The sequence below is a fragment of the Ruegeria sp. CH10 genome (assembly GCF_056537125.1).
Map to the genome: position 1 here is coordinate 1 of NZ_JBQFQY010000006.1, position 54,803 is coordinate 54,803.

Consider the following 54,803-nt stretch of genomic DNA (forward strand, 5'->3'; position numbering starts at 1 on the left):
AAAGAACACCTGGCGCGGGGTGGAGCAGTCCGGTAGCTCGTCAGGCTCATAACCTGAAGGTCAGAGGTTCAAATCCTCTCCCCGCAACCAACTAAAACGCCCTAGCCGCAAGCGGTTGGGGCTTTTTTCGTTGCTGGCACCTGAAGCGCCTTGCAGCGTTTTTGCAGCAGCCGAGGTAGATGGATTGCAGCAGAGTGCTGCAGAGTCTCGAACAAGCCGCCTCAGGGCGGCTTTGTTCGTTTTCGGGATCAAACGGCTGGATTGGAAGAACGCGGTCCAAGAAACTGTGAAAAAGCTGACGTAACGCGGATGGAGGAACCGTTACCGACAGTCAAAAAGGGGGCTGAAATCTGAGCATGCCCGGATAAATACTGGAGTGCACAGGGCAGAACCGTCACACTTCAAAATCTGCTCAGTGAACAACTGGCGAGAAGGCTGTTCTGTGCCGGATGATGATTCGCGGTCCAAAGCTCGAAGCATTTATTCCCGTTCACCGATGCGGAGCCAGAAACAACTTCACCTTTTTCAATGTTCCTAAAATACAAAACCTTGCGGTTTTTGATCGCGCTCCAGCTGACATTCTCGGAAACGACTGCTTCAGTATGTTCAAACAGCCGCGTAAAGCTCGGGAAGTACAGCAAGCCGACTGCATTGAAGTCCGTTCCGACATGTGGAGTGAGCGGCACGAACTGCGACGCATTCTGACGTGCGCGTTTTTGTTGTGCCTTCGCCTGTGCAGACGCGCATTGCGCAAAATTATCGGGTGCTGGTTCTAGTACCGGAATCAGGTAGGGCGCTGCGCGCCGCACGCTCGCGTTCACGCCTGCCTGCATATGCGCCACGAAGGTTGAAACGAGTTTGAACTGTGCCACCTCTTCATCGTTCATGACAAGCCGATGAGTAGACTGAATGCGGCTGCGACCAACGGCCCATAGCTCAGAATGTATCTCCAACAGTTTGCCAAGTTCGACCAGATCGGGTTGCAGCTGACAGAATTCCGTCGCACAAAATGCTGCATAGAGTTGTCGGCCATTGGTGTCCCGAAAGACGGTTGTGTTCTGGCCGACAGCATCAGCGATTAGTTGCCAATGCACGTCACCCAGATGTTTGAGCCACCGGTCCTCTGATATGCCGTGCGGAGCGAGCTGCGCCATACCCAGTGCAATCGTGTCGCACCGTCGGAGCGGCGCGCTCTGAACGACGGCGGGACGTGTCATGAGGCGACCTGAAGCGCGGATTTGGCATGAGCCGCGATCTGATCGACCAGATGACGGGAATCTTCGTTGATACCAAGGAAACGCCCGGACCCCCAGGTATTCAGCCAACCAAGGCCGATAAAATAAAAACCTTCTTCCTTGCACACGCCGCGATCATAGGTCGGGCGCCCATGTGCATCAAAAACATCGACATCAATCCAGCTGTAATCCGCACGAAACCCGATCGCCCAGAGGATGGATGTGATGCCTTCTTTTGTGCAGTCGATTTCGGTGATTTCCCGCTCTGGCTGCCAGACCTTCTCAAAGGCGGGTTCTTGTGGGGCGTCGATATTGTTTTTGGCGATATAGGCATCAATCGCGTCGCGGATGCCGACATAACTTTCGTCGGCATCATCAAGATTGGTTTCGAGGTCGGGCAGGAACTGGATGGATGTCCCCTCCATCCCGCTGACCGAGCCGTAGAGTGATACGCCGTCACGGGCGAATTTGCGCAGATCTATTTCGTGCCCGCCATCGCGGCCGGTCATGTAATGGTTGGTTTTTGTGACCGCGTGTTCCGGGTTGGGGTGTTGGTCGATCGTGATTTCGTAGTGCCCCATATCATTGAGCCAATCGGTCGAATCCCGCCCCCGGTACTTGCGCGGTGCACGCGGGGCGGGCCCCACCGCGAGATGCACGTCGCGTCCTTTCAGATGCATGTCCTCCATCAACTGCACACCGGATTGACCGGTGCCCACGATCAAGGTGCCTCCTTCGGGCATCTGTTCGGGTTTGCGATAGTCGACCGAATGCATTTGCTGGATCGAAGGGTCGAGCTTGTCCGCATAGGCCGGAACGATTGGGTTGTCGTATCCTCCTGTCGCGATAACGACCTGATCGGCAGAGTAATTCCCTTTGTTGCTGTTCACCAGATAGCCGCCCCCCGGGCGTTTGCTGATCTTTGTGACTTCACAATTTTCAACCACTGGTGGATTGAAGCTTTCGGCGAAGGCATCAAGGTAATCAGTGATTTCCTCTTTGACCATGAAGCCGTCCGGGTCCGTGCCTCGATAGGGGAAATCCGGCAGGCGGCATTGCCAGTTTGGCGTCACAAGGCAGAAGCTGTCCCAGCGGTTCACACGCCATGAGTGGAATTTTCCGTGGCGCTCCAGAACGATATGATCCAGCCCTTCCTGGCAGAGGTAATAGCTGACGGACAAACCAGCCTGCCCGCCGCCGACGACGACAACCGATTTATGTTCACGTTGGGTCATGGTGCAATCCTTAAGAAATCGAGAGGCAGGTCACATCTGCCGGTAAAGCAAAGCTGCGGGCCTTGCGTTCAATTGCCGTCAGCTGGGCCTCGGCGCTGGTGCAGCGATAGCCAAATTTGGCTTCTACGCGGGTGCTGGCCTTTTCCAGAGCGATCCGGCAGCGGGTCACGAACTCATCCAGCGGGTAGGTCGTTTCTGCCGTCAGGAAATCCCGCACGACAGTGGAGGGTGAATAGCAGTGTTCAACCTGGCCATCCGGCCAGCGGACAGTGAAGCGGGCTTCAGGCATGGCTGGCCTCTTTGGCGGACAGGTTCAGGTAGGGTGTGTGGGCATGATCCCAGAACTGCGCCGTCCCGTCCCTGCCGGTCAGATGCAGCGCGCTGCCTTCCGAGACGTCCCCGCAGGGGGCTGCAGAGATGCCCTGCGCCCTGAAGGCGTCACAGACGATTTCCGCGTTTTGCGGGCGCACAGACAGCAGGAACCCGAAACTTGGAAAGCTGCGCAACCAGCGCGCCATATCCACGCCGACAGGCTTGGGGAGTGCTTCGAGCTGTATATCGATCGCAACGCCCGAAGTTTCGGCCAGCATCAAGGCCGTTCCAACAATGCCGCCCTGACTGATGTCTTTCCCAGAGGTGACAAGACCGGCTTCGGCGAGGTCCGGCAATATCTCCAGTGCCGCGCGCAATTGCGCCGGTGGCGTTGTCAGCGCAGCATTCCAGTTGTCAAACGGTTCGCGGTAATTTGCCCGCAGATCAACCGCGCAGACCAGCACATCTCCGGGACGCGCATCAAAGCTGGAAATCAGTTCTTTGGCGTGCCCGATGATCGAAACCGAAAGCTGCAATGCGTCGGTGTGCAGGTTGGTATGTCCGCCAACGATCGGAACCTGGTAGGCTTGGGACGCAGCCTTCATGCCTGCAAGAACAGGTTGTGCCTGTTCGGCATTGGGGGCCCAGATCGCATTGGTGATCGCACGAGGGCGCCCGCCCATGGAAAGAACGTCCGAGATGTTCACCATCACACCGCACCAGCCTGCAAACCATGGATCGGCTTTGACAAAGGCATTGATGAACCCTTCGCAGGAGAAAAGATCGAACCCGTCGCCTGTGGGCAAAACGGCGCAATCATCGCCGGGCTTGCCTTCACTTTGCGCCGTCAGGCCCAGTGTTTCGGTGCTTTCCGCAATATCCAGTTTGCCGCAGATGGAGGGATGCTTTCGAAGATCGCGTACGATGCTGCGTGTTGGCGCCTGCCGGTTCATCACGAGGCCCTCCGTCTTGGGGGCAGCGTTTTCCATCCCGCGAAGGGATCCGGGATCGGCGGATAGAATGCCAGATCCGCCTGCATCTCCACATGCGGCATGCTATGGATTTTGACTTCGCGAAGAGGACGCCAGTGCAATCGCTTGAACAGCGTCACATTCTGCATCTGCACATGCGCAAGAAACCTATCGCAGCCGCGGCCATGGGCGGTACTGACTGCAAGGTGGATCAGTTCGGTTCCGAGCCGTCCAATCCGGCGGTGGCTCTGCGCAACGGCAAGCCGCGATCCGCGCCAATTGCGTGGGCTTTCTTCGTGAATGCGGACGGTTCCGACCACCTGATCGGCCTCTGAAGCAAAGGTGCTGATCGCTGCCAAAGGCATCGCGATGTCATCTATGTCATCGCGGTCGTCGCCCTCAAAGATGCCCTGTTCCCCGACAAAGACCTGACGGCGCAATGCGCGTACGCCTTCAATCTCCCAGGGTTGGGTCGCCGCGCGGATGATGTAATCGGGGGAGAGAAAAGCCCGGGCGCTCTGAAAACTCATGACACCCTCAGCTTTTCATAAACCGACAATGCCGAGCAGGCACCGCACTTCGCACAGCCTGCTTTGGCGGCCTCAGCGCTCATTCCGGCGCGCAGGATCATGCGCGACAGCGGAGCGAGAATCCCGGCCATGAAGTCAGCGTCAGGCGACGGATGGCTTTCCATCGGCGTACCCGAGACCGGTACAAATGGCACCACAAAGGGGTAGACGCCGATTTTGCACAGCTCCTGCGAGGTTTGCAGGATGGCCTCGGGCGTGTCACCAAGGCCCGCAAGGATATAGGTCGAGACCTGTCCCCGGCCAAAAACCTTGACCGCTGCTTTGAAGCTCTCGAAGTATTTCTCAAGGGTAATCTGGGCCTTGCCTGGCATGACACGCGCCCGCACCTCCGGGGTTACGGCCTCCAGATGCATACCAAGGTTATCAATTCCCGCTTCGAACATGCGTTGATGCCAGATGTCATCTTCGGGGGGTTCGCATTGGCCCTGAATCGGCAGATCGACAGCCGCTTTGACCGCCTGCGCGCTTTCGACCATGACCTGCGCGCCACGGTCCTTTCCGGCAGGCGTGCCGGTCGTCATGACCATGTGCTTGACCCCGTCCAGCTCTACGGCTGCCTTGGCAACTTCGGCCAGTTGAGCGGGCGTTTTATGGGCGATGGTGCGCCCCGCCGCGAGGGACTGTCCGATTGAGCAGAACTGACAGGTCTTTTTGCGGCTCGCATAACGGATGCACTCCTGCAAAACCGTGGTGGCCAGAACATCCTTGGAGTGCAGGGTTGCGATCTTGTGATATTCGATCCCGTCGGCTGTCATCAGGTCATAAAATTTCGGGCGGGTCGGAAATTTGACCTGACCCAGCGGCACACCTGCCTTGGTGATTTCGGCCATGCCATTCGCATCGGGGGCCTGTACGATGTAGGGGCTGTCAAATGCCGGGGCGGTGTGTACCGGGATCATGACAGTCGTTTCGCCAATCGTGACGGCCTTGTGATCGGTTGGGCCCGCGCCACCCCTGCGGCTTTCCATGCCCACGGTCGGATCGACGAGGCGCATGCCATGGGTTTGCAATTCATTGATAAGCGCAGCTTCAGACATCTTCGGCCTCCACGTCTGGGGTTGTGGTCAGGTCCTGCACCTGTTCGATACGGTGCACCGGCTGAGCCGGGCGTGCGTCGTGGACCAGATGCAGCAGCTCTGGCCGGGCGTAATGGCCGACGCTGTCCATCATACGTTTTCGTTTGGTGACAAGTTTCATATCCAGATCGGCGATCAGAATGCCTTCGCCTTCGGTCAGAGGGGGCACCACGTGGCGTCCCTCGGGCGATATGATGCAGGTCATGCAGCCATCGCGCAGACCTTTCTGCAGCTTTGGATCTTCGGTGACAGAGCAAATCTGTTCTTCGGTGAGCCACCCGGTCGAGTTGACGACAAAAGCGCCTGCCTCCAGCGCATGATGCCGCATGGTGACTTCGATCTGTTCCCCAAAGACCGGGCCAACGAGACTGCCGGGGAAATGGCCGACGTGAATTTCCTCATGCTGGGCCATCAGCGCATAGCGGGCCAGCGGGTTATAGTGTTCCCAGCAGGCCAGCGCGCCGACGCGCCCCACTTTGGTGTCGACAACCTTCAGGCCTGCGCCGTCGCCCTGACCCCAGATCATGCGTTCATGATAGGTGGGCGTGATCTTGCGGCGCTTCAGCGCCAGAGACCCATCGGCATCGAAAATCAGCTGCGTGTTGAAAAGCGAGCCATTGTCGCGTTCGTTCACCCCAAGAACCACGACGACACCGCGTTTGCGTGCCGCATCCGCCACGGCTTGTGTCTCGACCGAAGGCACAACGACAGCCTCTTCATAAAGGCGCAGGTGTTCCGGGCCTTGCTGGATGGGCGGCAGCACGAATGAGAAATAGGGGTAGTAGGGCACAAAGGTTTCGGGAAAAACGATCAGTTCCGCGCCTTTTTCAGCGGCCTCGGCAATGGCGTTCAGAACCCGCTCTATGGTGCCTGCGCGGCTGGTCAGATCCGGGGCAATCTGCACAGCAGCGGCGCGGACGATTTTGTCTGTCATGGGGCGATCCTCTTTGGCGCGATGGACGACGCCGCTGCCGTCCGTGGAACAATCGGAAAGGAGGGAACCCCTGAGGCGACGCCGTTGCCACCTCAGGGGAGGGGCCCGTCAGAGGGTCCAGGTGTCGACGATCACCGCGTCATCGCGCATGTGCAGCAGTTTGAGATCCAGCACATCCTGTGGCGCGATCGGGGTAATGCCAGGCAGCAGCGAAGGCTCACCATGGCCCATCAGCATCTGCAGCGCGAAACGGCAGGCATAGACCTTGCCGCCCTCTTTCATGAATTTCTTCATGTTCGCGGCATAGTTCTGGGCACCGGGGAAGGCTTCGTCCCCAAGGGTCGGGAAACCACGCTGAACACCCAGCGATACGCCCGGACCATACAGCAGGATCGAGGTCTCAAATCCTTTGCGTTGCAGGCGGATCGCCTGAAGGATGTTGACCAGACCAATCGAGCCCTCAAAGGCAACCGAGTGGAACGTGACGAGGGCCTTCTGGCCTTCTTCGGCCTGAACGTCTTCAAAGACCTTTTCTTCGTAGTCTACAAAAAAATCGCCGTCTTTGTGGGCTGGTGTGGTGACTTCGGGCATTGCGTTCTCCTGTCAATCGCGTTGGCTTCTAGCCTTGCTAGACGTGGCGCCGGAGATCTGCCCATTGATACATACAATATCTCTAACAATTCAATTGTATTGATTGCATGAATATGCCTGATACATATGCATATCGCGAACAATGCGCCCAATAAATAACCGTAAATGGTCTGGTAGAGGAAAAATAGGCCCGGAGTCGGGGTGAGTTATTGTACGCAGAACATGCATACAATACTGGGCTGGTTCACGATAATCCCGGAGGGAATAATGGATAACTGGGCGCAGCGAATCGCACATTCCGGCAAACCACGCTATCTGGCGATTGCTGACTGCATCGCACAGGACATGAAAGACCGTGTGCTTTTGCCCGGTGATCGCCTGCTGCCTCAGCGCAGGCTGGCGGATCTGATCGGTGTGGATTTCACCACCGTGTCCCGAGCGTATTCCGAAGCGATCAGCCGCGGTCTGATCGAAGCGCATGTCGGGCGCGGGACGTTTGTCCTGGCTCAGCAAAGCTTTAGCGAACTCAGCGATGAGCGTCGTGTTGTTGCAAACGACCTAACCATGAATGCGCCACCAGAGCCGACCGATCCAGAATTGTTGGAGCGGATGCGGTCTGGTCTGACCGCAGTTTCCAATGATCTCATCCACCTTTTGAGATACCAGAGTCCGATTGGTGGAGAAATTGACAAAGAGGCTGCATCCATCTGGCTGTCGATGCGGGGGCTTGTGCCTAATCTGGATCGTGTCGCCGTGACTCCCGGCGCCCATGCAACCATGACGGCGATTTTGACCATTCTTGCGCGGCCAGGTGACACCGTTCTTTGCGAGGACATCACCTATGCCGGGTTCAAGAAGATTGCCGCGCAGCTCAGGTTGAAGCTTGTTGGCCTGCCGATGGACGACAAAGGTATCTTGCCGGAAAAGCTCGAAGCAGCGATCGAGGAACACAAGCCAAAGGCGTTGTATCTCAACCCGACACTGCACAATCCAACCACGATGATCGTCCCCCAGGATCGTCGGCTTGAAATCACCGATGTTCTGAAGCGTCATGGCTTGCCCCTGATTGAAGACGACGCCTATGGATTTGTCCTGCCCGACGCTCCTCCTCCAATGGCGGCCAGCGCCCCGGAACTGACCTGGTACATAGGAGGTTTGGCAAAGTGCATTGGCGCGGGTCTGCGACTGGCCTATGCTATCGCGCCAACCGCCCGCACATGCTTTGCGCTGGAGAACGGGGTGCGTGCGCTGGCCGTGATGACGTCACCTGTTTCGATGGCCATCGCAACGCGATGGGTTCTGGACGGGACCGCTGATCAGATCAGACGCTTTATTCGGCGAGAAACCGCGATCCGGCAAGGTATTGCCGCGAATACCATCACCGAAGCTGATTTCGTCTCAAATCCGCATGCATTCAATCTCTGGCTGCGTCTTCCCGAAAACGTCAATTGCGCCGCTCTCATGGCAAATATGTCAAATCAGGAAATCGGAATTTCTCCGGAAAGCGCCTTCAGAACAGCGGGAAATCGCGATCAATTTGTAAGGGTGTGTTTGGGAGGAAGGCTGCACCGGGATAGCCTGTCACAAACCTTATCACATCTGAATAATCAGATATGGCAGCTTGCCAAACTCTCATAGAGAAAAAACAGGGTTCCGTTCAGGAAATGGAAGTCTGGGCTGAGCAGCCCCATCCAACTGGTCCAATTTGATTGTCAGAGCATGATCGGCATGTGATCCATCGGGATGATGGTTTCCGGGGCCGGTGGGCGATAGGCTGTGTGTCAAAAACGGTCGATTTCGCCATTGACAGAAACGGTTGGGTTTTGGCAGCTTCTGCGGTGCGAAGAAGGCACGGAACAAGCCGGGATCGGAAGTCACTGTTTTGGGCTACACGCGCTTGCTATTAGATTTGCTGGCTAAGCACTCTTTTTTGCTCGGGAACGCATCGTAAAAACCGGCTATTCGCATGGGATGAGACATGCTGTGGGGGCTGAAGGTGCGTTTCAGAAACCGTGTACGCTTTTCGCCCATTGGAAGCCAATCAGGGCACCTTTTATGCGCGGCAGGAGTGCAAGTGACAGTGTGATCGACCCAATTGATATTGTCATTGCCATGACGAAAGGCGAAGGGTGCCACACCGACCACATGATGTGCAGGGCGAACCCGGCCAAATGTCCAACGATCAGAATTGTGAAATAGGCGGGGCCGTCATCGGCCTGTGCACGCGACAGATCCAAACCGCAATTCTCGCAGGTCTTTCTGACCTTAAGATAGCTATGAAGCGCCGCCCCCTCACCGCAGCGTGGACATTTCATCATGAATCCCCGGCGGAGCGCGGTGCGCAGGCTTCTCTCTTCGTTCTGATTGGTCTCTGCCATAGTCTTTTGCCTGCTTTTCGCGAGGGCATCGCATGTGCAAAAAAAAATGACAGCGCAGCCCAAGCTGCGCTGTCTGGTTTCGTGCGACGTTACGCTGCGCCTTTGATCTGAGCCACAGCTTCTTCAGTCGACCAAACTGCGTTTGCCATGTAGCGGAAGTTGATCAGCGCGGACAGGTAGCCGTCACCTTCTGGGACTTTCGCAGCCGCTGTTGCGTCTTTTACAACAGCCACTTCAAACCCGTCTTCCAGCAATTCACGCATGTGGGATTCCACACACAGGTTCGCAGACATGCCGCCCAGAACCACCTGATCTACGCCAGCTTTGCGCAGCTGCAGGCTCAGGTCGTTGGTGTCGTTGCCATAGACCTTGTGAGGCGAGGTTACGATGGTCTTGCCGTCTTCGATGTACTTTTTGTACTGCGGCATCCAGTCAGCACCAGAGCCTTCGAACCCGTCCAGGTTCAGCGGGCCTTTGCGGTCGAACATACCGATTTTATGCATCAGTTTTTCGAGCGCGCCTTCGAATTTCCAGGCGTGGTCTGTCGGATAGTAGTAATGCGGTGAAACCGCGGTCACGATGTCAACTTCTTTCGCAACCTTGAACAGCGCTTCGATGTTGTCGACGGTGTTGTGCTGTTCGACGCTTGGGCCGATCACGCCCCATGTCACGCCCTCAGGGTGCAGGAAGTCGATCTGCGGGTCGATGATGACGACGGCCGTGCGGCTGAGGTCCAGCTTCATGTTCGAAGGTGGCAGAGCAGGGCTTGCTGGCTCAGCGTAAGGGTCTTCAGCGCTTTGAGCTTCCGCGCTTCCAGCGCCAACGACGGCTGCTGCACCCGCTGCAGAAGCCATCAATCCGCCCCGCAATGCTGCGCGGCGTGACAGGTTTTGCTTTTGGGGGTCGTCGTCATGATCAGTGCAGTTACACATCAGTCTGTCCTTCCTAAAGGTTTCGGTAAGATAGACATAAAAAGATCGATGTATCTTTACGTATCGAATGTGTGCCTTTTAAAAAACAAGCGTATCATTTCGTATCGACTACCCATAACTTTGGTCTCATGAATTATGAACACGTCTTCGACCACCTGAATATTCTGCCCGAACCTTTTGCGGTATGCCAGCTAAATGGCCCCTGCAATTTGGGTCTTGGGCAGGATGCAGCAGCGGTCCTTCATTATGTACTTTCCGGCGAGGGGGTGCTGGCGCTAAAGTCTTGTCCAGACATTCCTATCAAACCAGGAACGCTCATTTTGGTGCCGGCGCTGCAGGCCCATACGCTGCGCAGCTCAGGCGGGCGAAATGACCCAATACCGGATTGCAAACCAGCAGAGCTGCAGCTTCAACATCTGCTGAAATCATCTCACGCTGACGGTGAAGACGGCCAGCTGATCGCGCTTTGTGCGCATGTCCGCGTCGGCCTGCGCGGTGCAGAGAATGTTGTGGATCTGATCCGCAGCCCCCTGGTTGAGAATATTTGCGAAAACAACCCATTGCACGCGACCTTGCGGGCGCTGCTGCATGAGATCAGCGCCCCAACAACTGGCAGCCGCGCAATGATACAGGCGCTTTTGACGCAATGCATGATCGAGATTCTGCGGCGCAGACTGACTGAAGATGACAGCGGGCTCAGATGGATGGCCGCGCTGCGTGACCCGCAGGTCTGGGATGCGCTTCGTGCGATGCTGGATGCTCCCGGCGATCCGCATACTGTGGACAGTCTGGCAGAACGGGTCGGCATGAGCCGGTCCACCTTTGCAAACCGATTTTCGGCAGCTTACGGCAGTGGCCCAATTGATCTGCTGCGGGATCTGAGATTGCGCAAAGCGGCTGTGTTGTTGCGCGACACAGACACGCCGGTCAAGCGCATCGCCCATTTGGTCGGGTTTTCGAGCCGCACGGCCTTCAGCCGTCTGTTTGAACAACGCATCGGGGAAAGCCCCCAGCAGTTCCGAAAAACCCAGAAGGAGAAACTCCGATGAGCGCAACTGCCCCCATCATGCAAAGGCTCCATGAACAGCAAGGTGAAAGAAGATGAAAGTTCTCGTTTTTGGCAAAACTGGTCAGGTCGCACGTGAACTTGCTGCGCTGGACCCCGAAGTGCAGTGTCTGGGACGCGAGGATGCGGATTTGTCTGACCCGGAAGCCTGCGCAGCAGCAATTCGCAAACACGCGCCCGATGCGGTGATCAATGCGGCAGCCTATACCTCGGTGGACCAGGCGGAATGGCATGAGAAAGACGTCGCGCTGATCAATGGTGTGGCCCCCGGGGCGATGGCCCTTACCTGTGCAGAGCTTGATATTCCGTTTGTGCATCTCTCGACAGATTACGTGTTTGACGGAGCAGGAGATCACCCCTTTTGGCCGGGGCATCCGACGGGGCCACTTGGGGTCTATGGCGAGTCAAAGCGCTTGGGGGAACGAGCCGTGATGGCGGCTGGCGGCACCCACGCAGTGGTGCGCACATCCTGGGTTTTTTCGGCGCATGGCAAGAATTTTCTTAAATCCATGCTCAAACTGTTTGGTGAACGAGACCACCTTGAGGTGGTTGCAGATCAGGTTGGAGGCCCGACACCGGCGCAGGCCATTGCCAGAGCCTGTCTTGAGATCGCACGGCAGCTGAAAACCAACCCAGAGAAAACAGACATCTATCATTTGTCTGGTGCGCCGGATGTCTCCTGGAAAACCTTTGCAGAGGAAATCGCCTCTGCTGCCAATGCTCAGATTGAGATTTCCGCGATCACGACGGACCAGTATCCGACACCCGCCGCACGTCCGCTGAATTCGCGGCTGGACTGCACATCCCTTGAAACGGCTTTCGGCATCAAACGTCCTGATTGGCGAAGCGCGGTGCAGCAGATTGTTGCTGACCTGACCTGACACGGCCCGAACACATTCGAAACTTCTGACAACCCGATAAGAAAGAAAGCCATGACCGATACATCCACACCCTTTTCCGCTGGTACATTGCGCCTTGCAGTGTTGCAGGTCGCACCGGTTTTCCTTGATGCATGGGCCACTTGGGAGAAGATCAAGGCGATGGCCCTGAAGGCGGTTCAAGACGGCGCTGAAGTGATCGTCTGGGGCGAGAGCCTGATACCTGGCTACCCCAATTGGCCAAGTCTGGATACATCCGACATGCAAGAGCCGGTTTATGCATTGTATTGGGATCAGGCGGTCACGCTGGACGGGCCATTGGTGGCTGACATCAAGGATTTTGCAAAGCGCAATAACGTGATGATAATCGGCGGTGTCGCGGAACGCGAAAGCGGATCCACCTATGCGACGATCCTTACGATTGGGCAGGATGGCACATTACTTGGGCGACATCGTAAGCTGAAGCCAACCTGGAAAGAGCGTTTGGTCTGGGCGGATGGTGATGGCCTTGGATTGCGCACACATGACACAAAAATTGGTAAAATCGGATCCCTGAACTGCTGGGAAAACTGGTTGCCGCTCGCGCGGGCTGCATTGCATCAGCAAGGTGAATTTGTGCATGTCGCCGTGTGGCCGGGCAATGACAACCTGGTGAAAGACATCACCCGCTTTATTGCGCTTGAAGCGAAATCCTGGTCGATCGCGGCCTGTGGTCTCTTGCGGTCATCGGACATGGCGCATCTCAGCGAGGAGGACTTCCCGATCAAAGACGCCATGATGAATTTCAAGGAAACCTGGCAAAACGGAGGATCGCGCATCATTGCACCCAATGGAGATGTGGTCGCGGGGCCGTTGTTTGACGAGGAAGGCATTGTTGCAGCAGATCTTTCGGCCAAAGATGTCGTCAGTGCACGGCAACTTATGGACTCAAGTGGCCACTATTCGCGCCACGATATCCTGCAACTTGATGTCCTCGGCCCAAACTCTTCTAGAGATCACGGGTAATTTTGGTCTGAAATCCGTTGAACGCAGTTAGAATGAAAACTTTGGCCAAAAAATATACATAACAGTAGAGTTCCTGTCCCACTTGCGAAGTGGTACTGCATCAGCGAATTTGACAATTCCAATGTCGGGAAAGCCCCGCGTTTCAATTGTCACATCGTGTTGCGGCGAAAGCGCTGTTCAGATCGAGAGGAAACTGCATACGTCAACGACTGCTTCGGTGATGTGTGCTGCACCGCGAAAAAAATACAAGCCGCTGCTGCACAATCATGCAGCGTTAGCGAAGGCAGAAAATCCAATACCCGGTTGGTCTGCGGGGCGGACATAAATCCCTTGATAGAACCTATAAAGCCCAAAACGGTCGTTTTTGCCGCCCCACCCCGCCCCACGTAAGATCAGTCTTTTAGCCATGACAAAAACCCCCGGCAAAACCTTTGCGGTTTTGGCAGGTTTTTGTCACAGTGAGACATGATCATTGGATATGCCCGCGTCAGCACTGACGAACAGAGCCTAGATTCACAGACGGATGCCTTGTCTGCCGCCGGAGCCGAGAAGGTTTTCGCGGACCGGATCAGCGGATCGAAGCGCGAGCGACCGGAGCTGGATAAGATGCTGGATCAGCTCCGCGATGGTGATGTTGTTATTGTCACCAAGTACGACCGCCTGGCACGGTCGCTGAAAGACTTGCTGGAGATTGTGGAGCTGATCCGCGAGCGCGGTGCTGGCTTTCGATCCTTGGCTGAAGACATCGACACGACGACGCCGGCCGGCCGTCTTGTGTTCCACGTCTTCGCATCCATCGCCCAATTCGAGCGGGAGCGGATTTCCGAGCGCACCAGAGAGGGACTTGCATCAGCTCGTAAACGCGGTCGGATCGGAGGAAGGCCCCCTGCCCTGACAACGGTTCAGAAGGACGAGGTGCGCCGGATGCGGGATAATGAACAGCGCGCCGTCGCGGAGATCGCGCGCTTGTTCAAGGTCAGTGAGCGGACGGTACGGCGAGCTTAACGCCGCCCGTAGAATGCGGGGGCATCCCATTGTTCATCGGCGTCATCGAGTTCGGCAGTCAGCAACGTCATCCGGAATCCATTTTGCTGTGCAAGGGTTTGCTCGAACAAACAGACCCCCGACGCATCATTCAACCAGGTGAAGCCGTCAACCTCAATGCACTCTGTCACTTCCCCTATGTTGGCTTTTGAAAGAGCGGAAACGCTTTGTTGTGGAACCGGCTGCCCACGTGACACGGACAATCCTGGAAAGAACTCATTGCACCGTGCGTATCGAATAACGCCTGCTTTGGAGAAAACCACGGCAGCGGGATCGCCGATGCGTGGAATGTAGCGCCTTGCGGCCGCTTCCCTGCTGACTTCGTGTCGCTGAGCCAATTCCAGAATGTTTGCCAGATCAGCATCCCCGCTGGCTCGTATGAACTCCGCCACCGATCTGGCGGGCATCAGTAACTCGGCCGCGAATTCGTTGGCTTGCTGTTCCATGCGAGAGTGCTGGTCGTTCGGTTTTGCTTTCTCGACCGCAAGGTCTCTCGCACGGCAGCGGAACCCATCCGGACTATTGGCGCGGTGAAAAGGGTGAACGTAGTGACCTATTTCATGGGCAATGGTGTAGCGCTTCCGGGTTTCGTGACGATCCTCATTAATGAGGATCGCTCCTTCCGACTTGTCGAGTGGAACAATGAGCGCTCCTTCCAAGCCACTTAGCCGCGCCTCCCTGATTTCGAAGATGTCGATGGCCTTTGCGATCTCTCTGACAGGTATTTTGACGGTATCGTCGGGAAGTTGGTTCAGGATCGCCTTCGCAAGCCTCTTCGGGTCGCTTCCGGCATCGTCAATCTCCATGCGGTCAATTTGTACCATCTGCCCCCTTTCGGCGGTTCCGCAAGGACTGGATCATGTCATCAATGATCGCCCGCTCGTTTTCCTCTAAGTCCCCGACCTGCCGGAACATCCGAGCCATTTCGTCGCTCTGGTCGCTTTCAAAATCTTCGCCGACAAGGTGCTTGATGGACACCTTGAAGTAGTCCGCGATCTTGGTCAGCAACTCAAGAGATGGATTGTCCGCTCTGCCTTTTTCAAGCTCCCAGATATGGGTCTTGGAAACCCCCAGAGCATCGGCAACTTCCTGCAAGGATTTTTTCTTTTTTACCCGAAGTTCGTTCAGACGGACTGCAAATGACATGGTTCTCTCCCTGAATCAAAGCGGCGCAGCTCATAAGGGAGTGCGCCGTAAGATGCAATGATATTATCATGTGTCAGTTAACTTGACAAATCAAGACGTAAGATCATATGATACAATATCGGTCGTCAATGGTGGGGCCGTGTCAAATGGAGACAGAAATGTCCAAGAACCAGTATGTCGTTCGCAATGGCGACAAATGGGGCGTTCGCGGCGAAGGCAACGAGCGTCTGACCAAGAGCTTCGACACTCAGTATGAAGCTATCGACTATGGGCGTGATATTGCCCGCAATCAGGGTGCCGAGCTGCGTATCCAAGGTGAGAACGGGCAGTTCCGCGAAGCCTGGAGCTACGGCAACGACCCCTATCCTCCGAAAGGCTGAGCAATGATCAAGATGAAATACAAAGGCAGAACTTTCACCAATGGCCGCTCTCTTGCGAACGCCATGACACGGGACTTCAACAACGAGATCGAGCGCAAGGTTCGGCAAGCTGCGGCTTCCTCGGGCGTCCGCGTCCGCAAAACTCACAAGGGTTTTGAACTCGAAGGCGATGCAAACAGTATGACCCGGTTTAACAACCGGCTGGGGCGTTGATCGCCCGGAAAACCTCCCTCGTTTCCAAAACTTAGGCGTGTCTCATTTTTATGAGCGCGCCTTTTTTGTTGGGGTGAGCGCGCCCTTTCCCCGGCTTGTTCTAAGAGTGACGTGTTGTTAATGCAGGTCAGAACAAAATGTGAACAATTGCAGAAACAGGGTGGTCAAATCATCTGGGACTCTTTATGACATATTGTCAATAAATGACACAGGGGTATTGAGCATGAACGCGCATCCACGCACCGAATTTGGAGAGTTGATGGACCGCGCCGGTCTGGGCATCGAGGAAGCGGCCAGCTTCCTAGGGATCAGTGACAGGACGGTGCGGCGGCATGTCAAAGGTGAGGGCAAACGCATCGACGCCCTGAAGCTGGAAAAGCTGCGCGAGATTGCAAATTCCCGTTGTACAAAGGGCCGTGCTACAGGATTCCGGTTCATTGACCTCTTTGCGGGAGTGGGTGGAATCCGGATTCCGTTCGAGGAAATCGGTGGCCGCTGCGTCTTTACCGCCGAGTGGGACCGCTTCAGCCGGGAAACCTACAAGGCGAATTTTCCGGAACCGGCTGACAGCGATCATGTTTTCGCGGAAGATGTGCGCCCATGGGCCAACGATCCTGCAAAAATTCCCGCGCATGATGTGTTGCTGGCAGGGTTCCCTTGTCAGCCGTTTTCCATTGCCGGTGTGAGCAAAAAGAATGCACTTGGCCGTCCACATGGCTTTCTCTGCGATACCCAGGGGACACTGTTCTACGATCTGGCCAAGATCATCGACCACCACCGCCCGCCCGCGTTCCTGCTGGAGAATGTGAAGAACCTTGAGCGTCATGACGGCGGCAAGACCTTCGCCACAATCATGCATGTTCTGGAGAACGAGCTGGGCTACAAGGTCTCCTATCGAGTTATCAGCTCGACCCCGTGGGTGCCGCAGAAGCGTGAGCGCATCTTCATTGTCGGCTTCAAGGATCACAGCATCGAGTTTGATTTTGACCAGCTCGCCATCCCCGAAGGCGACGGCCCTACCCTCGGGACGATCCTCGATAAGAAAGTCGATCCGAAATACACCCTGACGGAAAACATGTGGACCTACCTCCAAGGGTACAAGGAAAAGCACCGCAGCGCCGGAAACGGCTTCGGATTTTCCCTGTTCGGGCCAAATGACGTGGCCCGCACCCTGTCAGCCCGGTACTACAAGGATGGTTCGGAAATCCTGATCGCTCAGAAAGGCAACCGCCCGCGCAGGCTGACACCACGCGAATGCGCCCGGCTGATGGGCTTTGAGAAACCCGGCAAAACAGATTGGAAAATCCCCGTTTCTGACACTCAGGCCTATCGTCAGATGGGCAATGCGGTGGTTGTGCCGGTGGTGAAAGCTGTTGCGCAGCTCATGCAGCCGCGTATTGCGGACGCCATGGTGCTGGACGGCCGTGAAGTTTCCGAGGTCATGCAGGCACAACTCCCCTTGGCAGAACCGGGGGTCTATGCCGCAAGTGAAATGCCTGCCGAACATCTTGAAATGCTGGAGGCGGCACGCGCCGAGGCGTAATGCCCGCAGATATTGTCTCGCCTGCTACACGAAGCCGGATGATGTCCGGCATCCGTGGCAAGGACACGAAACCCGAGCTGGCGATCCGTTACCGCAACGTGGGCATTTCAACAGGAAGCCCCTACGGAGTGCGGTGCGCATGCCCCTTGGGGCACAAGTTTAGCTCTTTGAGGCTCGTGTTTCGCCCGGAAACCTCGAATTCGGCCAGCGCAATTTGGTTCGAACTCTGGGTAATGGGCCGCCTAGGTAGTGGCAGGCGGGGCATGGGCTTATGCTGCGTTGCCTGGGAGATCCGCAGCGAGCCCAAATTACTCGATGCTGCACTATGCACAAATTCCTTTTCTGGAAACGCGCGGTGTGAAAGCACTTCCCAACTATGTTGGCTTTCGTGCAACGTGGACTGCGGTATACGGGAGGAGACCAACCAATGCCAATTGAGACCTGGACGTTATATGTTTTGACGGTTCTGGCGTTGATGAGCACACCGGGACCAAGTCAGTTGTTGATGCTCACCAACAGTGGTGTTCACGGCTTTAAGCGCTCGCTATCGACCGCCGCGGGTGACCTTTCAGCAAACGCCTTGCAGATGCTCGCGGCGGGTCTGGGATTAGCCGCGATAATCGCTGCCACTGCGACAGCCCTGACTGTCATTAAGTGGGCGGGCGTTGCATATCTGATCTGGTTGGGTATCCGCATGATAAAGCGAGCGAAACCAGATGACACGGGTGACCTTGCCGAACAACAGAAAGCTTCGCTGCAAACGCTTTGGCTCCAAGGCTTCCTAACTTCCGCTGCTAACCCGAAAGCCGTAGTATTCTTCGCGGCACTCTTTCCGCAATTCATTGCGAGCGAAGCGGCCTTTGGGCCGCAGTTCCTGATACTGTCCGCAACTTACATCGTCATAGACGGGCTCTTTCTTTCTGCCTATGGCATCGGATCAAGTTGGATAGTTAAACGATTCAAAGGCAGCGCACGTGTCTGGATCGAACGGATCGGTGGTGGCTTCATGATTGGTGCAGCGTTGCTTCTTGGGTTGAAGTCAATCTCGCGGCAATGAACAAAAAGATGACGTTCGTCAAGTTGCATGCGGCGGTGGCTTTGCCCGCGAGCAGCCATCGATGTGCCACGCAACTAAGGGCTGGTTGAAGCCCGACGCGTCAGTTGCTGCAGAGGAAACCGATGACCGGCGTATGAACTCGGATGGTGTCAAGGAAGCCTCCGCGCTAGTATTATGTCATGGCAGACATCTTCAAGGCAGCCGAGCGCCTGATGGCGATGGACGATGAGGCATGGGCCCGCCACGCGAACCCATGGAGCGTCTATACTCGCTTCAGCTGTCTGCCGTTCATTGCACTTGCGATCTGGTCGCGAGTCTGGCTTGGCTGGTGGGCACTGGCACCGTTAGCCTTGGCGATCCTGTGGACGTGGGCGAACCCGAGGCTGTTTGGTCCGCCAGCGAAGATGGACAGCTGGGCTGCCAAAGGTGTTATGGGCGAAAGACTGTTTCTCAAACGCAAAGTGGTTCCTATTGCTGAACATCACGTCCGCATGGCCAATATACTGACCGCGATGTCTGCCGTGGGAATGGTGATCCTCTTATGGGGTCTGATCGTCCTCGACCTGTGGGCGATCATTTGCGGTTTGGTGCTTTCGATCGGGCCCAAGGTTTGGTTCGTTGACCGCATGGTCTGGATATTCCACGACGCAAACGAATCCGCTTAGGGTTTGGCAACCAAAGCCATTATTCGCGCAGCCGCAGCGAAATCACACTTTGTCCCGCGATCTGTGAATTCGTATGACGGTTCCTTTGCACGAGCAGTGAATGGCCGGTTTGACGGGCCGCGTTGCAGCGTCCTCAAGGTCTGTCGAAGATCTGGAAAGGGCCGTTGGACGTATCGTGGAAAACGGCGCAGGGGCTTGTGTTGCGTCTGCACAGAGGTCTGCATAGAGCCCCAAATGACCGATGCCGCACCGTGCGCCAATGTCTGCTCTTCAGGTTGCGGCCAAAAACGTGACAAAATCAAACCGAGTTTTGCCAAGGTTTTGTGGCGCAAGATTTCTCAGTACTTGCGGGCGTATCGCTGCCAGTGGCAAAAAAGACCGTTTTTGACAGGACACAACAATATGTCTTTGTAACCACCCTTTCCGAGGCGCTCCCAAATTTCCAAAGACATGCTAAGCTAAGATGTATTTGATAAGCGGAGAAATTGGATGCCCATACGAACAGGAAGCAACTTCGAGATGAAAACGGAGAACGGGAAGCAGGTTTGGTACTGGACTGACAAGGTTGGCAGCCAATGTGGTTCGGATCGCAGATGGCGGTATGAAGTCCAAGTTGGTGACAGTGTGAGACAAGATGCCGGTACATGTCCGGACGGGAGCAAGTGGGCCGAAATGACTATTTCGGCTCTCGGCAATCCTGTGCAAGTGTAAATTCCACTATTCAGAAGCTGGAGAATGCAAGGCGGGGCCTCAACAAGAAGAGCGACGCCCAAAAAGTTGAAAAATCTGGTGCCACAAACCGTCGGGAAAACCACCATTGTTTTTGTAACGTTTTGTCCATCTGCGGATATTTGAGACAGAGGCCCACGTTTGGCGAATTGTGACGAGAGCACTTAATGATTAAAGCCATAACCCCACCCAATCCGGAAAACTTTGCCGAGGAAAACGCCCCTACTCGGGGCGTTTGGAAATACGTCGATGGAGAACCTGACGAATACACCTATTCGTCAAACTCTATCTTGTCCCTTTGGACAGAACTTTGATCCGTCGAACATTACCAAATCTAAGCTTCCGGCGATCACCTTTCAGCCATACTATCGAGAGAACACCTCTACGAGCGCACAGCTGGACGCCTATTTCGTGCGCAATCGGCGCGAACTAGAGATTATGATCGGCGTCTCTGGTCACGCCGAGGCGCGAGCACTTGGGGGAACCGGGCGGACCGAATACTCTTTCGACAATACGACCAAATTCACCCGGGATAGCGTGACGGTGATGGTTCACGCCAGCGCAATTTACGGCAGGCGTACCTTTGACCCCAACAAACCCACGGCTCTTAACGAAGTCGCTGCCGCCCTGTTGCAAGAAAACCAACAGGCCTTCGCAAAGCGTTACGGCACGCGCTACATTGGACAGGAACTTTATGGTGCGATGCTGGCGGTGGCTATCACCGTCGACGGTCTCGATTTCTCGACCAAGACAGATTTCATGTCGCAATCCTTTGGGAAGGGAAGTTGGGGCAGCCTTGGCGGAGACCGCCCTCGATGGCGTTCAGTCCTCCGCCGTATTAAAAAGTGCTCCCTCGGCGCGGCTTAGCGCGGTTCAGGCTTTCGCGCCGGAAGCGGCTGACTACTCTATCAACTTTTCCTACGGCGGCGAGCATCTCGTATCCTACACTTTGGTGACCCGCTGGAGCGACGGAGCAGTAAAAGAGCAACCGGGAAGAGGCACGCTGGGATGGTATTCAGTTCCGTTTGACGGCAGTGATGTGGATCCTTCCGACTTTGAGCGTAAGACACTCGCTTGGCTCGGTGGTCATCGCGGAAACTGGACGATCCACCAAAGCCTGAAGTTTATTGATCGCGCTAGCCGCACGTTCGAAGTACAGTTCCTTGACGCAGCATTCACCGCAAACGGTTCCGGCATCACCGGCGGTACGGTTGAATTCCTAGCCTCAAACGCGCAGGTTTCCTGGCGGTTCTGAGGAGGTGTAAATGAAAGCGCACATCAACGACCGGTTCGGGGACGGCCTCTGAATTGTGGCGATAAGGATGTCGCGAGAGCGAGCTTATGCTCGCGTTAGCGAATGCCCAAAATCGAACGGCGGCAAAGTCCGCACCTTTCCCATTCGTCGTCCTCGAGTTTTCGCAATTGCAGCGAATAGCTGCTAAGCGGGCTGCGACCACAGCATCAATGAGTAAGGACGAGTGACCGGTTTAGACCGTAAGCGCACAAATGTAAATTTCCGTATTGGCGCGTAGAGCCAATATAGGCTTTAGATGCCTATGCCGGAAGACGCCAATTTGGGGGTCAGATGCAACGCTTACGAGTGTTCGCTCATGGATCTGTTTGTGCAGCGCCCACGTGCATAGGGTGCGCGTTAAGACACGCCGCGCTCGTCCAAAGGCGAGGTCTCAGCGTATCACTCTGTTTCAAGGACTTTGCGCGCAGCCCGGAAGCACTCCAGCGCCTGCGGGACGCCGCAGTAGATGCCGATCACGTGGATGATGGCGCGGATTTCTTCTTTGGTGACGCCATTGTTGATCGCGCCTCTGCAATGAAGTTCCCATTCGTGCATTTTCCCCAAGGCACCGATCATCGACAGGTTCATCATTGATCGCGTCTTGGCGTCGATGACGTCATCGCCCCAGCCAAAGCCCCAGCACCAGGCCGTCATGGCCTCTTGAAACGGGCGGGTGAAGTCATCTGCCGCTGCCAGGTTCTTTTCCACATACTCGGCACCAAGGGTGTTTTTGCGTTGTTCCAGACCCTTCAGAAAAAGGTCTTCGTCGAAAGTATCGGCCATGTTCGGTCTCCGGTTCTTCAGTGTGTCAGGCGGTGTTTGTAGAGGTGATCATAGTGGGGTTTCATCCGGCGATGGACCTGTTTCACCCGGTCAGGTGCATCTTCGATCTCGATATACTTTCTGGGTTGCGGTGCAAGCCCGGTCGAGTTGGCGAGGTTGGCGTGAAATGACCCTCCGTCCCACCAACTGTGGGTAGATGGATCGCCGCCGACCGTCCAACTGAGGGCGTCCGCGACAAAGGGCACGTGTAACATCCAGCCATGTAACCCAACGGTTTCGGGGCACATGCGCAGAAAATCCGAGGGTGCCGCGTCAAAGTCGAAAGGTGGGCTGGTAAACCCCACCTGATATGGGAACAGCTTGTGTTCCGGACGCCAGGCTTCTGGCATCATCATGGGCGGCTTACCATCATCAAGGATCCACCGCCTCGCGCATCCATTGTTGCAGCCGGGCGATGGAATGCTCTGACATCACGCCGCATCCGGGGTCCAGTACCAGCGGTCCGGGGCGATATCCGCGGGACTTCAGGCCACGGTGGACGGATTCCACCAGATGGATGTCTTCTTCGACCGTGGTTTCACGGTCTTGCACCGCCAGTTGCCGGATCACGGCGCTTTCCGATCCGCCCTCGGTGTACCAGCCACGCCAGACGGTGCAGTGGTCGGCATCATCCGCGCGCCAGTGATAGGTGTTCAGAACATTGCCCGGGTAGCACTGGAATGAAAACATGGGCCAAAGAAACCAAGACTGATAGTCACCCGCATGGGGCACCGACAGGTCGATGGGATAGGTCATCTTGTCGAGGCTCTGACATTCGGTCGTGTGACGCAGCACATAGCCGCCGCCCGCATCGGGTTGAATGTCATAGGTCTCGGGCTTGACCACACCTTCGGCAAAGGTCGGGTGGTTGGTCGGGCAGTGATAGCATTCCGAGTAATTCTCGATACTGACTTTCCAGTTGCAGTTTTCGGGAATCTCGACCCATTCCAGCGGTTCCAGATCATCGATATGGGGAACGAACGCGCGGATTTCCTCGCGCACGCCGGGATACCATTCATCCATGGGCGCGGCGTTATCGTCGAGATTTACGAAGATAAAGCCGTTGAACACTTCGGTCCGAACCGAGGTCAGGCAAATGGCTCTGCGGTCAAAGCCGGGGACGGATTTGATATTGGGGCCTGCGCGCAGTTGCCCGGACAGTTCATAGGTCCAGGCGTGATAGGGGCAGACGACCACGCGGGTGTTGCCCGCGCCGGTCACCATTTCATGCGCGCGGTGCTGGCAGACGTTGTAAAAGGTTCGGATTTCCCCGTCGCGACCACGTATACAGAACAGGTTCTGCCCTGCTATTTCGAAGGCAAAATAATCCCCGGTTTCCCGCACTTGCGCCACATGGCCCGCAAATTGCCAGGTTCGGGCCAGAAGTCCCTGCATCTCCTGTTCGAAAATCGCGGGATCAGTGTAGAACCGCGCGTCCAATGAATGGGTCAGGGGGGCGTTCATTCGGGCTCCTCCGCGTAAATGCCAAGCTGGTGTCTGCGTTGGTGAAACCGCTCCACTCGCTCGACGATCTCATCGCTGGAGACCGCAATCACAAAGGACAGCAGCGTTTCCAGCAAAGCGATGGTCGTAACAGAGGACGGAAAGAATTGCGGCGTATCGGCGGCAATGACAAAACCATGATGCGCCCCAAGGACAATGGGGCTGGCTGGGCTGTCCGAGATACCGATCACAGTCATCCCCTGTTCGCGCGCCAGTTTAACGGCCTCAATCACTTCGGTCCGATAGGGGTGGCAGGTCATGGCAATCAGCACGTCCTGATCATCCGCCCAGGCCAGATCATCTACCGGGGTCGAGCCAGGCCGGGGGATGGCGTGGAATTGCTTCATTCCCGTTGAGGCCAGATAGGTGAAATTCCGCGCGTTTGCGTTGTTGACGCCCACACCCAGCGTAAAAATCTGGCGGCAATTCCAGATATCCTCGGCTGCGGCTTTCAGGCTGGATGCGTCGATTGCGGCAAAGGTTTCCTCGATATTGCGGATCGTGGCGCCGATCATGTCGGCATAAAGCCCGCCCAGCTCACCGGACTTGCCGATATCCTGCAACCAGCGGGCGCGGTCCGGAAACGACACGACGCCTTTGCGAATCGCATCGCGGAAGGGCGCGCGGAAATCCTCATAGCCTTCAAAGCCAACCTGCCGGGCCATACGGACAAAAGTGTTGGGTTTGACCTTCGCGGCCTCGGCAATTTCGCGCACGGTCGAAACCCCAACGTCCGCTGGGTTTTCCAGCACATATCGCGCGGCCTTTTGCGCTTCGGGCGTCAGGGCGTCCCATTCGGCGCTCAGGCGGTCGAGAACGGTTGATGATACATTTGTGTCATTCATGATTGACGATGGTACAAATGTGGAATTAGCCTGTCGAGCAGAAAAGCGACTCGGGAAGAGGAAATGTCATGTCCGAGAAGAAATTGCCCACCCACGCCCGCGTGGTCATCGTAGGAGGCGGCGTCATGGGGGTCGGTCTGGCCTATCATCTGGCGCATGAAGGCTGGGGCGAGGATACCGTCCTGCTGGAAAAGGCCGAGCTGACCAGCGGCAGCACATGGCACGCGGCGGGTCAGATCACGCATTCGACCTCAAGCTTTGGGCTGGGCAAATGCGTGGACTACAACATCGGTCTCTACTCCGGCGCGTTGGAGGCTGAAACCGGCCAACCGGTGACATGGCATGGCTGCGGCTCGTTCCGTCTGGCCTATACCGAGGATGAGATGGACTGGCTGCGCCATACTTTGTCGGTGGGCCGTTCGCTGGGGTTCAACATTGAACTGGTCGGCCCTGAGAAGGTGGCCGAGCTGCATCCGTTCTACAATCTCGACGGGGTCTTGGGCGCGCTGCACACGCCGGATGATGGGCATGTCGATCCAACCAATGTGACCATGGCGATGGCCGCGGGTGCACGCGAAAAGGGCGTCCGCATCTTCCGCAACTGCCGCGCCACCAACATCACGCAGGCCGAGAGTGGTGAGTGGGTGGTCGAAACCGAGCAAGGCACCATCACCTGTGAACATGTGGTGAACGCGGGCGGCACCTATGCGCGTCAGATGGGCGAATGGTCGGGGCTGCAATTGCCGATGACCTCGATGACCCACCATTATTTCGTGACTGAGCCGGTGCCCGAGTTCCAGAATCTGGACAAAGAGCTGCCTGTGATCCGCGATGACCGCAAGGTTTCGGGCTATATCCGGATGGAGCAGCAGCGCGGGTTGATCGGGATATACGAGAAGGAAAACCCGAACTCGGTCTGGCATGATCATTGTCCTTGGGAGTACGAAAACTGGCTGTTCGATGCCGACTACGACCGGGTGATGCCGTGGCTTGAGGAAAGCCTGAACCGGATGCCGATCTTTGCTGAGCTGGGCATCCAACGTGACGTGCATGGGGCGATCTCGCATCCGCCGGACGGGAACCCTCTGATCGGGCCCGCGCCGGGGGTTCGAAACTACTGGTGCTGCTGCGGGACGCAGATCGGCATCGGTTGGGGCCCGGGCCTTACGCGCGAACTGGCGCGATGGATGGTGCATGGGGCCGCCGATATCTCGATGCGGGAATTCGACCCGCGCCGGTTTGGCAGCTATGCCACCAAGGACTGGCAGGTGATCAAGGCCGAGGAAGACTATTGCCTGCGCCACGAAATTCCCTTCCCGCATTTCAACCGATTGGAGGGGCGTCCGATCAAGCCGTCACCGCTTTATGATCTGCTGAACTCCAAAGGCGCGGTGCATGAGGAAGTCTACGGCTTCGAACGCCCCCGCTGGTTCGCGCGGGATGGGGTCGAACAGCGCGATCACTATTCCTTCCGCCGTACCCCAGCAGACGACATGGTCGCAGCCGAGGTTAAAGCGGTGCGTGAGCGCGTCGGCATCATGGATGTGACAGCCTTTACCAAGGTCGAGGTCTCTGGCCCGGGGGCCTATGCGTTGCTGGATCACCTGACTGCGAACCGAATGCCACAAAAGGTGGGCTCGATCACGCTGACCCATATGTTGAACCGTCGGGGCCGGATCGAGTTGGAGACTACGATTGTCCGCATGGCCGAAGATCGCTTTTATCTGGTCTGCGCCGCGTTCTTCGAACAGCGCCTGCTGGACCATCTGCGCGGCGCAAGAATTTTCGACGAAAATTCTGTCGACATCGTCGCCCTTTCGTCCGATTGGTCAGCCTTGTCGCTGAACGGCCCCCGCGCGCGTGACGTGCTGGCGCGCTGCACCGATGCTGATCTGACCAATGCCGGATTCCGCTGGCTGTCTGCGCAGGACATCACCATCGCGGGCCATCAGGTTTGGGCCTTCCGCATGTCTTACGCTGGTGAGCTGGGTTGGGAACTGCACATGCCTAGCGCCGCCTGCCGTGACGTCTACACTGCGCTTTGTGCGGCGGGTGAACCCTATGGCATCGCCGACTATGGCAGCTTCGCCATGAACGTGATGCGAATGGAGAAGGGTTTCAAAGGCGCAGGTGAATTGACCAATGAGGTCACTCTGGCCGAGGCCGACGTGCTGCGCTTTGCCCGCAGCGATAAGGACTATCTGGGCAAGGACAAGACCCTGAACACCGATCTGCCCTGGATCTGCGCCTATCTGGAAATCGAACCCGATGGTGAGATCGATGGTCATGGCGGCGAAGCAGTAATGCTGAATGACCAGGTTGTCGGCGCGACAGCTTCGGTGGTTTACGGTCACACCGTCGGCAAAATCCTGGCCTTCGCCTATGTCAAACCCGAAGCCGCGACGCCCGGCACCAGGCTGCAGGTGATCATACACGGCAGCCCCCGTGCTGCGCGGGTGCTGGGCGAACCTGCCTATGACCCGCAGAGCCTCTTGCCCCGTACTGATGCCCTAATGGAGACCGCATGACAAACCCGCCGCATATGGACTTGCTTACACCCAATCCCCCCGTCCTGGAAAATCAGCGTCAAACCATGACGCTTGACGATGTTCTGACCGCAGCGCAAAACCTGCACCAGATGCATCCTGATCTGGCCGGGTTTGGAGATTGGCCAACCGATCTGGAGCCTGCGGATGTGCCCCCCAACGTGATCCCCGCCGTGCCTTTGGTCCAAACCACCGAGGTGACTGACGGCCCCACCAAAGCGCTGGCTCAGGCGATCTGTGCAACTGCGCATTTGGCGGATTGGAAGCTCACCTATTCCGAGGACGAAGTCGGAGCGGACTTCCTGAACCGCTATGGCTACTACGAATTGTTCGGCCCTACCGGTCATTTCCGTTCGACCCAATTGCGCGGCTACGTGGCTTTTTGGGGTGCGGGCCTGCAATATGACTGGCACTGCCATGAAGCCGAGGAACTCTATCTGGTCCTTGCCGGAGGCGCGCGCTTCAGGGTTCAGGGCAACGACGCCGATCTGACCGTGAATCAGACACGCTTGCACGCCAGTTGGCAAAGTCACGCGATGACCACGTCCAGCCAGTCGATCCTGACGTTCATATTGTGGCGCGGAGAGGGGCTGAGCGGTCTTCCGCAGATGGGCGCGGCATGAGGAGGAGAGGATCCGCATCTTCATCTGGCCAAAAATATCCCGGGGCGTGAATTGGCCGCAGGCCAAGAGAGGGGCTGGCCCCTCTGACGGCACTCCGCTCAAACAGGAAAGGCGGGCTTTATGAAAGTCACCAAGATAACCCTCTGGTCCGTCGACCTGACCAGCCACGAAACCTACCACATGGCCGAGGGTAAAACCTGTGCCACCGTCAAATCCCACATCCTGTGTCTGGAAACCGATACCGGTCTGAAAGGCTGGGGTGAGGTCTGCCCGATCCCCCATTACCTGCCCGCCTATGCCAACGGTGTTCCGGCTGCAGTCGCGGAAATGGGGCCAGAGATCCTTGGTATCTCACCGTTCGGAGCCGACGCGCCGATGCGCAAGCTCGACGGGTTCCTGCAAGGCCATCGCTACGCGAAATCGGCGGTCGATATCGCCTTGTGGGACTTGTTCGGGCAGGCCACCGGCCAGCCGGTTTATGCCCTGCTGGGTGGACGTACGCGCAAGGACATGCCGCTCTATCATTCGATCACCTGCATCGCCCCGGATGACATGGCGCGGATTGCGCAGACTGCCTATCAGACCGGCATTCGCCAGTTTCAGGTCAAGCTGGGGGTCGAAGCCGATTGGCAGGCAGATGCGGAGCGTCTGATCAAAGTGCGCGAGGCCGTGGGGCCGGGGCCGCTGGTCTATGGCGACTGGAATTGCGGGGCGTCACGCCTTCAGGCCACGCGCACGGGCCGCGCTGTGGCGCATCTGGACGTGATGCTGGAACAGCCCTGTAAAACGCTGGATGATTGCGCGGCGGTCCGGCAGGCGACCGGGTTGCCCATGAAGATCGATGAAAACGCCCATGATCTGGCTTCGCTGCTGCGTTCCCATGAACTTGGCTGCATGGATGCGGTGGCGCTGAAACTGTCCAAGTTTGGCGGGCTGTCGGCCATGCGCCGGGCGCGGGATCTGACCGTGCACTTGGGGGCTGAGATCTGCGCTGAATGCACATGGGGGTCCGATGTTGTCACGGCGGCTTCATTGCATTTCGCGGCCTCGACCCCGCATGGATCACTGATGAACACATGCGATCTGTCATCTTATGTGTCACCGCGCCTGTGCCCGGATGCGCCAAACCGCGACAATGGCCGAATAGCCCCGCCCGAAGGTCCGGGCCTTGGTGTCACCCCCGACCCCGAAACCCTTGGTTCCCCGATATTGGAGATCGTGTGAGATGCTCAAGATCAACACTCAATCCGAATGGATCGCCCGCGCGACTGATGTATTGCCCGCCGGTGGGTTTGGCAATTTCGATCCCGGTATCATCATCGCTCGTGGCGAGGGTAGTCACGTCTGGGATGAGGACGGCACCGAATACATCGACTACCTGATCGGCTCGGGCCCGATGTTGCTGGGTCATGGCCACCCCGAGGTGATGGAGGCCGTGCTGGAACAACTGCCCAGGGGCATGACCTTCTTTGCCAACAACGCCAAAGGCATCGAACTGGCCGGAGCGATCATCGACGCGGTACCTTGCTGCGAGCAGGTGCGCTTTGTCGCCTCGGGCGGTGAGGCGGATATGTATGCAATCCGTCTGGCGCGCGCCTATACGGGCCGCAACAAAATCCTGAAATTCGAAGGCGGCTATCACGGCATGAGCGCCGAGGCACAGATGAGCCTTGCGCCCAGCCGCCGCGTCAATTTCCCTCAGGCGGTGCCAGACAGCGCCGGTATTCCCGAAAGCGTGGCCGAACAGATGCTGATCGCACCATTCAACGACCTCGAGGCCGTGGCGGCCCTGCTGGACGAGCATGACGACATCGCCGCGATCATGGTCGAGCCGTTGCAGCGGATCATCCCGCCCCTACCCGGATATTTGCAAGGGCTGCGCGACCTGTGCGACAAACACAATGTCCTGCTGATCTTTGATGAGATCGTCACCGGGTTCCGTCTGGCCTATGGCGGTGCGCAGGAGCGGTACGGGGTCACGCCCGACATCTGTACGCTGGGCAAGATCATCGGCGGGGGGTTCCCCTTGGCCGCGCTGGGCGCAAGTGCCGAGATCATGCAGCATTTCGACAAGGCCAAAGTGGGCGAAGAGGGCTGGCTGATGCAATTGGGCACTCTGTCCGGCAATCCGGTGGCCTCAGTCGCGGGGCTGAAAACCATGGAGGTTCTGCGCCGTGACGGTGTCTATGATCAGTTGCGCGCGACCGGGGCCGCCTTGCAGCAAATGCAGGTCCAGGCGCTGACCAAGGCTGGCATCCCGCACCGGATTTGCGGCGATGAAACCCTGTTCGACATCTACTTTACCGATGCGTCCTGTCGCGACTATCGCAGCGCCAAGCATGACGATCCTGCGTGCAATACGCTCTACAACGATACGTTGCGCACGCATGGGATCTTCAAATCCCCCGGCAAGCTTTACCCGTCTCTGGCGGTGACCGAGGCTGATCTGGACCAAACGCGGATTGCGGTGTCGCATGCGGTGCAGGCAATCAGCGCCGCGTAACGATGGATTCGAGAAAACAAAATGGGCCGCTGCCCGATTTGGACAGCGGCCCGAACCACCTGGATATCAAGGTCTGGTCTCGCCCCCTCGAATACCACTTACTCAAAGAAACTACACTAAAACTATCGACTTTTTCGAGACTGAACCAACATCTCAGGTGGTGTGATACCGTTATGCCATCTTAACCGGAGGGGCACAGTGAAGTAGTTCACATTGAATAAAATTTTCAGCTTTTCCAGTCAAAAAAGCCGGGACCGGCTTGGTTTAGCAGGGTCTGAGCCATGGCGCGGCCCATCTCGGCCCCGTCCGCCACGGCACCCGTGACCTCTTCGGTGATGGATTCAGACCCATCGGGGCGCAAAACCTCGCCGCGCAGACGCAGCTGGTTGCCTTGCAGTTCGGCCAGACCGGCAATCGGGGTTTCGCAGGACCCGTCCAATGCCGCCAGCAGGGCGCGTTCAGCCGTCAGACGGTGCCCGGTTTCCATGTCATGGATCGCTTCAAGCATACAAGCTGCGCGGGAATCGTCGCTGCGGCGTTCGATGCCGATTGTGCCTTGGGCGATGGCGGGCAGCATGTCTTCGGGTGCGATCGCGGTGGCGGGGACCTCGTCCATGCTCAGCCGGCGGATACCGGCCATGGCCAAAAAGGTGCAGTCGGCCACGCCATCGGCCAGTTTCCTCAGACGGGTCTGCACATTGCCGCGAAATTCCACCACGTTCAGGTCGGGACGCCGGTTCAGCAACTGCGCCCGACGGCGCAGCGAAGACGTGCCGACCACTGCGCTGTGCGGAAGGTCGTGGATCGAGTTCAGGCTGGGAGAGATGAACGCATCGCGCACATCCTCGCGTGGCAGGAACGTATCCAGCACCAGACCTTCGGGCTGATCAACCGGCATGTCTTTGGTAGAGTGTACGGCGATATCGATATCACCGCGCAGCATCGCCTCTTCGATTTCTTTGGTGAACAGGCCCTTGTTGCCGATCTCTTTCAACGGTCGGTCCGCGTCGATCATGGCGCGGTTGTCGCCGGTGGTTTTGATCACCACGATCTCGAACGCCTCGTCAGGCAGGTCGAACGCGGCACCCAGCCGTTGCCGGGTTTCATAGGCTTGTGCCAACGCCAGAGGCGATCCACGGGTGCCGATTTTCAGAGGTGAGGCGGGTGTGGGCAGGTTCAGTGTCATACGCACAGCTTTAGTCGCGTCACATTGCCCTGACAATGGGGGCATGGCTTGACAAATTGCCGCCGAACGAGGACCCGTTGCGGCAAACCGGATGATTGGGGGCAAAGATGGCCGAGACAAAAAAACTGCTGCGGGCGCTTGCGGGTGAGGTGCAGGATGTGCCGCCGATCTGGATGATGCGGCAGGCGGGACGCTATTTGCCCGAATATCGCGCGATCCGGGCGCAGGCCGGGGATTTCCTGTCCTTGTGCTATAATCCCGAGTTGGCCGCCGAAGTGACCCTGCAACCGATCCGTCGTTACGGGTTCGACGCGGCGATTCTGTTTGCTGACATTCTGCTGGTACCGCAGGCGCTGGGCGCGGATTTGTGGTTCGTGACCGGCGAAGGGCCGCGCCTGTCGACCATCACTCAGCAGGCGGAGTTTGATGCGCTGAAACCGGTCTCAGATATTCATGAGACCCTGTCGCCCGTTTATGAAACGGTACGCATTCTGTCGCGGGACTTGCCGTCCGAGACAACACTGATCGGTTTCGCGGGCGCGCCATGGACGGTGGCCACCTACATGATTGCCGGGCGCGGAACGCCGGATCAGGGCCCCGCGCATGCGCTGCGCGAAGAAAACACAGCCCTGTTCGAGGCGCTGTTGGAGCGGATTACGCTGGCGACGATCGAATACCTTTCCGCTCAGATCGAAGCCGGGGCCGAGGTGGTCAAGATATTCGACAGCTGGGCCGGGTCGCTGAAAGGCGACGCGTTCCAGAAATACGCGGTTGAGCCGTGCCGGGTGATCACACAGGCCATCAAGGCGCGCCATCCCGGTATTCCGGTGATCGGCTTCCCGCGTGAGGCGGGCGACGGCTATATCGGTTTCGCCAAGGCCACCGGTGTGGATTGCGTGGCGCTGGACAACTCGGTCTCGCCGGATTGGGCGGCAGAGCATGTGCAGGTGGATGGTTGTGTTCAGGGCAATCTGGCTTCGTCGCATATGGTGACGGGCGGGCAGGCGCTGGTGGATGAGACGCGGCGGATTGTCGAGGCGTTCTCAAAGGGGCCGCATATCTTCAACCTTGGCCACGGGATCACGCCGGATGCGGATCCTGAGAACGTGCAGTTGATGATCGATACGGTGCGCGGGCGGTAAGCAAGGGAAGGGGCCAGCCCCCTTCTTGGCCTGCGGCCAATTCATCCCCCGGGATATTTTTGGACAGATGAAGGGCGGATCAGCGCCGGATTCCGAGGTCTTTGAGGATGTCTTTGGTGTGCTCGCCACGTTTCGGGCTGGGTTTGGGATGCCAGTCATGATTTGTGAACCGCGGGGCGGCGGCGGTTTGCAGTGTTCCGTCCGTGTCTCGCCAGGTTTGACGGGCCGTGTTCATGGGGTGGGCGGCGGCCTCGGTCAGGCTGAGCACGGGGGCGACGCAGGCATCCGAGCCTTCAAAGAGGGTGGCCCAGTGGTCGCGCGGTTGGCTGGCAAAGAGCCGGGCCAGACGTTCGGTGAGTTTGGGCCATGTTGAACGGTCGTATTGGTGTTGGAAGTCGGGGTCGTCTGACAGCCCCAGTTTGTCCAGAAACAGTGCGTAGAATTTGGGTTCCAGACATTGAACTGTGACGAAACCTCCGTCGGCGCAGGTGTAGGTTCGGCTCCAATGCGGGCCGTCCAGCAGGCTTTGGCCGCGCGTATCTGACAGGTTGCCGGTTTGGCCAAGGCTGAGCAGCAGGTTCATCATATGGGCCGAGCCGTCATAGATGGCGGCGTCAACCACGGTGCCCTGACCTGTTCGCTGTGCGTTCAGTAGGCCAGCCAGCAGGCCCGCGACCAGATACAGGGCGCCGCCGCCGATATCCCCGACCAATGTCGCCGGGGTTTGCGGCGGGTGGCCCGGAGGGGAGCCGTACCAGAGGGCCCCCGACAGCGCGATGTAGTTCAGGTCATGCCCGGCGGTGTCCGACAACGGGCTGTCCTGACCCCAGCCGGTCATCCGCCCATAGACCAGCCTTGGGTTCAGCGCATGGCAGGCGGCGGGTCCAAGGCCGAGTTTTTCCATCACACCGGGGCGGAAGCCTTCGATCAGCGCGTCGGCGGACGCGATGAGGTGTTTGGCAATCTCCAGATCGGCGGGATCTTTCAGGTCCAGATCGATCGAGCGCTTGCCCCGGTCCAGAATCGACCGTTCCGGCATTCCCGGTGTCACGGCCTGCCCCTTGCGGTGGATGGTGATCACGTCCGCGCCCATATCTGCCAGAAGCATGGCGGCAAAGGGGGCGGGGCCCAGGCCCTCGACCTCGATAATCCGAAACCCGTTTAGCATTTGACGCCCCTTCCGGTGAATTGCCCGCAGGGTTTCGGCATCGATGGCAAATTGCAAGACCCCTGTCCCGGCAAGCAAAAAAGCGCAGAACCCTGTGCGGAATTGGCCTGTTCTGCGCTGTATCGTCGGGGTAGGGTCGCCCGCAGAACAGGAAAATTGCATGACCACCATTCTTTCGATCAAGGATTTGCGCAAATCCTATGCCGATGGGTTCGAGGCGCTGAAAGGCGTCTCGCTGGATATTGAGCAGGGGGAAATCCTTGCGCTTTTGGGGCCCAACGGGGCGGGCAAGACGACGCTGATCTCGACCATTTGCGGGATCACCACGCCCAGTTCCGGGTCTGTGACAGTGGGTGGGCATGATATTCAGGCCGAGTTTCGCGCGGCGCGCCGGATGATCGGGTTGGTGCCGCAGGAGATCGCGCTGGAGCCGTTCGAGAAGGTCTGGAACACAGTGCGGTTGTCGCGCGGTCTGTTTGGTCTGGGTCGCGACGACGCAAAGATCGAAGAGATTCTGCGCAAACTGTCCCTGTGGGACAAACGCAAGAACGCGATCAAGGAACTGTCTGGTGGCATGAAGCGCCGGGTGTTGATCGCCAAGGCGCTGGCGCATGAGCCGCGCGTGCTGTTTCTGGACGAGCCGACCGCCGGCGTTGATGTCGAACTGCGCAAGGACATGTGGGAGATCGTGGCCGAGCTGAAACAGGCGGGTGTCACCATTATCCTGACCACGCACTATATCGAAGAGGCTGAGGCCATCGCCGACCGGGTGGGTGTCATCGACAAGGGGCAGCTGCTGCTGGTGAAGGACAAGGACGCGCTGATGGCGCAGATGGGCACAAAGCAGATCGAGGTCATGCTGACCGCGCCCATCACGGCCATTCCGGCCAGTCTGGCGGCGCATAATCTGGTGCTGAACGGTGCGGGGGATGCGCTGGTCTATACCTATGACATCCATGCCGATCGCACTGGCATCACCACCTTGTTGAATGATGTGGCGCAGGCGGGGCTGGTGTTGCGCGACGTGCAGACCCGTCAATCCAGCCTGGAAGAGATTTTCGTCAATCTGGTGTCGGGAGAACCCGCATGAACTGGTCCGCCATTGCCGCCATCTACCGGTTCGAAATGGCCCGGTTCTTTCGCACACTGGCGCAGAGCTTTCTGTCTCCGGTCCTGTCGACCTCATTGTACTTCGTGGTTTTTGGCACCGCCATCGGCAGCCGAATTCAAGAGGTCGAGGGCGTGTCTTACGGGGCTTTCATCGTGCCGGGGCTGGTTATGCTGTCGGTGGTGACACTGGCCATTTCCAATGCCTCGTTCGGGATTTATTTCCCCAAATTCCTTGGCACGATCTATGAGCTTTTGTCGGCCCCGGTGAACTTCATCGAGATCGTGATTGGCTATGTTGGGGCGGCGGCGACCAAGGCGTTGTTCGTGGGGATGGTCATCCTTGTCACGGCTTCGTTCTTTGTGGATTTACGCATCGAACATCCCGTTGCGATGGCGGCGTTTCTGATCCTGACTTGCCTCAGCTTTTCATTGTTGGGGTTCATCATCGGTATCTGGGCCAGCAATTTCGAACAGATGTCTTTGGTGCCGCAGCTCGTGGTGACGCCTCTGATCTTTCTGGGCGGAACATTCTATTCGATCTCGATGCTGCCGCCGGTGTGGCAGACCATCACCCTGTTCAATCCGGTGGTCTATCTGATCTCGGGCTTTCGGTGGTCGTTCTACGGGCTGGCAGATGTCCCGATCGGGTTCAGCCTGCTGGCCATTGTCGCCTTTACCGGCCTGTGTCTGGGCATCATCGGATGGATATTCAAAACTGGATGGCGCATTCGCAGCTAGGGTGCGACGGGCGTTGCATTTTTGCCCACTGACCCTAGGAAATGTGTTCACGTCGCATCTATCACGAAGCGCGTCCCTTGTTTACCCGTAGGGCGCACTCTACATCGGCACCCATGAAACTGCGCCTGCCCTTCACGAAAAAACAACCCTGCGTGGCCGTTGTGCGGCTGTCCGGTGCCATCGGAATGGCTGGGCGCGGGTCGATGTCCGACACCACGCTAGCCCCCGTGCTTGAAAAAGCGTTTCGCAAGGGTAAGCCTGCCGCTGTTGCGCTGGAACTGAACTCGCCCGGTGGATCGCCGGTGCAAAGTTCTTTGATCGGGGCGCGTATCCGGCGGCTATCCGAGGAATTGAACGTACCTGTCATTGCCTTTGTCGAGGATGTAGCAGCCTCGGGCGGGTATTGGCTGGCGGCGGCGGCGGATGAGATTTACGCCGATGACAGCTCGGTTCTGGGGTCTATCGGGGTGATCTCGGCGGGTTTTGGCGCGCATGTCCTGCTGAAACGGCAGGGGATCGAACGGCGGGTGCATACGGCGGGGCAGTCGAAATCCATGCTCGATCCGTTCTCGCCGGAAAAGAAAGAGGATGTCGCGCGACTCGAAGGGTTGCTGGCCGACATTCACGAGAATTTTATTGACCATGTGAAAACCCGCCGTGGCGGCAAGCTGGACGAAACGCAGGACCTCTTTACCGGAGAGGTCTGGCTGGCACGCCGCGCGCAGGCGCTGGGCCTGATCGACGGAATAGCCCATCTGAAACCCAAGATGCAGGAACGGTTTGGCGACAAAGTCAGGTTCCGCCGCTATGGCCTGCGCAAACCGTTCTGGTCGCGCTTTGGGGCCTCGCTGGCGCAGGACGCCATCGCCGGGCTTGAGGAGCGCGCCGCCTATGCGCGTTTCGGGTTGTGATGTGATTATCAAGATTGTCACCCTCTTTCTGATCGCCATGGGTGTTTTGGCGATGTTCGGCAAGCTGCGCTTTCCGGGGCAGAAGAGGTTGCAATCGTCCAGATGTCCGCGCTGCGGGCGCTTTCGGATCGGCAAAGGCCCGTGCGCCTGCGAAAAAGGAGGCCGCACATGACGGCGTGGCTGTTATCCGGCCTTGGATTACTGATCCTTTTGCTGGCGGGCGATGCGCTGGTGCGGGGTGCAGTCAACCTGAGCCTGCGCATGGGCGTGCCCGCACTGATCGTCAGTCTGACGATTGTGGCCTTTGGAACCTCGGCGCCCGAATTGCTGATTGCGATCAGCGCGATCAAGGAAAACGCGCCCGGCATCGCGCTGGGCAATGTGGTTGGGTCAAACACGGCGAATATCCTTTTGGTGCTTGGGGTGCCCGCTTTGTTGGCCACCTTGCACACCAGTGAGTGTGACAGCCGCAAGAACTATGCCTTTATGTTGGCGGCTTCGGTCCTGTTCATCGGGCTGGCCTTCTTTGGTGTGTTCACTCTGCTCAGCGGGGCTATCCTTTTGGCCGCGCTTGCACTGGTTTTGTGGAACGCCTTTGCCGAGGCCAAGGCCCACCGCAAAGCCTGTGGTGAGGCCTGCGCGGATGACGAAGAACTGGACGGCCTGGAAGAGGCCGATCCGAACATGCCCTACTGGAAGATCTCGATCTATCTGGTGCTGGGCCTGATCGGGTTGCCCATGGGGGCGCATCTGCTGGTCGAATACGCCACCGTCATTGCCCGCACCTATGGGGTCAGTGAAACGGTGATTGGCCTGACGCTGGTGGCGGTTGGAACATCGCTGCCCGAACTGGCCACTACGGTGATGGCCGCGCTGCGGCGCCAGGCCGATGTGGCGCTGGGCAATGTGATCGGGTCGAACATGTTCAACCTGTTGGCCATTGTCGGCATCGCCACACTGGTTGGCCCCATTCCTGTCGACCCGGAATTCCTGAAGTTCGATCTGTGGGTCATGCTGGGTGCATCGCTTTTGCTGATCCCCTTCGTGTTTTTCAAAAAAGATATCACGCGGGCGTGGGGTGTGGTGTTGACCCTGCTCTACGCGGTCTACATCGTCACCCTGTTGGTGTGACGTGACGGAGACCCATACATGACCCGAGCCTTAGTGACCGGAGCCGGCATTCGCCTTGGCCGGGCCATGGCGCTGTATCTGGCGCAGCGCGGATATGATGTGGCGGTGCACTACGCATCTTCGGAACAGCCTGCCGCCGAGGTCGTGGCCGAAATTCAGGCAATGGGCCGCAATGCTGTGGCGCTGCAGGCGGATCTTCTGGACGAGGATCAGGTGCAGGCGTTGCTGCCCCGCGCGGCAGAGGCGCTGGGCGGGCCGATCACCTGTCTGGTGAACAATGCGTCGATCTTTGAATATGACAATGTCCACACCGCCACACGACAAAGCTGGGACCGGCATCTGGACAGCAATCTGCGTGCACCGTTCGTGCTGACCCAGGCGATGGCGGGACAGGGGCTGGAGCCGGATACCGACGCGGCTGGTGAGCCTGTTGCCAGCGGTCTGATCGTCAACATGGTGGATATGCGGGTGCGCAAGCTGACGCCTGAATTCATGTCCTACACCATTGCCAAAATGGGTTTGTGGGCGCTGACCCAAACGGCGGCGCAAGCGCTGACGCCTGCCATTCGCGTTAATGCCATCGGACCGGGCCCGACCATGCAGGGGCATCACCAAAGCGAAGAACACTTTCAGGCGCAGCGAAAAAACACTGTGCTAGGACGGGGATCGAACCCGTCGGATATAACTGCGGCGCTGGGATACTTTCTGGATGCGCATGCCATTACCGGGCAGCTTTTATGCGTGGATGGCGGGCAGCATCTGGGCTGGAAAACACCCGACGTTTTAGGTGTCGAATAGGTATTTCGCGTGCAAGTTTTGCACCGCTCTCATTTCCGTTACCAACGCGTTACAAAATTGTCTTGTTTTTCATGCACTTGTCATGTGTACAAAAATATTACAATTGAAATCAATTAGTTATGTGATTGCCTATTTTTTGTGCAGATCAACGAAAGCCCAAGTATTCAAGGGAAAATCCGCGATCCCTGAAACTTATCTGCATAGTTATCCACAGAAATGGTGGATTTGTTTTCCCTTGCGTTGAAACGCACAAGATTGCAGCCGCGGGCAGGGAATCATATCACTGACCTATGACAGCCCAGAACGACTCGACCCCGGACATTCCGATCACCGGCTATGCCTGCATTCAGCGTTATGTGAAAACGCTGGATAACTCGCCCGGCGTGTACCGGATGCTGGATGCGGACAGCCGGGTTCTGTACGTGGGCAAGGCGCGGAACCTCAAGGCGCGGGTGTCGAATTACACACGGCCTGGCCATTCCGGCCGGATCGAGAAGATGATCGCCTCGACCGCCTCAATGATGTTTCTGACCACGCGGACCGAGACCGAGGCGCTGCTGCTGGAACAGAACCTCATCAAGCAGCTGAAGCCGAAATACAACGTGCTGCTGCGCGATGATAAGAGTTTCCCGAACATCCTTGTGGCAAAGGATCACGGCTTTCCGCAGATCAAGAAACATCGCGGGGCCAAGAAGGAAAAGGGTGCCTATTTCGGTCCCTTCGCCAGCGCGGGTGCAGTGAACCGCACGCTGAACCAGCTGCAAAAGGCGTTCCTGCTGCGCAACTGCTCAGATTCCATGTTCGACAGCCGCACACGGCCCTGTCTTCTGTATCAGATCAAACGTTGTTCGGGGCCGTGCGTAGGGCTGATCTCGGAAAGCGACTACCGCGAAAGCGTCAAGGATGCCGAACGGTTCCTGTCAGGCCGCTCGACCAAGGTACAGGAGGAGCTGGCCGAGCAGATGATGGCCGCCTCCGAGGCGATGGAGTTCGAACGCGCCGCCAGCCTGCGTGACCGTATCCGGGCGCTGACGCAAGTGCAGACCTCCCAAGGCATCAATCCGCGGGGCGTAACCGAGGCGGATGTGATCGGCCTTTATATGGATAGCGGGCAGGCCTGTGTGCAGGTGTTCTTTATCCGCGCCAACCAGAACTGGGGGAACAAGGACTTTTACCCTCGGGTCGGGGCGGATGTGTCCGCTGCCGAGGTGATGGAGGCCTTCCTCGGTCAGTTCTACGACAACAAGGAACCGCCGCGCCAGTTGATCCTGTCGGACGGGGTTGCAAACGCTGATCTGATGCAGGACGCGCTGTCGGAAAAAGCCGGGCGCAAGGTTGAAATCCTCGTTCCCCAACGTGGCGAGAAACAGGAACTGGTCGCCGGAGCCCTGCGCAACGCGCGCGAGTCACTGGCGCGGCGTATGTCGGAAAGCGCCACGCAAGCCAAGCTGCTGCGCGGTGTGGCCGAGGCGTTTGATCTGGACAGCCCGCCAAGCCGGATCGAGGTCTATGATAACTCCCATATCCAGGGCACCAACGCGGTGGGCGGGATGATTGTGGCCGGCCCCGAGGGGTTCATGAAAAACGCCTATCGCAAGTTCAACATCCGGGGCGATGACCTGACCCCCGGCGATGATTTCGGCATGATGAAAGAGGTTCTGACCCGCCGTTTCACCCGCCTGCAAAAGGAAGACCCGGATCGCGACAAGGGCCACTGGCCTGACCTGTTGCTGATCGATGGTGGTGCAGGGCAGGTCAGTGCCGTGCATGAGATCATGGTGGAACACGGCGTCGAAGACATCCCGATGGTCGGCGTGGCCAAAGGCGTGGACCGCGATCACGGCAAAGAGGAATTCCACCGTATCGGTCAACGCGCCTTTGCGCTGCAACGCAACGATCCGGTGCTGTATTTCATTCAACGCTTGCGGGATGAGGCGCACCGCTTTGCCATCGGCACCCATCGTGCGAAACGGGCCAAGGCCGTAGGGGCGACGCCTCTGGATGAAATCCCCGGCGTGGGCGCGGCGCGCAAACGCGCCCTGTTGACCCATTTCGGCAGCGCCAAGGCGGTCAGCCGTGCCAATCTTGCGGATCTGAAGGCGGTGGACGGAATCTCAGCCGGGTTGGCGCAGAAGGTCTATGATTTCTTCCACGATAAGGGCTAGGCCCGCCGCCCGCGCCACAGGATATAAAGGCCCGAGGCAACGATCAGCGCGCTGCCGATCCACATGGTTTGATCCAGCCGCTCATCAAACATGACCACGCCCAGCCCGATCCCGAACAGCAATCGCGAATAACGGAACGGGGTCACGGACGACACCTCGCCCGTGCGCATCGCCTTCATCAGCGACGCATAGGCCATCACGCCCATCACAATTGCGCCGCTCATGTGCAGGCTGACATGTGCGGTCAGGGGCTGCATCGGCGTTCCCTCCCAAAACCGGTACAACAGACCGGCGGCGATGATGCAGAGAAAGCCGTAGAAGCCCAGAACCTCGGTCCCCAACGAGGCGGGCGCGGCACGACTTGCCAGATCGCGACCGGCAAAGCCCAGCATGCCCAGCACCGCAAGGATGGACAGGGCCGAGAAACTGTCTCCGGTCGGTTGGATGATGATGACGACACCCACAAGACCGATCAGAATCGCGCTCCACCTTCGCCAGCCGACGGTTTCGCCAAACACCACCGCAGCCCCGGCGACGACGACCAGAGGCGTGGCCTGCAGGATGACCGTGGCCGCGGATAGCGGCGTCAACGCAATCGCAAGCACATAGAAAAGCCGCCCCAGGATTTCGAACACCACGCGTATTTTCATCGGGCGTGACAGCACATCCGGCTGAAACAGGCGCGTGCCGCGTATCAACGCCACGGCGGCATAGATCACCGCGCCGCCCGCGCCAAACAGCACCAGCACCTGCCAGATCGGGATCGCCGCCGAGGCGGCCTTGATCAGCGCGTCCTCAAGCGCGAACAGGGCCATCGCGGCGATCATCCACGCGCTGCCGATCAGGTTGGATCGGGGGTCGGTCTGAATATGGGCTGTCATTGCGTGCGGTCGCTCCTGCGGCAGGGGCCAATCTGGCGGCAAAGCCGCCTCGCGCCAAGAGGTATCTGATCGCAACTTCGCGATTGCGACCCTTTGCCCTCGGGGCGCTCCAACCGCCTGTGATCGGGTCAGTTTTTTGTCGGGCCGTCTTTTCTGTCCCGACCCGGCGATGTAGGGTCGGGCCATGAAGTGGAACCTGCCCAATATCCTGACCGTCCTGCGCCTGTTGGCGGCCCCCGGCCTTGCCGTGATGTTTTTGTACTTCACGCGCCCCTATGCGGATTGGTTTGCGCTGATCCTGTTCCTGTCGGCGGCCATTACGGATTGGTTTGACGGCTATCTGGCCCGCGCCTGGAAGCAGGAGACCAAGATAGGCGCAATGCTGGACCCGATTGCCGACAAGGCGATGGTGGTGATCGCGCTGATGATCCTTGTGGGGTATTCGACCGAACACTGGACGCCATGGCTGGTGTTGCCCGCCACCGTGATCCTGTTTCGCGAAGTGTTTGTGTCCGGCCTGCGGGAATATCTGGGCGATACGGCAGGCACGCTGAAGGTCACCAAACTGGCCAAGTGGAAAACCACGGCTCAGATGGTCGCCATTGCGGTGCTGTTCTCGCAGGGGATATTCGAACACTACTTTGTCATGGGGTCCTTCGGTATGGATCCCACGATCATAGATCAGGTTCTGACCGGGCAGGTCGACGACCCGTCCCACCTGCGCTGGCACCTTGAGGGGATGTTCTGGTCGGGCCGTATCGGGCTGTGGCTGTTGTGGATTGCCGCAACGCTGACATTGATCACCGGCTATGATTACCTACGTAAAGCCATGCCCCATCTGAAGGAGAGCTAAGCGATGGACGTGCTGTATTTCGCCTGGGTGCGTGAACGCATCGGCCTGCCGAAGGAAAAAGTTGAAACGCAGGCTGAGACGGTCAGCGATCTGGTGGCCGAACTCAGCGCGCGCGAGGATCGCTATGCCGCGGCCTTTGCCGATCTGTCGGCGCTGCGGGTTGCGCTGGATCAGGAGCTTTCGGATTTTGATGCCTCGCTGAGCGGTGTACGCGAGGTGGCGTTCTTTCCGCCGATGACAGGCGGCTAAGATGCGCATCGTGGTTCAGGAAGACGCGTTTGATTTGGGGGCCGAGGCCAACGCCTTTGCCGCTGGCGATGAGGCCGCGAACGGTGCTATCGTGACCTTTACTGGCGTTGTGCGTGACCTGGCCTCGGGCGATCTGGATGTGATGGAGATCGAGCACTATCCCGGCATGACCGAACGCGCCCTGACCAAGATCGCGGCCGAGGCGCAATTACGTTGGTCTCTGGGCGATGTGCTGGTGATCCACCGACACGGGCGCTTGGCCCCGGGGGATCGGATCATGATGGTGGCCACTGCCGCGCCGCACCGCAAGGATGCGTTTGAGGCGGCAGAATATCTGATGGACTATCTCAAATCCCGCGCGCCGTTCTGGAAGAAAGAAATCACCACATCCGGCGCCGATTGGGTGGCCGCCAAGGATGAGGACGAGGATGCGTTGAAGCGGTGGTAGGGACGGTTCCGAAAGCCCCTTGTACTTTTTCAATGGCAACTGCACTGGGGTAGGTCTTTTGAAATTCTATGATCCAAAGAACCGTCTGAAACTGTCATGTTTCGAAGCGAGCCGCGCTTGGTTCGAAGAAGAGAAACCGCTGAAGGAAAAGATCGAAAAAAACCCAGATATCGACCAAGATGAATTCGCGAAATTCCTGAAGGTCTGGCAGTTGTCGCGCACATTCAAACTGTGCAAACGCGAGCCGGTATTAGAGGGGTTAATCGTGCTTGCCGAGAAATACGTAACTCAAGCGCACGTTCTGGATGGGAGCTTCATCGGGGATTTGGACCTGTTTCGCCGAAAAAGGGGAACGACAGGAAAGCCATGTTCGATGGTTTCAAAGTTCTTATTCTGTGCAAAACCGTTGAAATTTTCACCCTATGATCAATACACGCGACGCGCGTTGAATTCATTGGGGGCAAAAATAGCTGTGGCTGACTACGCCGCTTTTTTGGGTGCTTTTGAGCAATTCCATGCGCTTGTTCAAAAAGACATAAGCAAAGAAAAACTTGGGTATGAAGCTTTCACATTTGGCAACAAGAAATTCGAGAGCAATGCGCTGTTCACCCGCCGGGTAGCAGACAAATACCTAATGTTACTGGGCGGGTTCGGCGATGACCGAATGGTGGAAAGCGTCACCAAAATTAAGGACAAATTCCCGAAGGAAACGCTTGAAGCTTATGCAAACGCATTGAACCCGATGGGCTAGTCCGCGTTGTTAATTCGTCCGCGCAGTTCTTCGGCCTCTTGGCGTGCGGCGCGTAGCCCGTCCATGGCGGCGTCCAGTTCGGCTTCGGTCTGGGTCAGTTGGTTGGTCAGTTCGGCCTCACGCTGTTGCAGATAGGTGATGGCCTGATCGCGGGTTTCTTCGGCCTCGTGCAACTCTTGGCTCATGCGGTCCAGATCGGCGACGTCGCTTTGGCGCACGCGGGACAGGCGATGGGCCAGCCAGTTGGCGAACCATCCCATGCAAAAAGCCGCGAACAGGATGATGGCGGTGGCGATGATGAATTCGATACGGTTCAACTTACTGGTCCCCTGCATCCGCGTCTGAGGCGGTATTGTCCGTCTGTTCGGCCTCAATCACGTCCAACCCGGTTTCGGTGTCTTCCACCGGTTCGGGCCGGATCAGGCGGAATTCGATACGGCGGTTTTCTTCGCGGCCTTCTTCGGTGCCGTTATCCGCAATTGGCTGCGTTTCGCCATAGCCGACAGCGGAATAGCTGGCAGTGGGCACACGCCGCCCGCGCAGCTCATTCAGGATGGATTGCGCCCGTGCCTGACTCAGCTGCTGGTTCATCTCTTCGCGGCCCTGACTGTCGGTGTGGCCCTGAATCTCAAGCCGGATGGGGCCGCATTCCCGCAAGATGTCGGCAATCCGGTTCACCGTATCACGCGAATCTGACGCGACGGTGGCCGAGCCCGGTTCGAACGCGATTTTGGTGCTGGCCTGCACGTCGGCGATGCGTTCCTCGCACACGTCCGGATCGGGCAGGGCGTCTTCGGGTTCAGGCGGTTTCTGATACGTGATCGACAGAGAGTATTCCTGCGCATCGCCCAGCTTTTCCGACAGCAGACCAGCGATTTGCGCGCGGGTGGCAGGATCGTGGCTGATGCCGGTCAGGATCAGATCGTCCGGCGTAACCGTCAGCGCCCCGTTATGCAGTTGGGCCAGCGCCTCAAGCCCGGCCAGAACCCGAACCGGCCAGCCCACTGGCAGGTTCTCAGGCGCGACGCGGGTTGCGGTGTGAACCTGTTCCGAACCGAATGCCGCGCGGGCATAGCTGTCTACCATGTCGCGCTGGGTCTCATCCCCCAGACGCCCGCGCATCTGCACCAGACCTTCGGGGCTGCGGGTGGCGGTGAATTCGGGGGGGCCGGCCTCTGCTTCGGTTTCGGGCTTTGGCAGGATGGCGTGCAGGGCGAAAACCGGGGGCAGTGCATTTTCAAGCTCGCCCACCACGCGGTCAAACGTGCCGGAGGCGGTGCCCTGGGCTGCGGCAAGCGTGATATCTGCGTCCGACATGGTCACCGATCCACCCCCCAGCTCGGCCAGAGCTTTGATGCTGAGCACCGCAGCTTCGGACCAGCGGGGTGAGGGCACGCCCAGCCCGATGGTGCAGCTATAGGGGCCAGTCATACCAGCCTCTTGCGCGGCGGCGACAATCGCATCGCGCGCCGTTTCATCCTGCGCCGAGCAGGCATCGAACTGGCCGCCCTCGGCGTTGATCAGAAAGCGCAGGGTAAAGGGAGTGATCACCGGACGCGGGGCCGAGATCGACAGGCCCAACCGCAGACTGGGCGGTGCGGCGCGGGTCAGGTCCTGCTCCAGCCGTTCTTTTTCCTGCTGACTGTCGGCAATGGCGGTGATCCTGACCAGACCCGGGCTGGCCGAGATCTTGGCGCGCGGCAGCCGGACCAGCGCATCCACTGCGTAAGAAATCGCATCATCCCACCCTTCGGGCTTGGGATAGTCGGCGGTTTCCATCAGGTCTGAAACCGGGGTGCCGCCATCCAGATCCTGCAGTTGTTCGACAAGGTCCTCGCGGTCCTCGCTGGCTGGAATCAGGCCGATTACGGAAATCCCGCTGTCATTGCGCAGAATTTCGGCCGAAAAGCGCGGCGCGGCCAGTTGGGTGGTGGGTGCCACCCTCATCTCATCGATCACGCGCGAGGTGTCGACCTCGGTACCTGCGGCGGTCAGGGCATTGAAGCGCGTGGCTTCATCCGTCGCTGTACCGGTCAGCACCACGCGCAGCCCGTCAGAATGCACCTCGGCCCAGTCATGCCCTTTCAGGTCCAATGCGCGGCGCACCGCGAATTCGGACGTTTCTTCGACCTTGGTCACCGCGAAACTGGCGGCCAGCAGGCACAGGCCTGCCGACACAAAGAAGATAAAGGCAGCAGCAATGAAATAGGGCAAACGCATGTGCGGGTTAACGACTCCTCAGGCGATTGCGCAAACTCTTACAGAGCCGCGCGCATGGGTGCAATCAAAGCAGAAGCGCGACGCAGAGGAAGATCAGCGGAATAAGGCCGGTGTCCCGGTTGGCGCGGAACAGCTGCAGCAGTTTCGCGTTGTCCTCGGTATCCAGCCCGCGCAATTGCCATGCCATATGCCAGCCCATGGCCCAGGGCCCGGCAAGTGCCACGGCCAGCGCCAGAATCGACGCCTGAGACAATGCGCCATCGATGATGGCAAGCCCCATCAGGAACACCGTTGCCACCAGGAAATACTTCAGCCAGCGCGCTGTATCCGTGCCGAACAGCCGGGCAGTGGATTTGATGCCGATCAGCTCGTCATCCTCGGCGTCCTGATGGGCGTAAATTGTGTCATAGAACAAAGTCCACGCGATCCCGGCCAGATAGAGCGTGATCGCTGGCCCGCCCACCGTGCCGGTATGCGCCGCCCATGTCAGCAGAATGCCCCAATTGAAGGCTAGGCCCAAGAACACCTGCGGCCACCACGTAAAGCGTTTGGCATAGGGGTAGATCGTGACCGGCAGCAGCGACAGAACCCCCATCGCGATGGCCGCCTGATTGAAGGTCAGCAGAATTCCCAGCGCCAGCAGGCATTGCAGCCCCATCCAGATCACCGCCTGCCGCACGCTGACCTGCCCGGACGGGATCGGGCGGGATCGGGTGCGCTCGACCTGCCCGTCAAACTCGCGGTCGGTGATGTCGTTCCACGTACAGCCCGCCCCGCGCATCAGAAAGGCCCCGATGGCGCAGCCGATGGCGATCCACAGGTCCTCCCAGCGCGGGGTGCCGGTGCTGAGGATGGCCAGCGCCAGACCCCACCAGCACGGAATCAGCAGCAGCCATGTGCCAATGGGCCGGTCCGCGCGCGACAGGCGCAGATAGGGGCGGGTGAATGCGGGCGCATATGTGTCGACCCAGTTGCCGCTGACCGCATCTGCGACCTGACCGTCTGGTGTTGGGGCGTTGCCTTGCATATGTACCGTCTCATGAGTGCAAAGATCAGACTGTATGTAGAGCACCCTCTGGGTCCGGGGCAATCCGTTGATTTGACGCGCGAGCAGGCGCATTACCTGTTCGGCGTCATGCGTCTGGCTGTTGGGGGCCTTGTGGCGCTGTTCAACGGCACCGATGGTGAGTGGCTGGCCGAGGTCGTGCAGGCCGGAAAACGCGGCGGGGTACTGACCTGCGTCGAACAGACCAAGCCTCTGCAATTGCCGCCTGATCTGTGGCTTTTGTTCGCGCCGATCAAAAAGGCGCGCACGGATTTCATTGTTGAAAAAGCCGCCGAGATGGGTGCCGCGCGCATCCTGCCGGTACAGACTGAGTTCACCAATTCCGAACGCATCCGTCAGGACCGCCTGCAAGCCCATGCGGTTGAGGCGGCGGAACAATGCGGCGGCACCTATGTGCCCGAGGTTGCCGATCTGCAGCGATTGGGCCGGGTGCTCGACGCATGGCCCGAGGGCCGCCAGCTGATGTTCTGTGACGAGGCCGAGGTCGGCTCGGCCCTGCGACTGGCAGCGCAGGAAAAAGGCCAGCCCTGGGCGATTCTGATCGGACCCGAGGGCGGCTTTTCCGACCGCGAACGCAAGCGCCTGACCGGGTTGCCCTTTGCCCATGTGGTCAGCCTTGGCCCGCGCATTCTGCGCGCGGATACGGCAGCGGTGGCGGCGCTGACCATGTGGCAGCAGGCGTTGGGGGATTGGGCGTGACGTGGCGACCGGCCCAGCAGGCAGATGTCCCGATTATTGATCGGTTCCTATCTGAGCATATCCAGACCTCGATGTTTCCGCTGGCGAATCTGCGCGACTATGGCTTGCGTGGCGCGGATCGGCGGGCTGTGCATGTCTGGGTGCTGGGCGACGGCCCGCGCGCTGTCTTTGCCATCACCAATGAGGGCATGGTCTTGCCACAATGCCCCGATTGCTCGGATCAGGAACTGGCCGAAGCGGTTGGGTTGATCCGGGGGCGCAACCTGTTTGGACTGGCTGCTGAGGCAAAGCAGGCACACCGGATCATGCAGATCGCGGGGTGGGAGGGCCGCCCCGCCACGCTTAACAGCGATGAGCCGGGCTTTACCCTTTCGCTGGATGATCTTGTTTTACCGGATACCATCGGCGCGCGGATTGTGCCCTTGGGGGATGTCGACCCTTCGGTTCCTGTCAGGTGGCGCAAAAACTATCTGGTCGAGGCGATGGATTTCGCCCCCGACCGGGCGCAGAGACAGGCGAAACTGGATATTGAGGCGTACACACAGCGCGACTCGCACCGGATTTTGCTGGTTGATGATCAGCCCGTGGCCATGACCGGCTTTAACGCGCGCCTGCCCGAGATTGTGCAGATCGGAGGTGTCTATACGCCGCCCGAGCTGCGCGGGCGCGGTTACGCCCGGCTGGCCGTCGCACTGCATCTGGTCGAGGCGCGGACGGCAGGCGTCAGTCGCGCGGTGTTGTTTGCGGCTTCTGATTCCGCCGCGCGTGCCTATATCGGTATTGGTTTTAAACCCGCGGGCCATTACTCGTTGATCTTGTTCACTAACCCAAAGGACCCGGCATGAGCTTCATCCGACCCGAAGCCAAACTAACCCTGTGGCGCTGGCGCGAGGTGCTGGCAGCGGGCCTTGTCCTGCTGGTGGGCCTCAGCTGGATCGGCGGTCCGGGCGGGTTGTTGGGTTGGATGGGCTGGGTGCTGGTCGTAGTGGCCGTGGCGCTTGCGGTCATCGGCGTACAGCGCGCCCGCTTTCGCACGGGTGCGGGCGGCCCTGGCGTTGTCACCATTGACGAAGGGCAGATTACCTATCTAGGCCCGCTTGATGGCGGCATGGTGGCCGCGCGCGAGATCGAACGGCTGGCGCTCGACCCCACCGCCTCGCCTGCGCATTGGGTGTTGGAACAACCAGGGCAGCCCGTGCTTCACATTCCTGTGAATGCCGAGGGGGCCGAGGCGCTGTTTGACGTCTTTTCCGCTCTGCCTGGACTGAAAACCGAACAAATGCTGGCCGAACTGAACGGTGGCGCACTGCATCCCGTGGTGATCTGGGAACGCCATCCGATGCGCCCCGCACATTTGCGGCTGCATTGACACTGGCGGCATTTCCCCCCACGACTGGCCCAAAGACAGACACATCAGGATCGGAGAGCGGTTCATGTCCATCCCTCAGTCCGGCGGCGGGCCGATCGAACGCCATGAGCAATTGGCCGAATATCTGGAATCGGGCTGCAAGCCCAAAGCCGATTGGCGCATCGGGACCGAGCATGAGAAGTTCGGCTATTGCAAAGACACGCTGAAACCGCTGCCGTTCGAGGGTAAACGCTCGATCGTGGCGGTTCTTGAGGGGTTGCGCGACCGCCACGGCTGGTCCGAGGTGCGCGAGGCCGACAAGCTGATCGGTCTGGAGAAGGATGGCGCGAATGTCAGCCTGGAACCCGGCGGTGCGCTGGAATTGTCGGGTGCGCCTTTGGAAACCATCCACGAGACCTGCGATGAGGTGAACACCCATCTGCGTGAGGTGAAAGACATCGCCGATGAGATTGGCGTGGGTTTCATCGGTCTGGGCGCGGCCCCGATCTGGACCCATGACGAGATGCCTTTGATGCCCAAGGGCCGGTATCGGCTGATGAACGACTATATGGAAAAGGTCGGCACCATGGGCCGCGCCATGATGCGGCGCACCTGTACGGTTCAGGTCAATATCGACTTCGGGTCCGAGGCCGACATGGTGCAGAAATTGCGCGTGGCGCTGGCGCTTCAGCCGGTGGCGACGGCGCTGTTTGCCAATTCGCCGTTCTTTGAGGGCAGGCCCAACGGCCAGAAAAGCTGGCGCAGCCATATCTGGCGGCATCTGGATGATGCGCGGACGGGCATGCTGCCTTTCGTGTTCGAAGAGGGCTTTGGGTTCGAGCGCTATGTGCAATACGCGCTCGATGTGCCGATGTATTTCGTCTACCGCGACGGTCAGTATATCAACGCGCTGGGCATGTCTTTCCGCGACTTCCTTCAGGGCAAACTGCCCGCGCTGCCCGGTGAGACGCCAACGCTGAGCGATTGGGCCGACCACCTGACCACCGCCTTCCCCGAGGCCCGCATCAAGAAATACATGGAGATGCGCGGCGCCGATGGCGGCCCGTGGCGCAGGTTGTGCGCCTTGCCGGCCTTCTGGGTCGGTCTGACCTATGATCAGGGTGCACTGGATGCGGCGTGGGATCTGGTCAAAGGCTGGGATGCGGAAACCCGCGAGGAACTGCGCGTTCAGGCCGCGGTTCAGGGCCTTCAGGCGCAGGTCGGCGGTATCAACATGCACGATCTGGCGCGCGAGGTTGTTGCGATCTCTGAGGCGGGCCTGAAATCTCGTGCCTTCCCCGGCGCAGGGGGTCTGGTGCCGGATGAGACCCATTTCCTGAACGCCCTGAAGGAAAGCATCGAGACAGGCAAGGTCCCTGCAGATGAGTTGCTGGATCACTACAAAGGCGACTGGAACGGCGATCTGACGCGGATTTATCCCGAATACAGCTATTGAACGGGCGGCACTGTTAAGCAGGTATTTGCCAGACTCTGACTTTTGGTTTTGAAATCAAGCCAGCCCGTCGGATACTGGCGGAAATCCGTTTGCAAGAGTGACCAATGGCCCGCATCAGCGAACTTCACTATTCCAATGCCTACGCGGCATCCTCAGGTGAAAGTGAATTTCTTGAGGTTGCGCTGCGGTCCGACGAAGACCCGGCGGACTTTACCGTTTCGTTCTATCAGGCCAATGGCCAGGTCGGCATCGAAATTCCGCTGGACGACCCCAATGTTCAGGTCTCGGTCGATCCGGACAATGGCGAATTGGTCTATGTCATCTCAGCGGATGACTTCCCCATCCTGCTGACCGATCCTGATGGGGGCGGAGTCAATAATTTCGAAGCCTATGCACTGACCAACACAGAGACCAATGAAGTCATTGATTTCTATGATATTGGTGGCGGTACTCAGAATATCGAGGCACAGAACGGCGCGGCTGCGGGCGCGACCTCGGTCAATCTGCCCGTTCTTGTCGCGCCGGGTCAGACCACGACATCACTGCAATTCAACCAGCCCGATCCCGATACTCTGGTCTATGAGGCGGTTGATCCCGGCGATTCCGGGGCGGCATGCTTTACCGCTGGCACTTTGGTGGACACACCGCATGGGGCCCGGCGGATCGAAACGCTGTTGCCGGGCGATTTGGTGAACACGTCGGACCACGGCGCACAGCCCGTAAGGTGGATCGGGCGCAGTGACGTAAGCGGGTTGGGACGTTTTGCACCGGTGCTGTTTCAGGCCGGGGTACTTGGGGCCATGACAGATGTTCTGGTGTCGCCGCAACACCGCATTCTTATCTCTGACTGGCGCGCGGAACTGATGTTCGGGGAAAGTGAAATACTGGTCCCCGCCAAAGCCCTGATCAACGGAACCACTGTCAGACCGGCCCCTTGCGACACTGTCTCTTACGTGCATTTGCTGTTCGACAGCCATCAGTTGGTGACGACCTCCGGGCTGGTATCCGAAAGCTTTTTCCCCGCGCAGGAAGGGCTGGCCAGCTTGCCATCCGACACGGCCGAAGAGCTGTTTGCGCTGTTTCCAAACCTGCGCCGAACGCCCGAGGTTTATGGCAGTGCCGCACGCCCGGTGCGTCAGGACAGAACCGTGGCTTTGTTGCGCTCGGCCTAGGCGCGTCTCTGGCCCCCTCTTGCTTTCGCGGGCTGCTGTGATAGCAGGACCACAACAGCATTCAAGGGCCACGGGCAGGACGCGTCATGGACGATCTTAAAGCAAAATATCTGGGGCAGATTTCCGAAGCGGGCGATGAGAACGCGCTTGAGGCGATCCGCGTCGCTGCCGTGGGCAAGAAAGGCGAGGTCGCGCTGAAGATGCGCGAGCTGGGCAAAATGACCCCCGAGGAACGTCAGGTCGCAGGCCCCGCGCTGAACGCCCTGAAGGACGAGATCAACTCGGCACTGGCCGCGAAAAAGGCGGCGCTGGCCGATGCCGCACTGGATGAGCGTCTGCGCACCGAATGGCTGGACGTCACCCTGCCGACCCGCGCGCGCCGTCAGGGCTCGATCCACCCGATCAGCCAGGCGACCGAGGAACTGACCGCGATTTTTGCCGAACTGGGCTTCTCGGTGGCCGAAGGGCCGCGCATTGAAGACGACTGGTACAACTTCGACGCCCTGAACATCCCCGGCCACCACCCTGCGCGGGCCGAGATGGACACGTTCTACATGCACCGCGCCGAAGGCGACGACCGCCCGCCGCATGTGCTGCGGACCCATACGTCGCCGGTTCAGATCCGCTCGATGGAGAAACAGGGCGCGCCGATCCGCGTCATCTGCCCGGGCGGCGTGTACCGTGCCGATTATGACCAGACCCACACGCCGATGTTCCATCAGGTCGAGGGGCTGGCCATCGACAAAGATATCTCGATGGCGAACCTGAAATGGGTTCTGGAAGAGTTCGTGAAAGCGTTCTTTGAGGTCGACGATGTAGAACTGCGCTTCCGCGCCTCGCACTTCCCTTTTACCGAGCCGTCGGCCGAGGTCGATATCCGCTGTTCCTGGGATAACGGCCAGCTGAAGATCGGCGAGGGCGACGACTGGATGGAGATCCTGGGCTCGGGCATGGTCCACCCCAAGGTGATCGCCGCCGGTGGGATTGATCCGGACGTCTATCAGGGTTTCGCCTTCGGGATCGGCATCGACCGTCTGGCGATGCTGAAATACGGGATTCCTGATCTGCGGGCGTTCTTTGACAGCGACCTGCGCTGGCTGCGCCACTATGGGTTTGCGGCGCTGGATATGCCGAACCTGCATGGTGGTTTGTCGCGTTGAGTGAGTTATTCTCCAGTGCTTGGGAGTTGTTGGGGCCAGCAAGGGAATTCGTTGCAGCGATAGCAATTTCAGTTCTGACTTCTCTGATCTTAAGATTTTTGCAGGAACGTGTGAGTCTCATTTGGGGCTCGACCAGTACAAACTTTCATCATTTCCCTTTAGGTGAAGATGCTGGAAATGCATCAATTTGGACGGAGAAGTTCTACGTACAAAACCAAGGTAGGAAACCCGCTCGTGAAGTTGAGGTCGTTTTTAATACGCCTCCGACCAGTTATAATCTTTGGCCGCCACGAGATCACAGTAAGAAGGTTTTGGAGAACGGGAACTTCGTTCTCCAAATTCCTTCGATAGCTCCGAAAGAACTTCTTATTGTTGATATGATCGACATTAACTTGAACGATACAAGGATACTGGCGGTTAACTGCCCAGAAGTGCTGTCGAAGCCAGTCGAGTTTCAAACTAATCGACAATTCGGAAAGCTGTTTAACACGTTGGTTGTGTACCTATTGTTTGCGGGCTTGGTGGGTACAATATATTTTGTTCTTAGGATAACTCTAGGCGACTAGCAGATCGACGCTGAAAGCGCGGAGCAAAGGCCGATAGGCCGCCGCGCTATCGGTCGTTCATTGCGGCGCCATTGGTTCGAGCCCAATGGACGACACCGCCCGGACGGGCTGGCGATTTGTCTCCACCAGTGCGACGCTCGAACAGCGCTCGGATTTGGCAGGCATAAAGTGCCTAATACAAACCTTGGATCGCCACCCCGCGGTCTGGCGACAGCGCGGCTTGTTACAGGTTCCCACAGGGTTGTGACGTGACAGGCGGCGTCAGGTGGCTAGGGTCGGGCGCATGATGTACCGACTGCTCTGCCTGTTTCTGCTGACCGCCACACAAGCCGCCGCCGCCGGTTGCCATGGCGATACCGCCTGCCCTGTGGGCGACCGCTCGTACCATGTGCTGGAGCCTGAGGGGTGGGATGGCGAAACGCCTCTGCCCGTGTTGCTGCATTTCCACGGCTGGGCACGGCAGGGCACCGTGGTGGTGAACCATGAGCGTATCGCAGGGGCCACGAAGCTGCGCGGTGTGCTGCTGGTGGCGCCGAATGGGGCCAACAAGACCTGGAATTTCTGGACAGCGGACACGCGGGATGTGCCCTTTGCCGACGCGGTGCTAATGGATGTGACGAAACGCTATCCGGTGGACCCTGACCGCATTTATGTTTCGGGGTATTCCTTCGGCGGCGCGATGGCGTGGCGCTATGTGTGCCAGTCGGGCAATGACGTCGCTGCCCTGCTGGCCGTCGCGGGCAGTATTCGACAGACTGAAGACTGCCCCGAGGCCCCGCGCGAGGCGCGCCACGTGCATGGCCTGAGCGACACGGTCATGGATTTCCCCTTTGGAACCGATGGTGATGCGACCTATCCGGTGGCCCTGTGGCGCGCGGCCTATGACTGCCACGACGCCACCCCGCGCGGTGATTGGAGCGTGGTGCCGATCCTGACCCTCAGCCGGGTGGAATGGACCGACTGCGCGCGCGGGCAAGTCACGCTGGACACCCATCCGGGCGGGCATTTCATCCCCCATGGCTGGATCGGGCGGCAATTGGACGAGCTTTTGGGCCGCACCCCCACCTATCCGTGACGCGCAGCGCTTGCACCTTGGCGCATTCTTTGTCATTGCCTGTGCCAAACGGATATCTGCCAAAAAAGGCCCCGAGCAATGAAATTCACTCTGTCCTGGCTGAAAGACCACCTCGATACCGATGCCTCGGTTGATGAGATCGCTGAGGCGCTGACCGACCTTGGCCTTGAGGTCGAAGAGATCGTGAACCCGGCGGATCGGCTGGCGGGCTTTACGCTGGGCCATGTGAAACACGCGGAAAAGCATCCCGACGCCGACAAGCTGCGTGTGTGCACCGTGGAAACCGACGAGGGCGATCTGCAGATCATCTGCGGTGCGCCGAACGCGCGCGAAGGGATCACCGTCGTGGTCTGCAAGCCGGGCATGTATATCCCCGGTCTGGACATCACCATCA

The 54,803-nt window shown here is 58.5% G+C and carries 58 protein-coding genes and 1 tRNA gene (1 of these 59 running past the window's edge); 37 read left to right on the plus strand and 22 right to left on the minus strand.

Annotated elements, in window-relative coordinates:
- The first annotated feature begins 13 nt into the window (after window positions 1-13).
- Window positions 14-90: transfer RNA gene (locus tag ACRZ94_RS16400), tRNA-Met, on the plus strand.
- A 311-nt stretch (window positions 91-401) separates the two neighbouring features.
- Here ACRZ94_RS16400 and ACRZ94_RS16405 read toward each other — a convergent pair.
- The 8 genes from ACRZ94_RS16405 to ACRZ94_RS16440 all read right to left on the minus strand — a co-directional run bounded on the left by ACRZ94_RS16405 (window position 402) and on the right by ACRZ94_RS16440 (window position 6,944).
- Window positions 402-1,217, minus strand: a complete 816-nt coding sequence (locus ACRZ94_RS16405; RefSeq protein WP_480797849.1) for a Pnap_2097 family protein — start codon at window positions 1,215-1,217, stop codon at window positions 402-404.
- The gene (locus ACRZ94_RS16410; protein WP_480655716.1) at window positions 1,214-2,470 is read right to left on the minus strand and encodes an MSMEG_0569 family flavin-dependent oxidoreductase; all 1,257 of its coding nucleotides are present in this window, start codon (window positions 2,468-2,470) and stop codon (window positions 1,214-1,216) included. Before ACRZ94_RS16410 ends, ACRZ94_RS16405 begins: the two co-directional genes overlap by 4 nt.
- Window positions 2,471-2,480: 10 nt before the next feature.
- Window positions 2,481-2,759 (minus strand): MSMEG_0570 family nitrogen starvation response protein, encoded by a 279-nt coding sequence (locus ACRZ94_RS16415; RefSeq protein ID WP_480655714.1) that lies wholly within the window; start codon window positions 2,757-2,759, stop codon window positions 2,481-2,483.
- Entirely contained in the window at window positions 2,752-3,735 is a 984-nt protein-coding gene (locus ACRZ94_RS16420) for a sll0787 family AIR synthase-like protein (protein WP_480655712.1), read from the minus strand. Before ACRZ94_RS16420 ends, ACRZ94_RS16415 begins: the two co-directional genes overlap by 8 nt.
- Window positions 3,735-4,283, minus strand: coding sequence for an MSMEG_0567/Sll0786 family nitrogen starvation N-acetyltransferase (locus tag ACRZ94_RS16425; RefSeq protein WP_480655710.1), 549 nt, complete (start codon window positions 4,281-4,283; stop codon window positions 3,735-3,737). The genes ACRZ94_RS16420 and ACRZ94_RS16425 overlap by 1 nt, the downstream gene beginning before the upstream one ends.
- Window positions 4,280-5,380, minus strand: coding sequence for an MSMEG_0568 family radical SAM protein (locus ACRZ94_RS16430; RefSeq protein WP_480797850.1), 1,101 nt, complete (start codon window positions 5,378-5,380; stop codon window positions 4,280-4,282). The genes ACRZ94_RS16425 and ACRZ94_RS16430 overlap by 4 nt, the downstream gene beginning before the upstream one ends.
- Window positions 5,373-6,353, minus strand: a complete 981-nt coding sequence (locus ACRZ94_RS16435) for a Nit6803 family nitrilase (RefSeq protein WP_480797851.1) — start codon at window positions 6,351-6,353, stop codon at window positions 5,373-5,375. Before ACRZ94_RS16435 ends, ACRZ94_RS16430 begins: the two co-directional genes overlap by 8 nt.
- Before the next feature lie 108 nt (window positions 6,354-6,461).
- The gene (locus tag ACRZ94_RS16440; RefSeq protein WP_480655705.1) at window positions 6,462-6,944 is read right to left on the minus strand and encodes an MSMEG_0572/Sll0783 family nitrogen starvation response protein; all 483 of its coding nucleotides are present in this window, start codon (window positions 6,942-6,944) and stop codon (window positions 6,462-6,464) included.
- Window positions 6,945-7,211: 267 nt separating this feature from the next.
- On the opposite strand from ACRZ94_RS16440, the gene ACRZ94_RS16445 reads away from it, so the two are divergent.
- The gene (locus tag ACRZ94_RS16445; RefSeq protein ID WP_480797852.1) at window positions 7,212-8,582 is read left to right on the plus strand and encodes an aminotransferase-like domain-containing protein; all 1,371 of its coding nucleotides are present in this window, start codon (window positions 7,212-7,214) and stop codon (window positions 8,580-8,582) included.
- A 365-nt stretch (window positions 8,583-8,947) separates the two neighbouring features.
- Here ACRZ94_RS16445 and ACRZ94_RS16450 read toward each other — a convergent pair whose 3' ends face one another.
- Window positions 8,948-9,322, minus strand: coding sequence for a DUF983 domain-containing protein (locus ACRZ94_RS16450; protein WP_480655701.1), 375 nt, complete (start codon window positions 9,320-9,322; stop codon window positions 8,948-8,950).
- Between the two features lie 89 nt (window positions 9,323-9,411).
- Window positions 9,412-10,254: a cysteine hydrolase family protein gene (locus ACRZ94_RS16455; RefSeq protein WP_480797853.1), complete on the minus strand. Its 843-nt coding sequence runs from the start codon at window positions 10,252-10,254 to the stop codon at window positions 9,412-9,414.
- Window positions 10,255-10,325: 71 nt separating this feature from the next.
- Here ACRZ94_RS16455 and ACRZ94_RS16460 point away from each other — a divergent pair, with 71 nt between their 5' ends.
- The 4 genes from ACRZ94_RS16460 (at window position 10,326) to ACRZ94_RS16475 (ending at window position 14,208) form a co-directional block, all read left to right on the plus strand.
- Window positions 10,326-11,303 carry an AraC family transcriptional regulator gene (locus ACRZ94_RS16460; RefSeq protein WP_480655697.1) on the plus strand — a complete coding sequence of 326 codons (978 nt, stop codon included), beginning with the start codon at window positions 10,326-10,328 and terminating at the stop codon, window positions 11,301-11,303.
- A 52-nt stretch (window positions 11,304-11,355) separates the two neighbouring features.
- Window positions 11,356-12,201, plus strand: coding sequence for a dTDP-4-dehydrorhamnose reductase (rfbD, locus tag ACRZ94_RS16465; protein ID WP_480655695.1), 846 nt, complete (start codon window positions 11,356-11,358; stop codon window positions 12,199-12,201).
- A 51-nt stretch (window positions 12,202-12,252) separates the two neighbouring features.
- Window positions 12,253-13,203: a carbon-nitrogen hydrolase family protein gene (locus tag ACRZ94_RS16470; RefSeq protein WP_480797854.1), complete on the plus strand. Its 951-nt coding sequence runs from the start codon at window positions 12,253-12,255 to the stop codon at window positions 13,201-13,203.
- Between the two features lie 465 nt (window positions 13,204-13,668).
- Window positions 13,669-14,208 carry a recombinase family protein gene (locus ACRZ94_RS16475; protein ID WP_480797855.1) on the plus strand — a complete coding sequence of 180 codons (540 nt, stop codon included), beginning with the start codon at window positions 13,669-13,671 and terminating at the stop codon, window positions 14,206-14,208.
- Here the strand turns inward: ACRZ94_RS16475 and ACRZ94_RS16480 are convergent.
- Together ACRZ94_RS16480 and ACRZ94_RS16485 are read right to left on the minus strand one after the other, a co-directional pair.
- Entirely contained in the window at window positions 14,205-15,071 is an 867-nt protein-coding gene (locus ACRZ94_RS16480; protein WP_480655690.1) for an ImmA/IrrE family metallo-endopeptidase, read from the minus strand. The genes ACRZ94_RS16475 and ACRZ94_RS16480 overlap by 4 nt on opposite strands.
- Window positions 15,058-15,393 carry a helix-turn-helix domain-containing protein gene (locus ACRZ94_RS16485; protein WP_480655688.1) on the minus strand — a complete coding sequence of 112 codons (336 nt, stop codon included), beginning with the start codon at window positions 15,391-15,393 and terminating at the stop codon, window positions 15,058-15,060. The genes ACRZ94_RS16480 and ACRZ94_RS16485 overlap by 14 nt, the downstream gene beginning before the upstream one ends.
- A 158-nt stretch (window positions 15,394-15,551) precedes the next feature.
- Here ACRZ94_RS16485 and ACRZ94_RS16490 point away from each other — a divergent pair, with 158 nt between their 5' ends.
- The 8 genes from ACRZ94_RS16490 (at window position 15,552) to ACRZ94_RS16525 (ending at window position 21,235) form a co-directional block, all read left to right on the plus strand.
- Window positions 15,552-15,773, plus strand: coding sequence for a DUF2188 domain-containing protein (locus ACRZ94_RS16490; RefSeq protein ID WP_480655686.1), 222 nt, complete (start codon window positions 15,552-15,554; stop codon window positions 15,771-15,773).
- A gap of 3 nt (window positions 15,774-15,776) precedes the next feature.
- Window positions 15,777-15,986: a hypothetical protein gene (locus ACRZ94_RS16495; protein WP_480655684.1), complete on the plus strand. Its 210-nt coding sequence runs from the start codon at window positions 15,777-15,779 to the stop codon at window positions 15,984-15,986.
- A 223-nt stretch (window positions 15,987-16,209) separates the two neighbouring features.
- Window positions 16,210-17,529, plus strand: a complete 1,320-nt coding sequence (gene dcm, locus ACRZ94_RS16500; RefSeq protein WP_480797856.1) for a DNA (cytosine-5-)-methyltransferase — start codon at window positions 16,210-16,212, stop codon at window positions 17,527-17,529.
- A 427-nt stretch (window positions 17,530-17,956) separates the two neighbouring features.
- Window positions 17,957-18,586 (plus strand): LysE family translocator, encoded by a 630-nt coding sequence (locus ACRZ94_RS16505; protein WP_480797857.1) that lies wholly within the window; start codon window positions 17,957-17,959, stop codon window positions 18,584-18,586.
- 179 nt (window positions 18,587-18,765) lie between these two features.
- On the plus strand, window positions 18,766-19,251 hold the full coding sequence (locus tag ACRZ94_RS16510) for a DUF6653 family protein (protein WP_480655679.1): 486 nt from the start codon (window positions 18,766-18,768) through the stop codon (window positions 19,249-19,251).
- 234 nt (window positions 19,252-19,485) lie between these two features.
- Window positions 19,486-19,665: a hypothetical protein gene (locus tag ACRZ94_RS16515; protein WP_480655677.1), complete on the plus strand. Its 180-nt coding sequence runs from the start codon at window positions 19,486-19,488 to the stop codon at window positions 19,663-19,665.
- 564 nt (window positions 19,666-20,229) lie between these two features.
- A complete protein-coding gene (locus ACRZ94_RS16520) occupies window positions 20,230-20,847 on the plus strand; it encodes a hypothetical protein (protein ID WP_480797858.1) in 618 nt (205 codons plus the stop codon).
- A complete protein-coding gene (locus ACRZ94_RS16525) occupies window positions 20,777-21,235 on the plus strand; it encodes a hypothetical protein (RefSeq protein ID WP_480655673.1) in 459 nt (152 codons plus the stop codon). The genes ACRZ94_RS16520 and ACRZ94_RS16525 overlap by 71 nt, the downstream gene beginning before the upstream one ends.
- A gap of 438 nt (window positions 21,236-21,673) precedes the next feature.
- Here the strand turns inward: ACRZ94_RS16525 and ACRZ94_RS16530 are convergent, their stop codons facing one another.
- Genes ACRZ94_RS16530 through ACRZ94_RS16545 form a run of 4 tightly spaced genes read right to left on the minus strand, consistent with a single transcriptional unit; the run spans window position 21,674 to window position 24,444 of the window.
- Window positions 21,674-22,057 (minus strand): carboxymuconolactone decarboxylase family protein, encoded by a 384-nt coding sequence (locus ACRZ94_RS16530; RefSeq protein WP_480655671.1) that lies wholly within the window; start codon window positions 22,055-22,057, stop codon window positions 21,674-21,676.
- A 17-nt stretch (window positions 22,058-22,074) separates the two neighbouring features.
- On the minus strand, window positions 22,075-22,452 hold the full coding sequence (locus ACRZ94_RS16535) for a hypothetical protein (RefSeq protein WP_480655670.1): 378 nt from the start codon (window positions 22,450-22,452) through the stop codon (window positions 22,075-22,077).
- Between the two features lie 16 nt (window positions 22,453-22,468).
- Window positions 22,469-23,560, minus strand: a complete 1,092-nt coding sequence (locus tag ACRZ94_RS16540; protein ID WP_480655668.1) for an aromatic ring-hydroxylating oxygenase subunit alpha — start codon at window positions 23,558-23,560, stop codon at window positions 22,469-22,471.
- Window positions 23,557-24,444 carry a MurR/RpiR family transcriptional regulator gene (locus ACRZ94_RS16545; protein WP_480655666.1) on the minus strand — a complete coding sequence of 296 codons (888 nt, stop codon included), beginning with the start codon at window positions 24,442-24,444 and terminating at the stop codon, window positions 23,557-23,559. Before ACRZ94_RS16545 ends, ACRZ94_RS16540 begins: the two co-directional genes overlap by 4 nt.
- Window positions 24,445-24,512: 68 nt before the next feature.
- Here ACRZ94_RS16545 and ACRZ94_RS16550 point away from each other — a divergent pair, with 68 nt between their 5' ends.
- The 4 genes from ACRZ94_RS16550 to ACRZ94_RS16565 all read left to right on the plus strand — a co-directional run bounded on the left by ACRZ94_RS16550 (window position 24,513) and on the right by ACRZ94_RS16565 (window position 30,116).
- Entirely contained in the window at window positions 24,513-26,972 is a 2,460-nt protein-coding gene (locus ACRZ94_RS16550) for an FAD-dependent oxidoreductase (RefSeq protein WP_480655664.1), read from the plus strand.
- On the plus strand, window positions 26,969-27,613 hold the full coding sequence (locus tag ACRZ94_RS16555; RefSeq protein WP_480797859.1) for a dimethylsulfonioproprionate lyase family protein: 645 nt from the start codon (window positions 26,969-26,971) through the stop codon (window positions 27,611-27,613). Before ACRZ94_RS16550 ends, ACRZ94_RS16555 begins: the two co-directional genes overlap by 4 nt.
- Before the next feature lie 120 nt (window positions 27,614-27,733).
- Window positions 27,734-28,837: a mandelate racemase/muconate lactonizing enzyme family protein gene (locus ACRZ94_RS16560; protein WP_480655660.1), complete on the plus strand. Its 1,104-nt coding sequence runs from the start codon at window positions 27,734-27,736 to the stop codon at window positions 28,835-28,837.
- 1 nt (window position 28,838) lies between these two features.
- Window positions 28,839-30,116, plus strand: a complete 1,278-nt coding sequence (locus ACRZ94_RS16565) for an aspartate aminotransferase family protein (protein WP_480797860.1) — start codon at window positions 28,839-28,841, stop codon at window positions 30,114-30,116.
- 226 nt (window positions 30,117-30,342) lie between these two features.
- Here the strand turns inward: ACRZ94_RS16565 and hemC are convergent, their stop codons facing one another.
- Window positions 30,343-31,302: a hydroxymethylbilane synthase gene (gene hemC, locus ACRZ94_RS16570; protein WP_480797861.1), complete on the minus strand. Its 960-nt coding sequence runs from the start codon at window positions 31,300-31,302 to the stop codon at window positions 30,343-30,345.
- Window positions 31,303-31,409: 107 nt separating this feature from the next.
- On the opposite strand from hemC, the gene hemE reads away from it, so the two are divergent.
- The gene (gene hemE / locus ACRZ94_RS16575; RefSeq protein WP_480797862.1) at window positions 31,410-32,444 is read left to right on the plus strand and encodes a uroporphyrinogen decarboxylase; all 1,035 of its coding nucleotides are present in this window, start codon (window positions 31,410-31,412) and stop codon (window positions 32,442-32,444) included.
- 79 nt (window positions 32,445-32,523) lie between these two features.
- On the opposite strand, the gene ACRZ94_RS16580 is transcribed toward hemE, so the two are convergent.
- Window positions 32,524-33,612, minus strand: coding sequence for a CaiB/BaiF CoA transferase family protein (locus tag ACRZ94_RS16580; protein WP_480797953.1), 1,089 nt, complete (start codon window positions 33,610-33,612; stop codon window positions 32,524-32,526).
- A 160-nt stretch (window positions 33,613-33,772) separates the two neighbouring features.
- Between ACRZ94_RS16580 and ACRZ94_RS16585 the strand changes: the two genes are divergently transcribed.
- The 6 genes from ACRZ94_RS16585 (at window position 33,773) to uvrC (ending at window position 40,465) form a co-directional block, all read left to right on the plus strand.
- Window positions 33,773-34,702: an ABC transporter ATP-binding protein gene (locus ACRZ94_RS16585; protein WP_480797863.1), complete on the plus strand. Its 930-nt coding sequence runs from the start codon at window positions 33,773-33,775 to the stop codon at window positions 34,700-34,702.
- Window positions 34,699-35,460, plus strand: coding sequence for an ABC transporter permease (locus ACRZ94_RS16590; protein ID WP_480797864.1), 762 nt, complete (start codon window positions 34,699-34,701; stop codon window positions 35,458-35,460). The genes ACRZ94_RS16585 and ACRZ94_RS16590 overlap by 4 nt, the downstream gene beginning before the upstream one ends.
- Window positions 35,461-35,573: 113 nt before the next feature.
- Window positions 35,574-36,371 (plus strand): S49 family peptidase, encoded by a 798-nt coding sequence (locus ACRZ94_RS16595; RefSeq protein ID WP_480655648.1) that lies wholly within the window; start codon window positions 35,574-35,576, stop codon window positions 36,369-36,371.
- Window positions 36,372-36,539: 168 nt separating this feature from the next.
- Window positions 36,540-37,502, plus strand: coding sequence for a calcium/sodium antiporter (locus ACRZ94_RS16600; RefSeq protein ID WP_480797865.1), 963 nt, complete (start codon window positions 36,540-36,542; stop codon window positions 37,500-37,502).
- 18 nt (window positions 37,503-37,520) lie between these two features.
- The gene (locus ACRZ94_RS16605) at window positions 37,521-38,300 is read left to right on the plus strand and encodes an SDR family oxidoreductase (protein ID WP_480797866.1); all 780 of its coding nucleotides are present in this window, start codon (window positions 37,521-37,523) and stop codon (window positions 38,298-38,300) included.
- Between the two features lie 290 nt (window positions 38,301-38,590).
- A complete protein-coding gene (gene uvrC, locus ACRZ94_RS16610) occupies window positions 38,591-40,465 on the plus strand; it encodes an excinuclease ABC subunit UvrC (RefSeq protein WP_480797867.1) in 1,875 nt (624 codons plus the stop codon).
- On the opposite strand, the gene ACRZ94_RS16615 is transcribed toward uvrC, so the two are convergent.
- Window positions 40,462-41,346 (minus strand): DMT family transporter, encoded by an 885-nt coding sequence (locus ACRZ94_RS16615; RefSeq protein WP_480797868.1) that lies wholly within the window; start codon window positions 41,344-41,346, stop codon window positions 40,462-40,464. The genes uvrC and ACRZ94_RS16615 overlap by 4 nt on opposite strands.
- 184 nt (window positions 41,347-41,530) lie before the next feature.
- On the opposite strand from ACRZ94_RS16615, the gene pgsA reads away from it, so the two are divergent.
- From pgsA to ACRZ94_RS16635, 4 genes are read left to right on the plus strand one after another with little or no spacing between them, the layout of a single operon-like run.
- On the plus strand, window positions 41,531-42,199 hold the full coding sequence (gene pgsA, locus ACRZ94_RS16620) for a CDP-diacylglycerol--glycerol-3-phosphate 3-phosphatidyltransferase (RefSeq protein ID WP_480655638.1): 669 nt from the start codon (window positions 41,531-41,533) through the stop codon (window positions 42,197-42,199).
- Window positions 42,200-42,202: 3 nt separating this feature from the next.
- Window positions 42,203-42,448 (plus strand): molybdopterin converting factor subunit 1, encoded by a 246-nt coding sequence (gene moaD / locus ACRZ94_RS16625; protein WP_475207885.1) that lies wholly within the window; start codon window positions 42,203-42,205, stop codon window positions 42,446-42,448.
- Between the two features lies 1 nt (window position 42,449).
- The gene (locus ACRZ94_RS16630; RefSeq protein ID WP_480655635.1) at window positions 42,450-42,896 is read left to right on the plus strand and encodes a molybdenum cofactor biosynthesis protein MoaE; all 447 of its coding nucleotides are present in this window, start codon (window positions 42,450-42,452) and stop codon (window positions 42,894-42,896) included.
- Window positions 42,897-42,954: 58 nt separating this feature from the next.
- Window positions 42,955-43,647, plus strand: a complete 693-nt coding sequence (locus tag ACRZ94_RS16635) for a hypothetical protein (protein WP_480655634.1) — start codon at window positions 42,955-42,957, stop codon at window positions 43,645-43,647.
- Here ACRZ94_RS16635 and ACRZ94_RS16640 read toward each other — a convergent pair.
- From ACRZ94_RS16640 to ubiA, 3 genes are all read right to left on the minus strand, one after another.
- Window positions 43,644-43,964 (minus strand): hypothetical protein, encoded by a 321-nt coding sequence (locus tag ACRZ94_RS16640; protein ID WP_480655632.1) that lies wholly within the window; start codon window positions 43,962-43,964, stop codon window positions 43,644-43,646. The genes ACRZ94_RS16635 and ACRZ94_RS16640 overlap by 4 nt on opposite strands.
- 1 nt (window position 43,965) lies before the next feature.
- On the minus strand, window positions 43,966-45,867 hold the full coding sequence (locus ACRZ94_RS16645; protein ID WP_480655630.1) for an OmpA family protein: 1,902 nt from the start codon (window positions 45,865-45,867) through the stop codon (window positions 43,966-43,968).
- Between the two features lie 64 nt (window positions 45,868-45,931).
- The gene (gene ubiA, locus ACRZ94_RS16650; protein WP_480655628.1) at window positions 45,932-46,894 is read right to left on the minus strand and encodes a 4-hydroxybenzoate octaprenyltransferase; all 963 of its coding nucleotides are present in this window, start codon (window positions 46,892-46,894) and stop codon (window positions 45,932-45,934) included.
- Window positions 46,895-46,906: 12 nt separating this feature from the next.
- Here ubiA and ACRZ94_RS16655 point away from each other — a divergent pair, with 12 nt between their 5' ends.
- The 8 genes from ACRZ94_RS16655 to pheT all read left to right on the plus strand — a co-directional run.
- Window positions 46,907-47,632, plus strand: coding sequence for a 16S rRNA (uracil(1498)-N(3))-methyltransferase (locus ACRZ94_RS16655; protein ID WP_480797869.1), 726 nt, complete (start codon window positions 46,907-46,909; stop codon window positions 47,630-47,632).
- On the plus strand, window positions 47,629-48,477 hold the full coding sequence (locus ACRZ94_RS16660) for a GNAT family N-acetyltransferase (RefSeq protein WP_480797870.1): 849 nt from the start codon (window positions 47,629-47,631) through the stop codon (window positions 48,475-48,477). Before ACRZ94_RS16655 ends, ACRZ94_RS16660 begins: the two co-directional genes overlap by 4 nt.
- A complete protein-coding gene (locus tag ACRZ94_RS16665; RefSeq protein ID WP_480655623.1) occupies window positions 48,474-49,001 on the plus strand; it encodes a hypothetical protein in 528 nt (175 codons plus the stop codon). The genes ACRZ94_RS16660 and ACRZ94_RS16665 overlap by 4 nt, the downstream gene beginning before the upstream one ends.
- 64 nt (window positions 49,002-49,065) lie before the next feature.
- Window positions 49,066-50,436 (plus strand): glutamate--cysteine ligase, encoded by a 1,371-nt coding sequence (locus ACRZ94_RS16670; protein WP_480797871.1) that lies wholly within the window; start codon window positions 49,066-49,068, stop codon window positions 50,434-50,436.
- A 104-nt stretch (window positions 50,437-50,540) separates the two neighbouring features.
- Window positions 50,541-51,608, plus strand: a complete 1,068-nt coding sequence (locus ACRZ94_RS16675; protein ID WP_480797872.1) for a Hint domain-containing protein — start codon at window positions 50,541-50,543, stop codon at window positions 51,606-51,608.
- Window positions 51,609-51,694: 86 nt separating this feature from the next.
- Window positions 51,695-52,768 (plus strand): phenylalanine--tRNA ligase subunit alpha, encoded by a 1,074-nt coding sequence (gene pheS, locus ACRZ94_RS16680; RefSeq protein WP_480797873.1) that lies wholly within the window; start codon window positions 51,695-51,697, stop codon window positions 52,766-52,768.
- Between the two features lie 849 nt (window positions 52,769-53,617).
- Window positions 53,618-54,409 (plus strand): CE1 family esterase, encoded by a 792-nt coding sequence (locus ACRZ94_RS16685; RefSeq protein WP_480797874.1) that lies wholly within the window; start codon window positions 53,618-53,620, stop codon window positions 54,407-54,409.
- A gap of 78 nt (window positions 54,410-54,487) precedes the next feature.
- Window positions 54,488-54,803 carry the 5' portion of a phenylalanine--tRNA ligase subunit beta gene (pheT, locus tag ACRZ94_RS16690; RefSeq protein WP_480655611.1) on the plus strand. It continues 2,081 nt past the right edge of the window, so only the first 316 of its 2,397 coding nucleotides appear in the window; its start codon is at window positions 54,488-54,490; its stop codon lies off the right edge, out of view.

What these genes read in the sequence shown, in the direction of transcription:
- ACRZ94_RS16405 (WP_480797849.1), bottom strand. Translation starts at nt 1,217, where the DNA reads ATGACACGTCCCGCCGTCGTTCAGAGCGCGCCGCTCCGACGGTGCGAC.
- ACRZ94_RS16410 (WP_480655716.1), bottom strand. Translation starts at nt 2,470, where the DNA reads ATGACCCAACGTGAACATAAATCGGTTGTCGTCGTCGGCGGCGGGCAG.
- ACRZ94_RS16415 (WP_480655714.1), bottom strand. Translation starts at nt 2,759, where the DNA reads ATGCCTGAAGCCCGCTTCACTGTCCGCTGGCCGGATGGCCAGGTTGAA.
- ACRZ94_RS16420 (WP_480655712.1), bottom strand. Translation starts at nt 3,735, where the DNA reads ATGAACCGGCAGGCGCCAACACGCAGCATCGTACGCGATCTTCGAAAG.
- ACRZ94_RS16425 (WP_480655710.1), bottom strand. Translation starts at nt 4,283, where the DNA reads ATGAGTTTTCAGAGCGCCCGGGCTTTTCTCTCCCCCGATTACATCATC.
- ACRZ94_RS16430 (WP_480797850.1), bottom strand. Translation starts at nt 5,380, where the DNA reads ATGTCTGAAGCTGCGCTTATCAATGAATTGCAAACCCATGGCATGCGC.
- ACRZ94_RS16435 (WP_480797851.1), bottom strand. Translation starts at nt 6,353, where the DNA reads ATGACAGACAAAATCGTCCGCGCCGCTGCTGTGCAGATTGCCCCGGAT.
- ACRZ94_RS16440 (WP_480655705.1), bottom strand. Translation starts at nt 6,944, where the DNA reads ATGCCCGAAGTCACCACACCAGCCCACAAAGACGGCGATTTTTTTGTA.
- ACRZ94_RS16445 (WP_480797852.1), top strand. Translation starts at nt 7,212, where the DNA reads ATGGATAACTGGGCGCAGCGAATCGCACATTCCGGCAAACCACGCTAT.
- ACRZ94_RS16450 (WP_480655701.1), bottom strand. Translation starts at nt 9,322, where the DNA reads ATGGCAGAGACCAATCAGAACGAAGAGAGAAGCCTGCGCACCGCGCTC.
- ACRZ94_RS16455 (WP_480797853.1), bottom strand. Translation starts at nt 10,254, where the DNA reads ATGTGTAACTGCACTGATCATGACGACGACCCCCAAAAGCAAAACCTG.
- rfbD (WP_480655695.1), top strand. Translation starts at nt 11,356, where the DNA reads ATGAAAGTTCTCGTTTTTGGCAAAACTGGTCAGGTCGCACGTGAACTT.
- ACRZ94_RS16470 (WP_480797854.1), top strand. Translation starts at nt 12,253, where the DNA reads ATGACCGATACATCCACACCCTTTTCCGCTGGTACATTGCGCCTTGCA.
- ACRZ94_RS16475 (WP_480797855.1), top strand. Translation starts at nt 13,669, where the DNA reads ATGATCATTGGATATGCCCGCGTCAGCACTGACGAACAGAGCCTAGAT.
- ACRZ94_RS16480 (WP_480655690.1), bottom strand. Translation starts at nt 15,071, where the DNA reads ATGGTACAAATTGACCGCATGGAGATTGACGATGCCGGAAGCGACCCG.
- ACRZ94_RS16485 (WP_480655688.1), bottom strand. Translation starts at nt 15,393, where the DNA reads ATGTCATTTGCAGTCCGTCTGAACGAACTTCGGGTAAAAAAGAAAAAA.
- ACRZ94_RS16490 (WP_480655686.1), top strand. Translation starts at nt 15,552, where the DNA reads ATGTCCAAGAACCAGTATGTCGTTCGCAATGGCGACAAATGGGGCGTT.
- ACRZ94_RS16495 (WP_480655684.1), top strand. Translation starts at nt 15,777, where the DNA reads ATGATCAAGATGAAATACAAAGGCAGAACTTTCACCAATGGCCGCTCT.
- dcm (WP_480797856.1), top strand. Translation starts at nt 16,210, where the DNA reads ATGAACGCGCATCCACGCACCGAATTTGGAGAGTTGATGGACCGCGCC.
- ACRZ94_RS16505 (WP_480797857.1), top strand. Translation starts at nt 17,957, where the DNA reads ATGCCAATTGAGACCTGGACGTTATATGTTTTGACGGTTCTGGCGTTG.
- ACRZ94_RS16510 (WP_480655679.1), top strand. Translation starts at nt 18,766, where the DNA reads ATGGCAGACATCTTCAAGGCAGCCGAGCGCCTGATGGCGATGGACGAT.
- ACRZ94_RS16515 (WP_480655677.1), top strand. Translation starts at nt 19,486, where the DNA reads ATGACCGATGCCGCACCGTGCGCCAATGTCTGCTCTTCAGGTTGCGGC.
- ACRZ94_RS16520 (WP_480797858.1), top strand. Translation starts at nt 20,230, where the DNA reads ATGGAGAACCTGACGAATACACCTATTCGTCAAACTCTATCTTGTCCC.
- ACRZ94_RS16530 (WP_480655671.1), bottom strand. Translation starts at nt 22,057, where the DNA reads ATGGCCGATACTTTCGACGAAGACCTTTTTCTGAAGGGTCTGGAACAA.
- ACRZ94_RS16535 (WP_480655670.1), bottom strand. Translation starts at nt 22,452, where the DNA reads ATGATGATGCCAGAAGCCTGGCGTCCGGAACACAAGCTGTTCCCATAT.
- ACRZ94_RS16540 (WP_480655668.1), bottom strand. Translation starts at nt 23,560, where the DNA reads ATGAACGCCCCCCTGACCCATTCATTGGACGCGCGGTTCTACACTGAT.
- ACRZ94_RS16545 (WP_480655666.1), bottom strand. Translation starts at nt 24,444, where the DNA reads ATGAATGACACAAATGTATCATCAACCGTTCTCGACCGCCTGAGCGCC.
- ACRZ94_RS16550 (WP_480655664.1), top strand. Translation starts at nt 24,513, where the DNA reads ATGTCCGAGAAGAAATTGCCCACCCACGCCCGCGTGGTCATCGTAGGA.
- ACRZ94_RS16555 (WP_480797859.1), top strand. Translation starts at nt 26,969, where the DNA reads ATGACAAACCCGCCGCATATGGACTTGCTTACACCCAATCCCCCCGTC.
- ACRZ94_RS16560 (WP_480655660.1), top strand. Translation starts at nt 27,734, where the DNA reads ATGAAAGTCACCAAGATAACCCTCTGGTCCGTCGACCTGACCAGCCAC.
- ACRZ94_RS16565 (WP_480797860.1), top strand. Translation starts at nt 28,839, where the DNA reads ATGCTCAAGATCAACACTCAATCCGAATGGATCGCCCGCGCGACTGAT.
- hemC (WP_480797861.1), bottom strand. Translation starts at nt 31,302, where the DNA reads ATGACACTGAACCTGCCCACACCCGCCTCACCTCTGAAAATCGGCACC.
- hemE (WP_480797862.1), top strand. Translation starts at nt 31,410, where the DNA reads ATGGCCGAGACAAAAAAACTGCTGCGGGCGCTTGCGGGTGAGGTGCAG.
- ACRZ94_RS16580 (WP_480797953.1), bottom strand. Translation starts at nt 33,612, where the DNA reads ATGCTAAACGGGTTTCGGATTATCGAGGTCGAGGGCCTGGGCCCCGCC.
- ACRZ94_RS16585 (WP_480797863.1), top strand. Translation starts at nt 33,773, where the DNA reads ATGACCACCATTCTTTCGATCAAGGATTTGCGCAAATCCTATGCCGAT.
- ACRZ94_RS16590 (WP_480797864.1), top strand. Translation starts at nt 34,699, where the DNA reads ATGAACTGGTCCGCCATTGCCGCCATCTACCGGTTCGAAATGGCCCGG.
- ACRZ94_RS16595 (WP_480655648.1), top strand. Translation starts at nt 35,574, where the DNA reads ATGAAACTGCGCCTGCCCTTCACGAAAAAACAACCCTGCGTGGCCGTT.
- ACRZ94_RS16600 (WP_480797865.1), top strand. Translation starts at nt 36,540, where the DNA reads ATGACGGCGTGGCTGTTATCCGGCCTTGGATTACTGATCCTTTTGCTG.
- ACRZ94_RS16605 (WP_480797866.1), top strand. Translation starts at nt 37,521, where the DNA reads ATGACCCGAGCCTTAGTGACCGGAGCCGGCATTCGCCTTGGCCGGGCC.
- uvrC (WP_480797867.1), top strand. Translation starts at nt 38,591, where the DNA reads ATGACAGCCCAGAACGACTCGACCCCGGACATTCCGATCACCGGCTAT.
- ACRZ94_RS16615 (WP_480797868.1), bottom strand. Translation starts at nt 41,346, where the DNA reads ATGACAGCCCATATTCAGACCGACCCCCGATCCAACCTGATCGGCAGC.
- pgsA (WP_480655638.1), top strand. Translation starts at nt 41,531, where the DNA reads ATGAAGTGGAACCTGCCCAATATCCTGACCGTCCTGCGCCTGTTGGCG.
- moaD (WP_475207885.1), top strand. Translation starts at nt 42,203, where the DNA reads ATGGACGTGCTGTATTTCGCCTGGGTGCGTGAACGCATCGGCCTGCCG.
- ACRZ94_RS16630 (WP_480655635.1), top strand. Translation starts at nt 42,450, where the DNA reads ATGCGCATCGTGGTTCAGGAAGACGCGTTTGATTTGGGGGCCGAGGCC.
- ACRZ94_RS16645 (WP_480655630.1), bottom strand. Translation starts at nt 45,867, where the DNA reads ATGCGTTTGCCCTATTTCATTGCTGCTGCCTTTATCTTCTTTGTGTCG.
- ubiA (WP_480655628.1), bottom strand. Translation starts at nt 46,894, where the DNA reads ATGCAAGGCAACGCCCCAACACCAGACGGTCAGGTCGCAGATGCGGTC.
- ACRZ94_RS16655 (WP_480797869.1), top strand. Translation starts at nt 46,907, where the DNA reads ATGAGTGCAAAGATCAGACTGTATGTAGAGCACCCTCTGGGTCCGGGG.
- ACRZ94_RS16665 (WP_480655623.1), top strand. Translation starts at nt 48,474, where the DNA reads ATGAGCTTCATCCGACCCGAAGCCAAACTAACCCTGTGGCGCTGGCGC.
- ACRZ94_RS16670 (WP_480797871.1), top strand. Translation starts at nt 49,066, where the DNA reads ATGTCCATCCCTCAGTCCGGCGGCGGGCCGATCGAACGCCATGAGCAA.
- ACRZ94_RS16675 (WP_480797872.1), top strand. Translation starts at nt 50,541, where the DNA reads ATGGCCCGCATCAGCGAACTTCACTATTCCAATGCCTACGCGGCATCC.
- pheS (WP_480797873.1), top strand. Translation starts at nt 51,695, where the DNA reads ATGGACGATCTTAAAGCAAAATATCTGGGGCAGATTTCCGAAGCGGGC.
- ACRZ94_RS16685 (WP_480797874.1), top strand. Translation starts at nt 53,618, where the DNA reads ATGATGTACCGACTGCTCTGCCTGTTTCTGCTGACCGCCACACAAGCC.